General features: G+C 67.4%; 54 protein-coding genes, 2 tRNA genes and 1 riboswitch (2 of these 57 running past the window's edge). Of the genes, 23 read left to right on the plus strand and 33 right to left on the minus strand.

Annotated elements, in window-relative coordinates:
- On the plus strand, window positions 1-1066 hold the 3' portion of the coding sequence (locus tag A9973_RS21185; RefSeq protein WP_183015652.1) for a dihydrolipoamide acetyltransferase family protein. It extends 164 nt beyond the left edge of the window; only the last 1066 of its 1230 coding nucleotides appear in the window; the start codon falls outside the window, past its left edge; the stop codon is at window positions 1064-1066.
- A gap of 127 nt (window positions 1067-1193) precedes the next feature.
- Window positions 1194-2390 carry an ABC transporter substrate-binding protein gene (locus tag A9973_RS21190; protein ID WP_183015653.1) on the plus strand — a complete coding sequence of 399 codons (1197 nt, stop codon included), beginning with the start codon at window positions 1194-1196 and terminating at the stop codon, window positions 2388-2390.
- A gap of 17 nt (window positions 2391-2407) precedes the next feature.
- Here A9973_RS21190 and A9973_RS21195 read toward each other — a convergent pair whose 3' ends face one another.
- A complete protein-coding gene (locus A9973_RS21195; protein ID WP_183015654.1) occupies window positions 2408-3298 on the minus strand; it encodes a LysR substrate-binding domain-containing protein in 891 nt (296 codons plus the stop codon).
- Window positions 3299-3488: 190 nt separating this feature from the next.
- Between A9973_RS21195 and A9973_RS21200 the strand changes: the two genes are divergently transcribed.
- The 10 genes from A9973_RS21200 (at window position 3489) to A9973_RS21245 (ending at window position 15506) form a co-directional block, all read left to right on the plus strand.
- Complete coding sequence (locus tag A9973_RS21200; RefSeq protein WP_183015655.1) at window positions 3489-4958, plus strand: NAD-dependent succinate-semialdehyde dehydrogenase; 1470 nt, start codon at window positions 3489-3491, stop codon at window positions 4956-4958.
- A gap of 18 nt (window positions 4959-4976) precedes the next feature.
- A complete protein-coding gene (locus A9973_RS21205) occupies window positions 4977-6611 on the plus strand; it encodes a GMC family oxidoreductase (protein WP_183015656.1) in 1635 nt (544 codons plus the stop codon).
- Between the two features lie 43 nt (window positions 6612-6654).
- Complete coding sequence (locus A9973_RS21210; RefSeq protein WP_183015657.1) at window positions 6655-7857, plus strand: ABC transporter substrate-binding protein; 1203 nt, start codon at window positions 6655-6657, stop codon at window positions 7855-7857.
- 84 nt (window positions 7858-7941) lie between these two features.
- Window positions 7942-8856 carry a branched-chain amino acid ABC transporter permease gene (locus A9973_RS21215; protein WP_183015658.1) on the plus strand — a complete coding sequence of 305 codons (915 nt, stop codon included), beginning with the start codon at window positions 7942-7944 and terminating at the stop codon, window positions 8854-8856.
- The gene (locus A9973_RS21220) at window positions 8853-10634 is read left to right on the plus strand and encodes a branched-chain amino acid ABC transporter ATP-binding protein/permease (RefSeq protein WP_183015659.1); all 1782 of its coding nucleotides are present in this window, start codon (window positions 8853-8855) and stop codon (window positions 10632-10634) included. Before A9973_RS21215 ends, A9973_RS21220 begins: the two co-directional genes overlap by 4 nt.
- 9 nt (window positions 10635-10643) lie before the next feature.
- Window positions 10644-11366 carry an ABC transporter ATP-binding protein gene (locus tag A9973_RS21225; protein WP_183015660.1) on the plus strand — a complete coding sequence of 241 codons (723 nt, stop codon included), beginning with the start codon at window positions 10644-10646 and terminating at the stop codon, window positions 11364-11366.
- 10 nt (window positions 11367-11376) lie between these two features.
- Window positions 11377-12567 (plus strand): CaiB/BaiF CoA-transferase family protein, encoded by a 1191-nt coding sequence (locus A9973_RS21230; protein WP_183015661.1) that lies wholly within the window; start codon window positions 11377-11379, stop codon window positions 12565-12567.
- Between the two features lie 11 nt (window positions 12568-12578).
- Entirely contained in the window at window positions 12579-13520 is a 942-nt protein-coding gene (locus tag A9973_RS21235) for a hydroxymethylglutaryl-CoA lyase (RefSeq protein WP_183015662.1), read from the plus strand.
- Window positions 13521-13606: 86 nt separating this feature from the next.
- Window positions 13607-14392 (plus strand): 2-oxo-tetronate isomerase, encoded by a 786-nt coding sequence (gene otnI, locus A9973_RS21240; RefSeq protein WP_183015663.1) that lies wholly within the window; start codon window positions 13607-13609, stop codon window positions 14390-14392.
- A 133-nt stretch (window positions 14393-14525) separates the two neighbouring features.
- Window positions 14526-15506, plus strand: a complete 981-nt coding sequence (locus A9973_RS21245; RefSeq protein ID WP_183015664.1) for a tripartite tricarboxylate transporter substrate binding protein — start codon at window positions 14526-14528, stop codon at window positions 15504-15506.
- Between the two features lie 40 nt (window positions 15507-15546).
- Here A9973_RS21245 and A9973_RS21250 read toward each other — a convergent pair whose 3' ends face one another.
- Both A9973_RS21250 and A9973_RS21255 read right to left on the minus strand, forming a co-directional pair.
- Window positions 15547-16455, minus strand: a complete 909-nt coding sequence (locus A9973_RS21250) for an EamA family transporter (RefSeq protein WP_183015665.1) — start codon at window positions 16453-16455, stop codon at window positions 15547-15549.
- 44 nt (window positions 16456-16499) lie between these two features.
- Window positions 16500-17144, minus strand: coding sequence for a LysE family translocator (locus A9973_RS21255; protein ID WP_183015666.1), 645 nt, complete (start codon window positions 17142-17144; stop codon window positions 16500-16502).
- A gap of 192 nt (window positions 17145-17336) precedes the next feature.
- On the opposite strand from A9973_RS21255, the gene A9973_RS21260 reads away from it, so the two are divergent.
- The gene (locus A9973_RS21260) at window positions 17337-17807 is read left to right on the plus strand and encodes an Lrp/AsnC family transcriptional regulator (RefSeq protein WP_183015667.1); all 471 of its coding nucleotides are present in this window, start codon (window positions 17337-17339) and stop codon (window positions 17805-17807) included.
- Here A9973_RS21260 and A9973_RS21265 read toward each other — a convergent pair.
- Both A9973_RS21265 and A9973_RS21270 read right to left on the minus strand, forming a co-directional pair.
- Window positions 17794-18783 carry a tripartite tricarboxylate transporter substrate binding protein gene (locus A9973_RS21265; protein WP_183015668.1) on the minus strand — a complete coding sequence of 330 codons (990 nt, stop codon included), beginning with the start codon at window positions 18781-18783 and terminating at the stop codon, window positions 17794-17796. The two genes, A9973_RS21260 and A9973_RS21265, sit on opposite strands and share 14 nt — an antisense overlap.
- Window positions 18784-18923: 140 nt before the next feature.
- A complete protein-coding gene (locus A9973_RS21270; RefSeq protein WP_183015669.1) occupies window positions 18924-19847 on the minus strand; it encodes a LysR family transcriptional regulator in 924 nt (307 codons plus the stop codon).
- 150 nt (window positions 19848-19997) lie between these two features.
- On the opposite strand from A9973_RS21270, the gene A9973_RS21275 reads away from it, so the two are divergent.
- On the plus strand, window positions 19998-21170 hold the full coding sequence (locus A9973_RS21275; RefSeq protein ID WP_183015670.1) for a M20 aminoacylase family protein: 1173 nt from the start codon (window positions 19998-20000) through the stop codon (window positions 21168-21170).
- A 14-nt stretch (window positions 21171-21184) separates the two neighbouring features.
- Here A9973_RS21275 and A9973_RS21280 read toward each other — a convergent pair whose 3' ends face one another.
- Genes A9973_RS21280 through A9973_RS21310 form a run of 7 tightly spaced genes read right to left on the minus strand, consistent with a single transcriptional unit; the run spans window position 21185 to window position 29565 of the window.
- Window positions 21185-23647, minus strand: coding sequence for a mechanosensitive ion channel family protein (locus A9973_RS21280; protein WP_183015671.1), 2463 nt, complete (start codon window positions 23645-23647; stop codon window positions 21185-21187).
- Window positions 23648-23691: 44 nt separating this feature from the next.
- Complete coding sequence (locus tag A9973_RS21285; protein WP_183015672.1) at window positions 23692-24471, minus strand: 3-oxoacyl-ACP reductase; 780 nt, start codon at window positions 24469-24471, stop codon at window positions 23692-23694.
- Window position 24472: 1 nt separating this feature from the next.
- A complete protein-coding gene (locus A9973_RS21290; RefSeq protein ID WP_183015673.1) occupies window positions 24473-25483 on the minus strand; it encodes an ABC transporter substrate-binding protein in 1011 nt (336 codons plus the stop codon).
- Between the two features lie 20 nt (window positions 25484-25503).
- Window positions 25504-26268 carry an ABC transporter permease gene (locus A9973_RS21295; RefSeq protein ID WP_183015674.1) on the minus strand — a complete coding sequence of 255 codons (765 nt, stop codon included), beginning with the start codon at window positions 26266-26268 and terminating at the stop codon, window positions 25504-25506.
- Window positions 26265-27029, minus strand: a complete 765-nt coding sequence (locus tag A9973_RS21300) for an ABC transporter ATP-binding protein (protein WP_183015675.1) — start codon at window positions 27027-27029, stop codon at window positions 26265-26267. Before A9973_RS21300 ends, A9973_RS21295 begins: the two co-directional genes overlap by 4 nt.
- The gene (locus A9973_RS21305; RefSeq protein ID WP_183015676.1) at window positions 27026-28486 is read right to left on the minus strand and encodes an acyl-CoA reductase; all 1461 of its coding nucleotides are present in this window, start codon (window positions 28484-28486) and stop codon (window positions 27026-27028) included. Before A9973_RS21305 ends, A9973_RS21300 begins: the two co-directional genes overlap by 4 nt.
- Window positions 28483-29565 (minus strand): long-chain fatty acid--CoA ligase, encoded by a 1083-nt coding sequence (locus tag A9973_RS21310; RefSeq protein WP_183015677.1) that lies wholly within the window; start codon window positions 29563-29565, stop codon window positions 28483-28485. The genes A9973_RS21305 and A9973_RS21310 overlap by 4 nt, the downstream gene beginning before the upstream one ends.
- A gap of 69 nt (window positions 29566-29634) precedes the next feature.
- Window positions 29635-29726: riboswitch (TPP riboswitch) on the minus strand.
- A gap of 163 nt (window positions 29727-29889) precedes the next feature.
- Here A9973_RS21310 and A9973_RS21315 point away from each other — a divergent pair.
- Entirely contained in the window at window positions 29890-30195 is a 306-nt protein-coding gene (locus tag A9973_RS21315; protein WP_183015678.1) for a type II toxin-antitoxin system RelB/DinJ family antitoxin, read from the plus strand.
- Window positions 30196-30197: 2 nt separating this feature from the next.
- On the plus strand, window positions 30198-30482 hold the full coding sequence (locus tag A9973_RS21320; RefSeq protein WP_370539522.1) for a type II toxin-antitoxin system RelE/ParE family toxin: 285 nt from the start codon (window positions 30198-30200) through the stop codon (window positions 30480-30482).
- Between the two features lie 29 nt (window positions 30483-30511).
- On the opposite strand, the gene A9973_RS21325 is transcribed toward A9973_RS21320, so the two are convergent.
- A tRNA-Phe gene (locus A9973_RS21325) sits at window positions 30512-30587 on the minus strand.
- 104 nt (window positions 30588-30691) lie between these two features.
- Window positions 30692-30767 (minus strand) — tRNA-Phe (locus A9973_RS21330).
- Window positions 30768-31039: 272 nt separating this feature from the next.
- Here A9973_RS21330 and hemA point away from each other — a divergent pair.
- The 5 genes from hemA to A9973_RS21355 all read left to right on the plus strand — a co-directional run bounded on the left by hemA (window position 31040) and on the right by A9973_RS21355 (window position 35353).
- Window positions 31040-32314, plus strand: coding sequence for a glutamyl-tRNA reductase (gene hemA / locus A9973_RS21335; protein ID WP_183015680.1), 1275 nt, complete (start codon window positions 31040-31042; stop codon window positions 32312-32314).
- Between the two features lie 84 nt (window positions 32315-32398).
- The gene (gene prfA, locus A9973_RS21340; RefSeq protein ID WP_183015681.1) at window positions 32399-33481 is read left to right on the plus strand and encodes a peptide chain release factor 1; all 1083 of its coding nucleotides are present in this window, start codon (window positions 32399-32401) and stop codon (window positions 33479-33481) included.
- Between the two features lie 8 nt (window positions 33482-33489).
- Window positions 33490-34323 (plus strand): peptide chain release factor N(5)-glutamine methyltransferase, encoded by an 834-nt coding sequence (gene prmC / locus A9973_RS21345; RefSeq protein ID WP_183015682.1) that lies wholly within the window; start codon window positions 33490-33492, stop codon window positions 34321-34323.
- A gap of 132 nt (window positions 34324-34455) precedes the next feature.
- A complete protein-coding gene (gene grxD / locus A9973_RS21350) occupies window positions 34456-34782 on the plus strand; it encodes a Grx4 family monothiol glutaredoxin (protein ID WP_006227137.1) in 327 nt (108 codons plus the stop codon).
- Between the two features lie 7 nt (window positions 34783-34789).
- Window positions 34790-35353: a UbiX family flavin prenyltransferase gene (locus A9973_RS21355; protein WP_183015683.1), complete on the plus strand. Its 564-nt coding sequence runs from the start codon at window positions 34790-34792 to the stop codon at window positions 35351-35353.
- Between the two features lie 40 nt (window positions 35354-35393).
- On the opposite strand, the gene A9973_RS21360 is transcribed toward A9973_RS21355, so the two are convergent.
- From A9973_RS21360 to A9973_RS21375, 4 genes are read right to left on the minus strand one after another with little or no spacing between them, the layout of a single operon-like run.
- On the minus strand, window positions 35394-36209 hold the full coding sequence (locus A9973_RS21360) for an SDR family NAD(P)-dependent oxidoreductase (protein ID WP_183015684.1): 816 nt from the start codon (window positions 36207-36209) through the stop codon (window positions 35394-35396).
- Window positions 36206-36997, minus strand: a complete 792-nt coding sequence (locus tag A9973_RS21365; protein WP_183015685.1) for a citryl-CoA lyase — start codon at window positions 36995-36997, stop codon at window positions 36206-36208. The genes A9973_RS21360 and A9973_RS21365 overlap by 4 nt, the downstream gene beginning before the upstream one ends.
- A complete protein-coding gene (locus A9973_RS21370; protein WP_183015686.1) occupies window positions 36994-38499 on the minus strand; it encodes an AMP-binding protein in 1506 nt (501 codons plus the stop codon). Before A9973_RS21370 ends, A9973_RS21365 begins: the two co-directional genes overlap by 4 nt.
- 27 nt (window positions 38500-38526) lie before the next feature.
- Window positions 38527-39516, minus strand: a complete 990-nt coding sequence (locus tag A9973_RS21375; protein WP_183015687.1) for a tripartite tricarboxylate transporter substrate binding protein — start codon at window positions 39514-39516, stop codon at window positions 38527-38529.
- Window positions 39517-39619: 103 nt separating this feature from the next.
- On the opposite strand from A9973_RS21375, the gene A9973_RS21380 reads away from it, so the two are divergent.
- The gene (locus A9973_RS21380; RefSeq protein ID WP_183015688.1) at window positions 39620-40426 is read left to right on the plus strand and encodes an IclR family transcriptional regulator; all 807 of its coding nucleotides are present in this window, start codon (window positions 39620-39622) and stop codon (window positions 40424-40426) included.
- On the opposite strand, the gene A9973_RS21385 is transcribed toward A9973_RS21380, so the two are convergent.
- From A9973_RS21385 to A9973_RS21400, 4 genes are all read right to left on the minus strand, one after another.
- A complete protein-coding gene (locus tag A9973_RS21385; RefSeq protein WP_183015689.1) occupies window positions 40374-40919 on the minus strand; it encodes a DUF934 domain-containing protein in 546 nt (181 codons plus the stop codon). The two genes, A9973_RS21380 and A9973_RS21385, sit on opposite strands and share 53 nt — an antisense overlap.
- Window positions 40912-42654 (minus strand): nitrite/sulfite reductase, encoded by a 1743-nt coding sequence (locus A9973_RS21390; RefSeq protein WP_183015690.1) that lies wholly within the window; start codon window positions 42652-42654, stop codon window positions 40912-40914. Before A9973_RS21390 ends, A9973_RS21385 begins: the two co-directional genes overlap by 8 nt.
- A 242-nt stretch (window positions 42655-42896) precedes the next feature.
- Complete coding sequence (locus A9973_RS21395; RefSeq protein WP_183015691.1) at window positions 42897-43088, minus strand: DUF2970 domain-containing protein; 192 nt, start codon at window positions 43086-43088, stop codon at window positions 42897-42899.
- Between the two features lie 75 nt (window positions 43089-43163).
- A complete protein-coding gene (locus A9973_RS21400; protein ID WP_183015692.1) occupies window positions 43164-44099 on the minus strand; it encodes a LysR family transcriptional regulator in 936 nt (311 codons plus the stop codon).
- Window positions 44100-44356: 257 nt separating this feature from the next.
- Between A9973_RS21400 and A9973_RS21405 the strand changes: the two genes are divergently transcribed.
- On the plus strand, window positions 44357-45694 hold the full coding sequence (locus A9973_RS21405) for a DUF3100 domain-containing protein (protein ID WP_183015693.1): 1338 nt from the start codon (window positions 44357-44359) through the stop codon (window positions 45692-45694).
- Window positions 45695-45799: 105 nt separating this feature from the next.
- On the opposite strand, the gene A9973_RS21410 is transcribed toward A9973_RS21405, so the two are convergent.
- The 11 genes from A9973_RS21410 to A9973_RS21460 form a co-directional block, all read right to left on the minus strand.
- Window positions 45800-46390 carry a hypothetical protein gene (locus A9973_RS21410; protein WP_183015694.1) on the minus strand — a complete coding sequence of 197 codons (591 nt, stop codon included), beginning with the start codon at window positions 46388-46390 and terminating at the stop codon, window positions 45800-45802.
- Window positions 46391-46598: 208 nt separating this feature from the next.
- Window positions 46599-47198, minus strand: a complete 600-nt coding sequence (locus A9973_RS21415) for a glutathione S-transferase (RefSeq protein ID WP_183015695.1) — start codon at window positions 47196-47198, stop codon at window positions 46599-46601.
- A 26-nt stretch (window positions 47199-47224) separates the two neighbouring features.
- Window positions 47225-48931, minus strand: coding sequence for an FAD-dependent oxidoreductase (locus tag A9973_RS21420; RefSeq protein WP_183015696.1), 1707 nt, complete (start codon window positions 48929-48931; stop codon window positions 47225-47227).
- A 5-nt stretch (window positions 48932-48936) separates the two neighbouring features.
- Entirely contained in the window at window positions 48937-49665 is a 729-nt protein-coding gene (locus A9973_RS21425) for an SDR family NAD(P)-dependent oxidoreductase (protein WP_183015697.1), read from the minus strand.
- A 9-nt stretch (window positions 49666-49674) separates the two neighbouring features.
- Window positions 49675-50433 carry an SDR family NAD(P)-dependent oxidoreductase gene (locus tag A9973_RS21430; RefSeq protein WP_183015698.1) on the minus strand — a complete coding sequence of 253 codons (759 nt, stop codon included), beginning with the start codon at window positions 50431-50433 and terminating at the stop codon, window positions 49675-49677.
- A gap of 20 nt (window positions 50434-50453) precedes the next feature.
- Window positions 50454-51173, minus strand: a complete 720-nt coding sequence (locus tag A9973_RS21435) for an ABC transporter ATP-binding protein (RefSeq protein WP_183015699.1) — start codon at window positions 51171-51173, stop codon at window positions 50454-50456.
- A complete protein-coding gene (locus tag A9973_RS21440) occupies window positions 51166-51930 on the minus strand; it encodes an ABC transporter ATP-binding protein (protein ID WP_183015700.1) in 765 nt (254 codons plus the stop codon). The genes A9973_RS21435 and A9973_RS21440 overlap by 8 nt, the downstream gene beginning before the upstream one ends.
- Window positions 51927-52931, minus strand: coding sequence for a branched-chain amino acid ABC transporter permease (locus A9973_RS21445; RefSeq protein ID WP_183015701.1), 1005 nt, complete (start codon window positions 52929-52931; stop codon window positions 51927-51929). Before A9973_RS21445 ends, A9973_RS21440 begins: the two co-directional genes overlap by 4 nt.
- Window positions 52928-53830, minus strand: a complete 903-nt coding sequence (locus A9973_RS21450) for a branched-chain amino acid ABC transporter permease (protein WP_183015702.1) — start codon at window positions 53828-53830, stop codon at window positions 52928-52930. Before A9973_RS21450 ends, A9973_RS21445 begins: the two co-directional genes overlap by 4 nt.
- A 67-nt stretch (window positions 53831-53897) precedes the next feature.
- Window positions 53898-55112, minus strand: a complete 1215-nt coding sequence (locus A9973_RS21455) for an ABC transporter substrate-binding protein (RefSeq protein WP_183015703.1) — start codon at window positions 55110-55112, stop codon at window positions 53898-53900.
- 80 nt (window positions 55113-55192) lie between these two features.
- Window positions 55193-55305 carry the final stretch of an SDR family NAD(P)-dependent oxidoreductase gene (locus A9973_RS21460; protein ID WP_183015704.1) on the minus strand. Its footprint extends 682 nt past the window's final position, so the window shows 113 of its 795 coding nt (coding positions 683-795); the start codon falls outside the window, past its right edge; it ends in the stop codon at window positions 55193-55195.

Genomic DNA, 55305 nt, shown 5'->3' on the forward strand with positions numbered 1-55305 from the left:
GCTCGGGCGTATCCATGTCGAAGCGGGCGACTCCGCGGTGCCGGTAGGCGACGTGATTGCGACGTTGTCGGCGGCGCCGGCTGCTAGGGATGCGCCGGCCGCTCCCGTGCCGGCGGCTCCTGAACTGGCGGCACCGCTGCCCGCACCCCGGCCCGCGGCTGCCGCCTCCCCCGTCGAACCGCCCGCGCACCGGCTTTTCGCCAGCCCCTCGGCGCGCCGTCTGGCGCGCATCATGGGCGTGGACCTGAACGCGCTGGCCGGCAGCGGCCCGAACGGCCGGATCGTGCGCGTGGACATCGAACAAGCCGCCGGGCGCCGCCCCGTCGACGACGCGAGGCCGCCGGCGGCCGCCGTCAAACCGGCCCCCGCGCCCGTGGGCGCGCTGACGCCGCACACGCCGATGCGCGCCGCCATCGCGCGCCGGCTGGCGCAGTCCAAGCAGCAGATCCCGCACTTCTATCTGACGGTCGATTGCCGGATGGACGCGATGATGGCGGCGCGCGAATCCTTGAACGACCGCGCACAGGCCGGCCCCGACCCCGTCCGCTATTCGCTGAACGACCTGCTGATGCTGGCGGTCGCACGCGCCGTGGCGACGGTGCCGGAGATCAACGCGCAATGGACCGACGACGGCGTGCTGCGCCAGGATCAGGTCGACCTGAGCGTGGCGGTGGCGCTGGAAACGGGGCTGATCACGCCGATCGTGCGCGACGCCGGCCGGATGGGGCTGCGCGAGCTGTCGGCGCAGATCCGGCAATTGGCGGAGCAGGCGCGCAGCGGCCGGTTGCGGCCCGAGCAATACGAAGGCGGCAGCCTGACGGTGTCGAACCTGGGCATGCATGGCGTGAAGTCGTTCGCGGCGATCATCAATCCGCCGCAATCGGCCATCCTGGCGGCCGGCGCGGTGACGCGCCAACCGGTGGTGGACGGCGACGCGCTGGCCATCGGCCATGTGATGAGCCTGACGCTGTCCGCCGACCACCGCGTGGTGGACGGCGCGCTGGGCGCACGGTTTTTGAAGGAAGTCCGGCATTTCATGGAGCATCCCATCGAATTGATTCTCTAGCGTGTTGAGTGGGGAAGTTGTCTTGGCAGTGTCCACATCAGCAGCGCGCAGGGTGGACCGCGAACGGCGCACAGACCGATGGCGGCGGTAAGTCGAAGCACCATTACATAAAGTCTGGAGACAAACAATGAACAAGCAGAAATCGCTGACGCGCCTTGCGTTGGCTGCCGCATTGGCCATGGGCGCGCAGGGCGCCTGGGCGCAAAGCGAAATCAAGATCGGATACAACAGCGACATGTCCGCCAGCGGCTCGGCCGACTTCGGCGTGTCGGCGCTGTCTGGCGCCAGGCAGGCCGCAGAGGAGATCAATGCCGCGGGCGGCGTGCTGGGCAAAAAGATCGTCATCGTGCCGCGCGACGACGTGGGCTCGCCGCCCAAGTCCATCCAGAACGCCAACGAACTGGTCGACAACGAGAAGGTCGTGGCGATGCTGGGCGGGGTGAACTCGGGCAACATGCTGGCCTGGCTGCACATCGTGCAGCAAAAGAAGATCCCGACCATTTCGCCGTCGGCCACAGCTACCGAGATCACCAACCGCTACAGCAAGGAACCCGCCAACTACATCTTCCGCGTGTCGATGCGGGACCTGGATCAGATCACGCTGCTGGCGGCCTACGCGGCGCGCGCCACCCAGAACAAGAAGGTCGCCATCATCGCCGACACCACGGGCTATGGGCAGCAGGGCGCGAAAGACGCGGCCGCCGTGCTGCAGCTGCACGGCATCACGCCGGTGGCCAACGAGAAGTTCGGTCCGAAAGACACGGACATGAGCTCGCAGCTGAACAAGATCAAGGCGTCGGGTGCAGACACGCTGATCGTCTACGCACTGGCCGATTCCAACGGCCATCTGATGCGCAGCCAGGAGAAGATCGGCTACTACCCGACCACGCTCGGTTCCTGGTCGAATCTGAGCCCCCCGTTCCTGCGCATCGCGGGCCCCGAACTGGCGAAGAAAATGATCTTCTCGGCGTCCATCACCCAGGACTCCACGCCGCAGTCCAAGGCGCTGTACGACACCATCATGAAGAAGGAGGGCAAGCTGCCCACCTACGTGTTCGCGGCGCACGCCTATGACTCGGTGAAGATCCTGGCCGCGGCCATGACGCAGGCCAAATCCACCGACGGCGAAAAGGTCCAGCAGGCGCTGGAGAACCTGGGCCCGGTGGACGGCGTGATCAAGCGCTATGCGCCGGCCTTCACCAAGGCCAACCATGAAGCGCTGTCGTACAAGGACTTCCGCCTGGTGCGCTGGATCGATGGCAAGGTGGTGTCGGTGGACGACGCCGTCACGCAGGCCATCAAGCCCGAAGACCTGAAGCAGTGACAGGCGCGCGGCCGGGCCTAGGCCTGGCCGCGGCTCAGGTGGTTGACGAAGAGCTTGGCGGCGGAGGGCAGCGAATCGAAAGACCGCACGCAGATCTGGATTTTGCGGCGCGCCCAGGGCTCTGCCAGCGGGATGATGCGCAGGTCGAACATGACCGAGTAGCGGCGCGCGATGTCCAGCGGCAGCACGCCGATGCCCAGCCCTGAATTCACCATGAAGCACAGCGCGTCGAAGCCCGTGACTTGAACCTTGAGCCGGATGGCGCGCTTTTCGTCGTCGGCGGCGTTGGACAGGATGCGGTTGATGGCGCTGCCGCGGTGCAGGCCGATGAAGTCGTGTTCCAGCGCGTCGGCGAAGCGAAAGCCCGGCTTGTCGCGCAAGGGGTGGTCGGCCGGCACCACCAGCGCCAGCGTGTCTTCGCGGTAGGGGTGGATCTCGACGTCGCCGTCGGGCGCGTCGCCGGAAAAGATGCCCACGTCGGCGGCGTTCTCGGCCACGGACTTGATGATGGTGGACGTGATCTTTTCTTCCAGGTCCACCTGCACATTGGGGTAGTCGTTCAGGAACAGCTTGATGTCTTGGGGCAGGAACTGCGTGATGGCGGAAATGTTGGCGTAGACGCGGATGAAGCCGCGCAGGCCGCGCGAGTAGTCGCGCATCTGCACGGCGATCTCGTCCAGCTCGTGCAGGGCGCGGCGCGCCATGGTGGACAGCGCGATGCCGGCCGGGGTGGGGCGGATGCCTTTGTTGGTGCGGATCAGCAGCCGGATCTTCAGGTTTTCTTCCAGCTCGCTGATGCGCTTGCTGATGGCGGCCGCGGCGATGTGTTCGTGCTCGGCCGCCGCCGCGATGGTGCCTTGTTCGACCACGCTGATGAAAAGCTTGAGGGAAGTGGGGTCTAAACGCATGGCGGCAGGCGAAGGCGGCAAGGGAACGGCCATTGTAGCCAGCCGGGGCCTTGCCATCGCGTTTGACGATGGCGGCATCGTTAATGACTGCTATTGGGGACGGCAAGCCCGTTGCTATTCTCCCCAAAAATAGCGACCGGCCCGCCTGTTTGAGCGGACGGCGCAAGAAGGATGGATGGAGCGCAAAGCAATGAATCTGCAGAATAGCCAGCTGCTGCGGCAGCAGGCGTACATCGGCGGCGCCTGGTGCGACGCCGACAACCGGGCCACCATCACGGTGCGCAACCCCTTCGACGCCAGCCTGCTGGGCACGGTCCCGAACCTGGGCCAGGCCGAAACTGCGCGTGCCATCGCGGCCGCCGATGCCGCGCTGCCGGCGTGGCGGGCCAAGACGGGCAAGGAACGCGGGGCCATCCTGCGGCGCTGGCATGCCTTGATCGAAGCCAACAGCGACGACCTGGCGCTGCTGCTGACGCTGGAGCAAGGCAAGCCGCTGGCCGAGGCCCGCGGTGAACTGAACTACGCGCTGTCGTTCGTGGAATGGTTCGCCGAGGAAGCCAAGCGCGTTTACGGCGACGTGCTGCCGCATACGCGCAGCGACCAGCGCATGCTGGCCATCCGCCAGCCCGTCGGCGTGTGCGCCGCCATCATCGCGTGGAACTTCCCGTCGGCGCTTGTCACGCGCAAAGTCAGCCCGGCGCTGGCCGCGGGCTGCACCGTCGTGCTCAAACCGTCCGAGCTGACGCCGTTCACCGCGCTGGCGCTGGCCTGGCTGGGCGAGCAGGCAGGCATCCCCGCGGGCGTGCTGAACGTGGTCATCGGCGACCCGGCCCCGATCGGCACGGAACTGACGCAGAACCCCACGGTGCGCAAGCTGACCTTCACCGGCTCGACCCAGACCGGGCGGCTGCTGATGCAGCAAAGCGCGTCCAACATCAAGAAGCTGTCACTGGAACTGGGCGGCAACGCGCCGTTCATCGTGTTCGAGGACGCCGATCTAGACGAGGCCGTGCAGGGGCTGGTGCTGTCCAAGTTCCGCAACGCCGGCCAGACCTGCGTCTGCGCCAACCGTGTCTATGTGCACGCCAGCGTGGCGGACGCGTTCAACGACAAGCTGCTGGCCGAGATCCGCCGCATGAAAGTGGGCGGCGGCCTGGAAGACGGCGTGACGCAAGGTCCGCTGATCGATCAGCGGGCGGTCGACAAGGTGACGCGCCTGGTGGCGGACGCCACCGCGCACGGCGCCACGCTGCTGGCGGGCGGTAAGCTGCGCCAGGCCGGCACCCTGCTGTTTGAACCGACGCTGCTGACCGGCATCACCGACGCCATGGCGCTGGCCCACGAAGAGATCTTCGGGCCGGTGGTGGGCATCAGCACCTTCGAATCCGAAGCCGCCGTGCTGGCGCGCGCCAACGACAGCGCCTCGGGCCTGGCGGCCTATTTCTACACGGCCGACCTGGAGCGCTTCTGGCGCATGATGGAAGGGCTGGAATACGGCATCGTGGGCGTCAACACCGGGGCGGTCTCCAACGAGGTCGGCCCGTTCGGCGGCATCAAGGAATCGGGCGTGGGCCGCGAAGGCTCGAAGTACGGCATCGAAGAGTTCCTCGAAATCAAGTACGTGTGCCTGGCCGGCAAGTCGTTCAACGCGCCGCGCTAACCCACCGGGAACCCTGACATGAGCCAAGCACAGCAAGCGTCCCTGCGGGATGCCGACGCGTTCGATTATGTGATCGTCGGTTCCGGCGCGGCCGGTTCCATCCTGGCCAACCGCCTGTCGGCCGATGGCGCGACCGTTTGTGTGCTGGAAGCCGGCCCGCCGGACAACAGCCCGTACCTGCACATTCCGGCCGGCTTCATCAAGGCCGTGTTCAACAAGAAATACGCCTGGCAATTTTCCAGCGAAGGCACGGCGCAAACCAATGGCCGGCGCGTGCCGATTCCGCAGGGCCGCACGCTGGGCGGCTCTACGTCCATCAACGGGCTGGTCTACAACCGCGGCCAAGCGGCCGACTTCGACCACTGGGCCAGTCTGGGCAACCCCGGCTGGGCGTATGCCGACGTGCTGCCGTATTTCAAGTCGATGGAGCGCCGGGAGGGCGGCGACGACCGCTACCGCGGCCGCCAGGGCGAACTGCCCGTCACCGACATCGACTGGATCCATCCGCTGTGCGAGGCCTTCATCGCCGGCGCGGTCGAGCAGGGCATTCCCCGCAACCCCGATTACAACGGCGCCGAGCAGGCGGGCGTGGGCTACTTCCAGCGCACCATCAGCAACGGCTGGCGCATGAGCACCGCCAAGTGCTTCCTGAAGCCCGCGATGGCGCGCAAGAACCTGGACGTGCGCACCTATGCGCAGGCCACCCGCGTGCTGTTCGACGGCGCGCGCGCCGTGGGCGTGGCCTATTGCCACCCCGCGCATCCCGCCCGGGTGCGGACCGTCCGGGCCAATCGCGAAGTCATCGTCGCGTGCGGGGCGATCAACACGCCCAAGCTCTTGCAGCTGTCCGGCCTGGGGCCGGCCGAGCTGCTGCGCGAACACGGCATCCCCGTCGTCTGCGACCTGCCGGGCGTGGGTGAAAACCTGAGCGACCACTACTCCGTGCGCATCGTGGCGCGCGTGAAGAACAGCCAGACCATGAACGAGCTGGTCAGGGGCCTGAACCTGGCCGGCCAGATCAGCCGCTGGTTGTTCAAGCAGCCCAGCATCATGGCGCTGAGCCCGTCGCTGCTGCACTATTTCTGGAAATCCCGGCCGGAATTGAAGGCGCCCGACCTGCAAGGCGTGTTTACACCCGCCAGCTACAAGGAAGGCTATGTCGGCCTGCTGGACGACTTTCCCGGCATGACGGCGGGCGTCTGGCAGCACCGTCCGGACAGCCGCGGCCAGGTCCGCATCCGGTCGTCGGACCCGCTGCAAGACCCCCTCATCCTGGCCAACTACCTGGCCGACGAGCGCGATCAGGCGACCCTGGTGCGCGGCATCCGGCTGGCCCGCCGCCTGTTGCAGTCGCAGGCGCTGGCGCCGTACTTCGACAGCGAGGCGCTGCCCGGCCCGCTATGCGAATCCGATTCCGAACTGCTGGACTTCGCGCGCCGCTTCGGCGTGTCGTCCTATCACGTCAACGGCACGGCCCGCATGGGCCCGGCGGACGACAAGTACGCCGTGGTGGACGCGCAGCTGCGCGTGCACGGCGTGCAGAACCTGCGCGTGATTGATTCGTCGGTCATGCCATCCATGCCGTCGGCGAATATTTGCGCCGCGACGATGATGATCGGCAACAAGGCGGCCGACCTGATCAGGAATTCCTGAAAACCCAAGAGGCGGCCACCCGAGTGGCCCGTTAGGAGACAACGTGTACACCAAGCATTTCCCCCAGACCATGAAGGCCCTGCTGCTGTCGGCGGCCCTGATGGGCGCCAGTGGCGCCGCGCTGGCCGACGACATCAAGATCGGCTTCAACAGCGACATGTCGGCCACCGGGTCGGCGGACTTCGGCATTTCGGCCCTGGCCGGCGCGCGCCAGGCCGCGGACGACCTGAACGCCGCCGGCGGCGTGCTGGGCAAGAAGGTCGTCATCGTCGAACGCGACGACGTCGGCGCCCCGCCCAAGGCGATCCAGAACACCAACGAGCTGGTCGACAACATCAAGGTCAACGCCATGCTGGGCGGCGTGAATTCCGGCAACATGCTGGCCTGGCTGCACATCGTGCAGCAGAAGAAGATCCCGACGATCTCGCCGGTGGCCACGGCCACCGACATCACGGGCCGCTACGCCAAGACGCCGCCGAACTACGTGTTCCGCGTGTCCATGCGCGACCGCGACCAGATCGCGCTGCTGGCCGCCTATGCGGCGCGCGCCAGCAAGACGGGCAAGGTGGCGATCATCGCCGACACCACCGGCTACGGCCAGCAGGGCGCGAAAGACGCGCTGGAAATCCTGGCGCTGCACAAGATCACGCCGGTGGCCAACGAGAAGTTCGGTCCGAAAGACACGGACATGAGCTCGCAGCTGAACAAGATCAAGGGCTCGGGTGCGGACACGCTGATCGTCTACGCGCTGGCCGATTCCAACGCGCACGTCATGCGCAGCCTGGAGAAGATCAACTATTTCCCGACGACGCTGGCGTCCTGGGCCAACCTGAGCTCGCCGTTCCTGCGCATCGCAGGCCCCGAGCTGGCCGGCAAGATGATCTTCACGGCGTCGATCACCGAAGATTCGTCCAAAGAATCCAAGGCGTTGTACGACACGCTGATGAAGCGCGACGGCCGCGTGCCGACCTATGTGATGGCTGCGCAGGCCTATGACTCGGTCAAGCTGATCGCCGCCGCCATGGAGCAGGCCAAGTCCACCGACGGCCCCGCCGTGCAGGCCGCCTTGCAGCAGCTGTCGCAGGCGCAGGGCGTCATCAAGACGTACCAGCAGCCGTTCTCGGCGGACAACCACGAGGCGCTGTCGGTGAAGGACTTCCGCCTGGTGCGGTGGATCGACGGCAAGGTGGTGACGGTGGACGACGAGGTCACGCGCGCCATCAAGCCCGAAGACCTGAAGCTGTAAACGAGCAGTACCGCGGTACATCAAGGATCTCTCCCCCTGCGGCGGCAGCGCGGCGGGGGGAGTCGTCAAAAGGGGGCCTTCAGCATGCAAATACTACAAGCCATATTGAGTGGATTGGCCATGGGCAGCGTCTATGCCCTGGTCGCGTTCGGTTTCAGCATCACGTACACCACGACCAAGACGTTCAACTTCGGCCAAGGCGCGTTCCTGGCCCTGGCCAGCCTGATCGGCATCAGCGCGATCCTGCTGGTCACGCAAGGAAAATTGATCGGCTTTCCCAGCCCGGAGGACGTGACCTGGGGATCGTTCCTGTTCGCGCTGCTGGCGGCCATGCTGGTCCTGGGCCTGCTGGGATTCGTGCTGTACATCACCGCCATCAAGCATTTCGTGGGCGAAGCGGGGCTGTCGTGGGTGATGAGCACCATCGGCTTCGGCATCATCATCCAGAACCTGGCGCTGCTGATCTGGGGGCCGGCACCGATTGCGGTGGCCTCGCCGCTGGGCGAGGGCATCATCACGATTTTCGGCACCGGCGTGCGTCCCCAGGAGATCCTGGTGTTCGGCACCACGCTTGTGCTGATGATCGTGTTCGACTGGGCGCTGCACAAGACGAAGATGGGCAAGGCGGTGCGCGCGGTGGCATTCAGCAAGTCGACCGCCAGCCTGATGGGCATCAACGCCAATGCGGTGGCGGTGGGCGTGTTCGTCATCAGTTCGGCGCTGGCCGCGATCGCGGGCGTGATGATCGCGCCGATCGCGACCGCGTCCGTGTTCGTGGGCACGCTGCTGTCGCTCAAGGCGTTTTCGGCCGCCATCCTGGGCGGGCTTGAGAATCCGCGCGGCTGCATCTTCGGCGGCTTCCTGATCGGGCTGCTGGAATCGCTGATCGGCCTGTGGTATTCGAACCTGCGCGAGATCGCGGTGTTCGCGCTGATCATCGTCGTGCTGTATTTCCGCCCGGCCGGCATCCTGGGCCGCGTGCATGCGGAGAAGGTGTGAACATGTCCAAACTTCTCATTCCGCTGGTCGTCGCGGCCCTGGCCGTGGGTTTCGCCTATTCGGGGCTGAACGATTTCTATCTGCTGATCCTGTTTAACATCGGGGTCTATTACATCGCCGCCACCGGCTTCAACATCCTGGTCGGCCAGACCGGGCAGAAGTCGCTGGGCCATGCCGGCCTGTTCGGCGTGGGCGCCTACACCGTGGCGCTGCTGACCGTGAACTACCAGGTCAATCCGTGGCTGGCGCTGCTGTGCGCGGCGGGCGTGTCGGCCGTTTTCGGCGTGGCCATCGCCATCCCGGCCCTGAAAGTGAAAGGGCCCAGCCTGGCCATGGTCACCATCGCCTTCGGCCTGCTGATCGAAAAGATCGTGTCCGAATGGACCGACGTGTTCAAGGGCCAGGAAGGTTTCTACGGCATTACGGGGCTGACCTTCAACGGCGCCACGCTGGACAGCCGCCAGTGGGTGGTCGTGGTGGTGCTGCTGGGCCTGGCGCTGCACGCGATGACGTCCTTGCTGTTGAACGGGCGCTTCGGCCGCGGCTTCGCCGCCGTGCGCACGTCCGAAATCGCCGCGGAAAGCGTGGGCATCAGCGTCTACCGTTTCAAGATCCTGGCGTTCGCGATCAGCGCCATCACCTGCGGCATCGCGGGCGGGCTGGTGGCGCAGCAGAACCAGTACATCAACTCGGACTTCGTCAATTTCAACTTGTCGGTGTTCTTCCTGGTGCTGGTGCTGTTCGGCGGCCGCACGCCGGTGGGCTCGTTCCTGGGAGCAGTCGTGCTGACGGTGCTGGACGCCATGCTGGCGCGCTGGCCGGAAGTGCAGCATTTCGCCTACGGCCTGATCCTGCTGTTCGCACTGTACGCCATGCCGGAAGGCCTGGCCGGGCTGCTGCGCCGGGTGTTGCCGCAACGCGGCCAGCGGGACGTGTTGGCGCGCGGCGCGGCGGCCGCCGAATGGACGCCCGAGCGTGCCGTGCAGGCCGCGCAACCCGCCCCGGGCCGGGCCGCGCAGGAATTTCTGGAGGTGAAGGATTTGTACAAGGCCTTCGGCGGCGTGGTCCCGACCAACAAGGTGTCGTTCTCGCTGGCGCAGGGTTCGATCGTGTCGCTGATCGGCCCCAATGGCGCCGGCAAGACCACGACCCTGAACCTGCTGTCGGGGCTGGTCTCGCCGGACGCGGGCAGCATCCGCTTCAAGAACAAGCAGATGGTGGGCCTGTCCCCCAACGAGATCGCGGCGTCCGGCATCGGCCGCACGTTCCAGAACCTGAAGCTGTTCGACGGCCTGACGGCGCTTGAGAACGTCATGGTCGGGTTCTACCGCGTGCAGAAATCCGGGTTCTTCTCCAACCTGCTGGGCCTGCCGGCCAGCCTGGCCGAAGAGCGCCGCATGCGCCGGGAGGCATTCGCCATCCTGAAGTTCTTCGACCTGGACCGTTACGCGGACGACGCCGCCAACAGCCTGCCCTACGGGTTGCAGCGCCGGCTGGAGATCGCCCGCGCGGTGGCCGCCATGCCTGACCTGCTGCTGCTGGACGAGCCCGCGGCGGGCCTGAACCCGGCCGAAACCGACCAGCTGACCGACCTGATCGTGAAGCTCAAGGGCATGGGCCTGACCATCCTGCTGATCGAACATCATATGGATCTGGTCATGGCGATTTCGGACCACATCGTCGTGCTGGACTACGGCGTGAAGATCGCCTCGGGCCTGCCGAACCACATCCAGGAGAACCCGAAAGTGATCGAAGCCTACCTGGGCGCGCCCGCATAGGAGACCACCATGAGCCGATTACTGGATATCAAAGACCTGGCGGTCAGCTACGGCGCCGTCAACGCGCTGAAGCGGGTGTCGCTGCATGTGGACACGAACGAGATCGTGACCATCATCGGCGGCAACGGCGCGGGCAAGAGCACGATGATGCGCGCGCTGTCGGGCATCGAGAAGTCCACGGGATCCATCACGTTCGCCGGGCAGGACCTGGGGGGTGTCAGCGCGCACAAGCGCGTGGGGCTGGGCATCGCCCACGTGCCGGAAGGCCGCCAGGTGTTCCCGGACCAGACCGTGTTCGACAACCTGATGCTGGGCGCCTTCCTGCGCAAAGAGCCGCCGGCCGAGCTGGCCGCCGAGATCGAACGCTGCTTTGCGATGTTCCCGCGCCTGAAAGAGCGCCGGGACCAGTATGCGGGCACGCTGTCGGGCGGCGAACAGCAGATGCTGGCCATCTGCCGCGCGCTGATGAGCAAGCCGCGCATCCTGATGCTGGACGAGCCATCGTTGGGGCTGGCGCCGCTGATCGTGGCCGAGATCTTCAAGATCATCAAGTCGCTGAAAGAACGCGGCATGACGATCCTGCTGGTCGAGCAGATGGCCAACCAGGCGCTGGCGATTTCGGACCGCGCCTATGTGCTGGAGGTGGGCTCCATCGTGATGGAGGGCACCGGCCAGGAATTGTTGGCCTCCGAGCGCGTGCGCGAGGCCTATCTGGGAAAACACAAGAGCTGACGAGGCAATCATGTCATCCAAACCTTTGAGCGGGATCCGTGTGCTGGAGCTGGGCCAGCTGATCGCCGGGCCGTTCGCCGCCAAGATGCTGGGCGAATTCGGCGCCGAGGTGATCAAGATCGAGCCGCCCGGCAAGGGCGACCCCCTGCGCAACTGGCGCCTGATCCATGACGGCACGTCCGTCTGGTGGCAGGTGCAGTCGCGCAACAAGAAGTCGGTCAGCCTGGACCTGCGCCAACCCGAGGCGCAGGACCTGATCCGCGCGCTGGTCAAGGACATCGACGTTGTGGTCGAGAACTTCAAGCCGGGCACGATGGAAGGCTGGGGGCTGGGTTGGGAAGACCTGCGCGCGATCAACCCGCGCCTGGTGATGCTGCGCGTGTCGGGCTACGGCCAGACGGGCCCCTATCGCGACCTGCCCGGTTTCGGCGCCATCGGCGAAGCCATGGGCGGCCTGCGCCACCTGAGCGGCGAGCCGGACCGCACGCCCGTGCGCGTAGGCATCTCCATCGGCGATTCGCTGTCGGCCCTGCATGGCGTGATCGGCATCCTGCTGGCGCTGCGCGCCCGCGACCAGAACGGCCAGGGGCAGATGATCGACGTGGCGCTGTACGAGTCCGTCTTCAACATGATGGAAAGCCTGCTGCCGGAATATGCCGTGTTCGGCGAAGTGCGCCAGCCGGCGGGCAGCAGCCTGCCGGGCATCGCGCCCAGCAACGCCTACCGCTGCCAGGACAACAAATACGTGCTGATCGCCGGCAACGGCGACAGCATCTTCAAGCGCCTGATGGGCGTGATCGGACGCCCGGACCTGGCCGACGCGCCGGAACTGGCGAATAACGCCGGCCGCGTGAAGCACGTGGTGATGCTGGACGACGCCATTTCGCAATGGACCGGCCAGCATCCGCTGGACGAGGTGCTGGTCCGCCTGAACGAAGGCCAGATACCTGCCGGCAAGATCTACGACGTGGCCGACATCGCCACCGACCCCCATTACCAGGCGCGCGGCATGATCCTGGACGGCGCCTTGCCCGACGGCACGCCGATCAAGCTGCCGGGCATCGTGCCCAAACTGTCGGAAACGCCGGGCGAGGTGCGCAGTGCCGCGCCCGCCCTGGGCCAGGACACGGACGAGGTGCTGGCCGGCCTGGGCGTGGACGACGTGAAGCGCGCCGACTGGCGCGCACGCGGCATCATCTGAAGAGGACAGCCATGAACGAAGCGAGCGAAAGCCGCAAGAAGCTCTACATCCAGGACGTGGCGCCCCGGGACGGCTTCCAGAACGAAAAGCAGTTTATCGAGACGCAGGACAAGATCGACTTCATCAACGCGCTGTCCCGAAGCGGATTCGCCAAGATCGAGGCCACGTCCTTCACGTCGCCCAAGGCGATTCCCGCGCTGCGCGACGCCGAATCCGTGATGCACCAGATCGACCGCAATCCGGACGTGGTCTACACGGTGCTGGTGCCCAATGTGCGCGGCGCGCAGCGGGCGCTGGAATGCAACGTGGACGAGGTCAACCTGGTGATGTCGGTCAGCGAGACCCATAACCGCGCCAACCTGCGCATGACGCGCGAGCAATCGTTCGAGCAGTTGAGCGACGTGGTCAACGTCGTGCGCGGCAGCCGGGTGGCGATCAACGTGTCGTTGTCCACCGTGTTCGGTTGCCCGATGGAAGGCGACATCAACGCCTTCGACGTGCTGGAGCTGGTGGGGCGCTTCGCCGCCCTGGGGGTGGATGGCGTGACCCTGTGCGACACGACCGGCATGGCGTATCCCACGCAGGTGGGCAAGATCAGCCGCGAGGTCCGCCGGCTGTTCCCGGACCTGACCACGACCCTGCATTTCCACAACACGCGCGGCATGGCGCTGGCCAACACGCTGGCGGCGCTGGAGGCGGGCATCGACCGCTTCGACGCGTCGCTGGGCGGTCTGGGCGGCTGCCCCTACGCGCCGGGCGCCAGCGGCAACGTCTGCACGGAAGAACTGGTGCACATGCTGGAGTTGATGGGTTACGACACGGGCGTGGACCTGACCCGTATCCTGGGCATCGCGGCGACGCTGCCCGCGCTGGTCGGGCACGACATCCCCAGCCAGATCCTGAAGGCGGGGCCGCGCCTGACGCTGCATCCGGCACCGGAATCGGGCACCTGAACGGCGCGACTGGGCCCGGCGGCTGATGCCCGGGCGGCGGGCGTTGTGCTAAGTTGCCGGGAATGCCGCCCGGCCCGGAGCCCGCCATGCTGAAATTCGCCGCCAACCTGTCGATGATGTACCCGGAACACGCGTTCCTGGACCGTTACGCCGCTGCGGCGGCGGATGGTTTTTTGGGTGTGGAATGCATGTTCCCGTACGAAGCCCCCGCGGCCTTCGTGCGCGCGCGCATGGATGCGGCCGGCGTGACGCAAGTACTGTTCAACGCGCCGCCCGGCGTGGTCAGCCAGGGCGAGCGCGGGCTGGCGGCGCTGCCCGGCCGGCAAGCGGAATTCCAGGCAGGCATCGAACAGGCGCTGTCCTACGCGACCGCGTTGTCCTGCTCGAACGTCCATGTGATGGCGGGCCTGGCGCCGGCCGACATGCCGCGCGAGGCCCTGCTGGACTGCTACCGCGAGAACCTGGACTGGGCCGCCCGCCAGGCGCGGTCGGCAGGCGTCACGGTGCTGATCGAACCCATCAACACGCGCGACATCCCCGGCTATATCCTCAACCGCCAAGACGACGCGCATGCGGTCGTGCAGGCCGTCAACGCGCCCAATCTGAAGGTACAGATGGACTTGTACCATTGCCAGATCGTCGAGGGCGACGTCACCGCCAAGCTGCGCGAATACCTGCCGACCGGGCGGGTAGGCCACTTGCAGATCGCCGGCGTGCCGCTGCGCCACGAGCCGGACCGGGGCGAACTGGATTACGGCTGGGTGTTCAGCGTGCTGCGCGAGCTGGATTACCGGGGCTGGATCGGTTGCGAATACCGGCCCGCAGGCGACACCTCGGCCGGCCTGCGGTGGCTGTCCGCCGCTCGTGGCTGATTGCCGCTTCCGCCCCAAGCGCCCAATTCCCCGATGAGAGGCTCCCGCGCGCGAAAACGCGCATGCCGGCGAAAAACTAGTTAATATGTTAACAAATAAGAGCACTCAAACGACCGTCGAGGAGACCACGACAATGAGCACGAACTTCGTGCGCCGCGCCTTGCTGGCGGCGGCGCTGGCGGGTGCCGCCGCGCTTTCCGCCACCGTTTCCGCAGCGGATTTCCCCGACCACCCGATCCGGTGGCTGGTCCCGTTCAGCGCGGGCGGCGGCAGCGATATCGCCACGCGCATCGTCGCCAAGCATGTCGGCGAATCGCTTGGCCAGGCGGTGGTGGTCGAGAACCGCCCGGGCGCCGCCACCATCGTCGCCGCGCAGGAGACCGCGCGCGCCGCGCCGGACGGCTATACGTTGATGACTGCCGGCATGAGCACCCTGGCACTGAACCCCTGGCTGTACAAGAACCTGCCCTATGATCCGGCCAAGAACCTGACGCCGGTATCGACGCTGGTGGCGCTGCCCATCGTGCTGGTGGTGTCGCCCGATTCCGGTCTGGCCGACCTGCCCGCCGTGATGGCCTACCTGCGCAGCCCCACACCGGGCAGCTATGCGTCGCTGGGCGTGGGCAGCCCGCATCACCTGGCCATGGAATTGTTCCTGGAATCGTTCGGGGGCCAGGCGACCGCCATTCCCTATAAGGGCACGCCGCCCGCCTTGCAGGACGTCGCCTCCGGCGTGGTGCCGATGATGATGGCGGACCTGGCCGCCGCCCGGCCCCTGATCCAGGCGGGCAAGCTGCGCGCCATTGCGGTGCCGTCGGCGCAGCGGTCGGCGCAATTGCCGGATGTGCCCACGTTCGCTGAAGCGGGCGGTCACACGTTCGAAGCTGCGGCCTGGCAAGGCGTGGTGGCGCCCGCCGGCACGCCCGCGCCCATCGTTGAAAAACTTAGCCGCGCCATCGTGGCGGCGTTGCGGTCGCCCGATGTGGTCAAGCAGCTGACGCTGCAAGGCATGGAGCCCACCGGCAGCACGCCCCAGGCATTCGCCGCCTATGCCGGCGACGAGTACAAGCGCTGGGGGGCGGTGATCCGCCACAAGGGCATTTCGGCGGAGTAAACGGCAGGAGGCGTGGGCCGGCCCGGCGCCTTCGCCCAGCCTAGTCCGGAGCCGGCGGGGCAGTCAGCTTGCGTCCGCGCTGCGCCGTCGCCGCGCAGCCGGCGGACGCCAGGATGATCCCGCAGATGGCCAGCCACTGCGTCTGGGTCAGGTGTTCATTCAGCACGATCACGCCGGCCAGCGCGCCCATCGCGGGTTCCATGCTGAGCAGCACGCCGAACGTCTTTTGCGGCAGCCGCCGCAACGCCACCATTTCAAGCGAATACGGCAGCGCGCTGGACAGGATGCCCACGCCGATGCCGGCCAGGATCAGCTTGGGGTCAAGCAGCGCCATGCCCGCATGCGCCGCGCCCACGGGCAGCGCCACCATCGTGGCCGCCAGCAAACCCAGCGAGGTCGCCTGCCCGCCGTGCACGTTGCCGGCCATCTTGCCGAAGATGATGTAGAGCGCCCAGCAGACCGCGGCGGCCAACGCGTAGGCGATGCCCGTCGGGTCCAGGTCGTGGATGGATTGGCCGGTGGGGATCAGCAGCACCAGTCCGGCCAGCGCACAGGCGATCCAGACGAAATCGATCGCGCGCCGCGACAGCACGACCGCCAGGGTCAGCGGGCCGGTGAATTCGATGGCGATGGCGATACCCAGCGGCAGCGTGCGCAGCGCCATGTAGAACAGCAGGTTCATGCAGGCCAGCGTGACGCCGTACAGCGCGATCTTGGCCGCGTTCTGGCGGGTCAGTGGAAAGCGCCATGGGCGCCAGAACGCGATCAGGATGATGGCGCCGATGACGATGCGGTAGGCGGTCGTGCCCTGCGCGCCCACTTCGGGGAACAGCGACTTGGCGAACGACGTGCCGATGCACAGCGAGGCCATGGCGCCGATCAGCGACAGGGTGGGAAGCAGGGTGGAGGCCGAGGCGTTGTGCCCGGAATTCAAGGTGGCGGCGGTCATGGCGGCGGGGTGAAGCTCAATGCGTGGAAATCAAGGGCTGGAAATCAGGGGTTCGGATTCGCGGCGGTGGAGTAAAGCACAAACAGGGCCAGCCCGACCATGATGGCGCCCAGCAGGCCTTGCTGCGTGCGCAGGAACCACGGATTGCGCCCGACCCAGCCGCGGATGCGCGACGCGCCATAGGCGAAGAAGCTGCCGTAGGGCAGGCTCAGCACCTTCATCGTGATGCCCAGCACCAGCATCTGGACCCAGACGGGCCCGTTGTCCGGCGTGGTGAACTGCGGCAGGAAGGCGATCATGAACAGCAGCACCTTCGGGTTCAGCAGATTCGTCATGAAGCCCTGCCAGAAGGCGTCGCGGGCATCGCCCGGCCGCGCGCTCAAGGACACGTCGGCGGACTGCGCGCAGCGGATGATCGCCTTGACGCCCAGATAGCCCAGGTACAGGCCGCCCGCCGCCTTGATGCCCACGAACAGCGCCGGAAAGGCGCGCAGCACGGAGGCCAGGCCCAGCACCACGGCCGGCACCTGGATGAAGCCGGCCGCCACATTGCCTAACACGCTATGGAAGGCGGGGCGGAAGCCCTGTGTCATGCCGCGCGACAGCGTCAGCGCCATGTCCGGGCCGGGCGTGAGTTTGAGCGCCGCGTCGGCGGCGAGGAAAAGCAGGAAAAGCTGGAGTGAGGGCATTGCGGGATACGGCTGGAAATCCCGCGTGGCGGGTGGCAGGCTCCCAGTGTAAGCAAGCCGCCTGACGAATTCCTGCGTCCGGAGGGGCCGAAATGAAGTTTCCCGTCGAAATGGGGCCGGATTCCGTCGCGGCCGGGATTAGAATCTGGCGATGGCCCGCTCCGGCCCGATACCCATGTGTTCCGAGACCCCATGGAACTAGACGATTTCGACCTTCAGATCCTGCAAAGCCTGCAGGAAGACAACCAGCGCACCAGCCAGGACGTCGCCCAGCGCGTGAACCTGTCGCCTGTGTCCTGCCTGCGCCGCATGAAGCGGCTGCGCGAATCCAATGTGGTCACGGCCGACGTGTCGGTGGTGGATCCCGCCGCCGTGGGGCGGGGGATCATGATGGTGGTGCTGGTGTCGCTGGAGAGCGAGCGCGCCGACAAGCTCGATCAGTTCAAGCGCGCGATGCTGGGCGCGCCCGAGATCATGCAATGCCTGTCTGTCACGGGCGAGGTCGATTTCGTGCTGACCCTGACCATGGCCGACATGGCCGAATACGAGGTCTTCGCCCAGCACCACTTCTGGGGCAACCCCAACGTCAAGCGCTTCTCGACGCTGGTGGTGATGAACCGCGTGAAGAACGGCCTGACGGTGCCGGTGCCTACATCGGCTTGATCCCCAGCACCTGGATCATTTCCCGGTACTTGGCCACTTGGGCCGTCGCGTAGGCGTCGGCATCCTGCTGACTCATCGGCCGCAACAGCAGCCGCCCCTCGGCTTCCATCCGTTCGCGCAGCTCGGGTTGTTCCAGCGCATAGCCCACCGCGCGGCGCAGCGCGTCCACGGCCGGTGCCGGCGTATCCTGGCGCACGTAATAGCCGCCGGCGATCGTGTAGACGAAGTCGGGGATGGTCTTGCTTTGCGAGATCAGCGGCAGCTTGGCCAGCGGCGCGGGCAGGGTGTTGGAAAAGCTGGTCAGGATCTTCAACTGCTGTTGCGCGGCCATGCCCTCCATCGCCTGCTGGTAGGGCAGGACGGCGAAATCCACCTGGCGGCCGATCAGGTCCTGCAAGGCGGGCGCCGCGCCGCGATACGGCACGTGCAGGAATTCGGCGCCCACGCGTCGCCCCAGGTACTCCGTCATGATGTGGTACAGCGAGCCGATGCCGACGCTGCCGAAGGTCAGGGGCTTGGCGCCGGGCCGCTTTGCGTAGGCGATGAAGTCATCGACGTTCGAGACGGGCAGGTCGGCGCGCGCCAGCAGCACGATGGTGGCTTCGCTGATGGGCTGGGTCAGCCGGAAATCCTCGGGCTTGTAGCGGGCCGCCGCGTTCAGGAACGGGCTGAGGATGACTTCGTTGGGCGAACCGTGCAGGAAGGTGTAGCCGTCCGGCGCGCTGGTCAGCACGCGGCGCGCGCCCAGCATGCCGGAACCGCCGCCCACGTTTTCAACGACGACCTGCTGCTTGAGCGCATGGGCGATGTGCACGCCGAATTGCCGCGCCGAGGCGTCGCTGGCGCCGCCGGCCGGATAGGGCACGATCAGGCTCAAGGGCTTTTCGGCGGGGTAGTCCGCAGCCTGCGCCAGCGGGGCGGCGGCGCATGCCGCCAGGCAAACGGCGGCCGCCCGGGCCGGTAGGTTCCAACGCATGCTGCTTCTCCCTTGTCATTGCTGTTTTAGGGCGATCCGGTATTCCGGACGGCTCCGTGCAGTCTAGGCAGCGGCGTTTGCCCGCATCAATGTCGGGCGGCGGGTCGGATCATTGTGAATTCCGCAACGATGCGGGCGGTTCAGGTCCGCTGGGCCTCCAGTGCGGGGAATGTCTTCAGGATGTGGCGCAGCATGCTGGCGGTCGCCGGCGGCAGGTGGCGGCCGGCCAGGCTGATGACGTGGGTGCGGCTGTTGTTCAGGATCGGATTGGCCAGCGGCATGGACACCATCTGGCGGAACTGCGTGCCCTTGAGCGGCATGGACAGCGGGTTCACGACATAGCCCAGCCCCTGGCTGGCGAACTCCCACAGGATCTTGAACGAGTTGGTCAGCAGCGCGGGCTTGAGCTTGACGTTTTCGTCCAGTTCCGCCGCCTGGATGTGCTGGCGCACGCCGAACGATTCGTCCATCGCGGCCCAGCCGTAAGGTGCCAGGTCCGACAGCCTCAAGGCCCGGCGCGTGCGTGCCAGCGGGTGGTCCTTGTGGACGTGGACGCGCATCGGGGCGGCGCGCGAATAGTGCGAGCGCAGCCGCACGTCGTTGGGCGGCTGGAAGGCCAGTGCGATCTGGACGCGCTCTTCCACGATGCAGCGCACGGTTTCATTGGTGCCGGCCACGTGGATGCTGTAGGTGATGTCGGGATGCTTGCGCACGAACGACAGCAGCACGGGTTCCAGCAGCATGTCGACAAATCCCTCGCCCAGGGCCAGTTCGACGTGGCCGCGGGTGGCGCTCTTCAGGTTGTTGACCTCGGCGTGGAAGGATTCGTTCAGGTCCTGTTGCCGGCGTGCGAACAGCGCTACCAGCCGTCCGGCATCGGTCGGCACGACGCCGCGGCCGCGGCGCTCCAGCAAGGTCAGCCCCGTGTCCGCTTCCAGCCGGGCGATAGCGCGGCTGACGGCCGACGGATCGGTATTCAGCTGGTCGGCCGCAGCGCGCAACGTGCCGGTCTCGATGACTTGCAGCAGACACAGCGTCCGCTTGAACTCCAGGACATCATCCATCAGGGTCTTCCTTGCCGCGGTCCTGGCTCGGGGGAATCGTTGCAAAAACCGCATTGATAAGCAGTGATCATTGCTATCGGCTTTGTACTCGCGCCTGGCTATAGTCGATAGCGGTATTTCCCCCAAGCCCGCCATCCGGAGACCCGCCCCATGGCCATTGTCGAATCGCCCGTCAGCCCCGACCTGCTGCGTCAAATGCGCGAATGGCGCCGCGATCTGCACGCGCATCCTGAAACCGCGTTCTGTGAATTCCGCACCGCCGACCTCGTGGCGCGCGAACTGGAACGGGCCGGCGCCGTCGTGCATCGCGGGCTGGGCCAGACGGGCGTGGTGGGCACGATAGTGCGGGGCCCGGGGCCGGCGATCGGCCTGCGCGCCGACATGGATGCGCTGGACATGCAAGAGCTGGGCGATGCCTCGCACCGGTCCACCATCGCCGGCAAGATGCACGGCTGCGGCCACGACGGCCATACCGCGATGCTGCTGGGGGCGGCCCATCATCTGGCCGGCGACCCCGGCTGGCGGGGCACGCTGCACTTCATCTTCCAGCCCGCTGAAGAGCACGCGGGTGGCGGCTTGGCGATGGTGCAGGACGGGCTCTTCGACCGCTTCCCGTGCGATGCCGTCTTCGCACTGCACAACTCGCCCAACCTGCCGTTCGGGACGGTGTCCACGCGCGTGGGCACGGTGATGGCCAATTGCGACACCTACGAAATCACGGTCACCGGCAAGGGCTGCCACGCGGCCCAACCCGAACATGGGGTGGATCCCATCGTGGCGGCGACGCAGCTTGTCGCCGCCATGCAGACCATCGTCAGCCGCAACGTCAAACCCACCGATGCGCTGGCCCTGAGCCTCACGCAGATCCATGCCGGCGACACCTGGAACGTGGTGCCCAACAGCGTGATGCTGCGCGGCAGCTGCCGCACGCTGACCGCCGCCACGCGCGACCTGGCCGAGCGCCGGCTGCGCGAGGTGTGCGCGGGCGTCGCCGTGACCTCGGGCACGTCAATCGACGTGCAGGTGTTCCGCGGCTATCCGGCTTGCGTCAACACCGAGGCCGAAGTGCAACTGGCCGCCCGCGCGGCCACGCGGGCGGTGGGGGTGGAAAACGTGGACGCCGCCTGCACGCCGCGCATGGGGTCCGAAGATTTCGCCTACATGCTGCAGCAGCGGCCGGGCGCTTATGTGTTCATCGGCGCGGCGCGCCCGGGCCACGAAAACCCGCCTGTGCATAACCCGTACTACGACTTCAACGACGACATCCTGCCGTTGGGCGCGCATTACTGGGTGGAACTCGTGAAAGAGGCGATGCCGGCGTAGCCAACCGGCGGCGGTCAGCCCGGCGCCGTGCTCCCAGACGGCGGCTGCGTCGCCAGCACGGCGCCGGCGTCGCCGGAAATGCTGCGCAGATGCAGGTCGCGCTGCGGGAACGGGATCTGGATGCCGGCCTGCTTCAGCGCGTCGTACAGGGACGTCAGCAGATCGCTGCGGATATCGATCCAGCGGTCGAAATCGGTGGTCCAGGCGCGCAGGCTGAAGTCCAGCGTGCTGGCGCCGAAGCCCATGAACAGCACGACCGGCGCAGGGTCGGCCTCGATGCCCGAGGTCTGCCGTGCCACGTTTTCCAGCAGCGCGATGACCTGCTTGGGCTCCGACCCGTAGGCCACGCCGAGACTGATTTCAATGCGCCGGCTGCGGTCCAGCATCGTCCAGTTGGTCAGCTTTTCGGACAGCAGCGTGCCGTTGGGCACGATCACGTCGGCGCCCTCGAAGGTCTTGATGCGGGTGGCCCGCATGCCGATGTCGCGCACCTGGCCGGAGGTGCCGCTGATGTCGACCACATCGCCCGGTTGGATGGGCCGTTCGAACATCAGGATCAGCCCCGACACGAAGTTGTTCACGACGCCCTGCAGCCCGAAGCCGATGCCCACGCCCAGGGCGCCGAACACGATGGTCAACTGGCTGGTCTGGAAGCCCGCGGCCGACAGTGCGATGCCCAGCCCCAGCAACAGCACCAGGTAGTACGTCAGCGACGCGATGCTGTTGCCTACGCCGCGCGGCAGCGCCATGCGGGTCAGCACCTCGTCGTGCAAGACCAGGCGTATCGTGCGCGCCGCCCAGAACGCGATCACGACCGAGATCAGGAACACCAGGACGTTGCCCAGGCTGATCGAGATCTCGCCCACGGCCAGCGTGTAGGACAGCACCTCGGCCACGAACGCATAGGTGGCGCGCAGGATGCGGAAACGGTCCATCGCGTAGACCGCCCAGCCCACGGCCGCGCCGGCCGTCAACAGGCGTATCAGCAGCTGCACCAGCGGCGGCGCATGCTCGCGCGCCAGCCGGAAACGCGAGATCCCCTGGCGCGCCAGCAACAGCTGCAGCAGCGTGGTGATGACGGTCACGCCCGCGTAGAGCACCAGCCCGAAGTAGCCGCTGCCGATGACCGCGCTGGTCAGCATTTCGGCCAGGGACACGTTGCCGAACAGGTTGGCGGCCAGCGACACGCACAGCAGCGCGGCCGCGCCCCAGGCGATGGCCCGCAGGGCGTGCACCAGCCGCGTCGACGCGGTGGGCGCCATCTTGTGGCTGCGGTGCATCAACCACAGGATGGCGGCCAGCGCAGAGGCCGTCAACGCCACGGTGGACAGCCGGTAGAACAGGGTGTTGGCCAGGAACAGGAAGCCCAGCCGTTCGGCCAGGAACAAGGCGGTGATCACGTGCGGCCACTGATCCATCAGCCGGCGCGCGGCAGGCGGCAGCAGGCGCAGCACGGGCACGGCCGCCAGCACCAGCGCAACCTGCTGCACCATCAACGGCGCATCCGGCTCCAGGGCCAGCACCCCCAGCATCGACAGCAGCAGCCAGGTGGACAAGGGGCGGCCCAGCACGCCGGCGGCGGTCTCGCTCATGACGCCCGCGCGGATCGCGTCGCGGCTCTTTCGGGCCAGCCACAGCAAGAGCGGCAGCAGCAGCACCTGCAGCACGCGCAGGGCGCGCTGGTTGCCGCTGTCGGCCGCGCCGTAATCCCGGGCGAAGCGCACTTCGATGTCCAGTCCCGTCCGCAGCAAAGCCATCGTGTCTTCGCCGGCTTCCTGCGCGCGGCCCAAGTCCCATAGCGGCGCCGAATCCACGCGCATCAGGCGGGCGTCGATGTAGTCGATGGCGTCGGCGACCGAGCGCTGGCCGGTCCGGATCCGTTCCTCGACGGAATTGGCGCGCTGTTCCAGCTCGACCTGGCGGGAGAGCGGGCCGGACAAGGCCTGCCCGGCCGCGGTCAGCCGCGCCAGGACCGTATCCACGCGCTCGCTCAACGCGGACGGCAGGCTGGCCGCCTCGGGAGCATCCTTGATGGCTTGCCAGGCGGTGCGGCGCCGGAACAGGTCGGCCGCGTCGCTGGCGTACCAGGACGTGGCCTGGCGCAGGTCGGCGCGCCAGCGCGCCAGCCGGCGGGCGTCGAAGAGCCAATGCCGTTCCAGGCTTTCCACCCGCATGATGGGCAGGGTGCGCAGCTGGGCCGGCTGGAATTCATAGAGTTTTTCGTCGACGGACTTGGCGATGGCGTCCAGCGTGGGCGTGAGCGCGGCGCCCGGGTCGGCCGCCGCCACGCGTTGCAACACGCTTTCGGCGTAGCGCACATCGGTATCCGCCCGAAGGGGGATGTCGGCCATCTGGATGACGGGCGGAGGCGCCTGCGCAGGAGCGGGCGATGCCGCCGTGGCCTGCGCGTCAGCCTGGGCCGGCAGGCCCAACAGCAATCCGAACAGACCGTAGAGGATTCGTGCTCGGACGCGCATGTCGCGACTCCGTTGGGTTGCTGCGAATCAGGGTGCTACCCACTCTAGCGCATCACCAGTCCGCCGTCCACGAACAGCACCTGCCCGGTCATGAATCCGCTCCAGTCGGACGCCAGGAACAGCACGGGGCCAGCGACGTCCTCGGGCCGGGCGATGCGGCGCAGCGGGGTGGCGGCGGCCAGTTGTTCGCGGAACGATTCCTGGGCGCCCTCGCTGGCCTGGGTCGGGTAGACCAGGCCGGGGGCGACGCAGTTCACCCGGATCCCGAATGGGCCCAGCTCCGACGCCAGGTTGCGGCTGAACGCCACCAGCGCGGCCTTTGCGGTGGTGTAGTCGTGGTACGGCACAACCGGATGCTCGGTAAGGTTGGTGGCGATATTGACGATGCAGCCTTGCGCGCGCTGTTTGAAATGCGGCAGTGCGGCCTGGCAGACGTTGAACGCCGCACCGACCGCGCCGTCGAACTGCGACTGGTAATCCTGCCAGCCGAGGTCGCCGAACGCGGTGCGCTGGCGGGGATCGAAAGCGTAATGCCGCAAGGCGTTGTTGACCACGACGTCCAGCCGGCCGGCGTCCTGCACGATGCCGTCGACCATGGCGCGCACCGCGTCCGGCGAACCGACGTCGGCCTGCACGGCCCAGGCGTCGCCGCCGGCAGCCTGGCATTGCGCCACCACGGCCTCGGCCGCTTCGGCGTTGCTCAGGTAGTTGACGACCACCGTCGCCCCTTCCCGCGCGAATCCGCGCGCGATCTCGGCGCCGATGCCGCGGCTGGCTCCGGTCACCAGCACCACCTTGCCTGCGAATTTCAGGGCGGCGTTCATGTCAGGCCGCCGGCAGCAGGGTGGCGTCGACGGCGGCGGCCACATCGATGGGGCGCTGCACCAGGCCCAGCTCGTGGTAGACATCGGCCGCCTTCTGCAGCGAGTCCAGATCGATCGTGCCCAGCGGCCGTCCTCCCGAGGCGATCGACGCGGCATTGCGCAGCTTGATCACGTCCAGGTTGATGGCGCGGTCGGTACCGTCGATGGCGCGCTTGCCGGCCAGCGTGGCGGCCTCTTCGGGCTGGGCGATCATCCACGCGGCGCTGTCGCGGTAGGCCTTCAGGAACGCCCGCAGCAGCGGCTGTTTTTGCTGAAGCACGGGTTCGCGCACCACGAACAGGTCGCTGGACACGTTGAGGGTGTCGGCGACGTTCATCACGTTGACGTCGCCCAGGCCGCGCCGGCGCCCCACCAGCAGGCCGGTGTCGGTGGCCGCGGTGGCGTCCACCTGACCCTGCAGCAGCGGCGCGAAGTTCAGCACGCCGGTCACCACGATTTCAACGTCGGATTCGGTCAGGCCGGCCTGGTGCAGCAGCACCAGCAGGTTCTGGCGCGTGCCGCTGGCCAGGCTGTAGACGCCGATGCGCTTGCCTTTCAGGTCCGCCGGCCGCGTGATGCCGGCCGGTTTTAACGACACGACGTTGAAGACGTTCTGCGGATAGATGTCGTAGATGGCGCGCAGCTTTTCGCCCTTATCCAAGGCCATGAAGAACGAGCCGGGGTCGGTGAACGCCACGTCGGCCTGGCCGCTGAGGATGTTGCGGATGGCGTCGCCGCCGCCCGCGCCCGGCAGGTAGACCAGTTCCAGGCCCTGCGCCTTGAAGAAGCCCTTGTCGGGTTCGGCCAGCAGGTTGGTGATTTCGCTGATCGGCTTGCTCCAGCCGGCCAGCGTGACCTTGCCGGAAGCGGCGTCTTGCGCACTATGTGCGCGTGCGGTGAGCGGCGTCAGCGATGTCGCGGCGAGGCTTGCCGCCGCGGCCAGCAGCGCGCGGCGGGTAGGGGACGGGAGCATGGGAAGCGTCCTGGAAAATGTCATGGGTGATCCGAATAGGGGCGCAGCAGGCGCCGCTCGAGCATCAGGGTGGCCTGATAGCCCAGCAGGCCGATGACGGCGATGGCGGCCAGCGCCGCGAACATGAGGGGCGTGTCCATCATGCCTTGCGCGGCGATGATGACGGCGCCCAGCCCGCGGCTGGCGCCGATGAATTCGCCCACCACGGCGCCGACCAGCGCCAGCACCAGCGCCACGCGCAAGCCCGCCAGGATGCCGGGCAGGCCTGCAGGCAGTTTCAGGCGCAGCAAGGTCTGCGCGCGCGAGGCGCCCAGCATGCGGAACAGTTGCAGCCGGTTCGGATCTACCTGCCGCAGGCTGGTCAGCGTGTTTTCCATCAAGGGGAAAAAGCAGATCAGGGCGGTCATGCCCACCGTGGGCGCCATGCCGAACCCGAACCACAGCACGAACAGCGGGGCCAGCGCCAGCTTGGGGACAACCTGGCTGACGATGACATAGGGCTTGAGCACGCGGTCCAGCAAGGCCGATTCGGCCAGCGCCACGCCCATCGCCAAGCCGGCCGCGCCGCCCAGCGCCAGGCCCAGCAGCATCTCCGCCAGGGTCGCGCCAATATGCGGCCACAGGTAGCCGGTGGCCAGGCTGGTCCACAGCGTCTTGGCCACGGCGGACGGGGCGGGCAGCACCAGCGCGGAAATGCCCGCTTGCCGCACGGCCGCCTCCCAGGCGCCCACCAGGACGACAAGCAGGGCGACCGCCAGGAACCGGGAGGGGAAGGCCTGTTTCATGGGCGGGCCCCGTTCATGATGTCGAACACCTGCGCGCAATGCGCATTGAAAGCCGCGCCATGCCGCATCGACTGCGTGCGCGGCGCGGGCAGGTCCACGCGCAGGTCGGCCGCCATGCGCCCCTGATGCATGACCGCGACGCGGTCGCCCAGGTACACCGCTTCGCCGATGTCATGCGTGACGAACAGCACGGTCGTCTTGCGCAGGCGGCACATCCGCATCAGGTCGTCTTGCAGTTCGCCGCGCGTGATCGCATCGAGCGCGGCGAAGGGCTCGTCCAACAGCAGCAGGGCGGGGCGCAGGATCAGCGCCCGCGCCAGCGCGGCCCGGCTTTGCTGGCCGCCGGACAACTGCCGCGGGTAATGCCGCGCATGGTCGGCCAGGCCCAGCATCTCCAGCAGTTCGTATGCGTGTTCGATGTCGTCCGCCGTGGGCCGGCGTTGCAGCGACACCGGCAGCAGCACGTTGTCGACGACGCGCCGCCATTCCAGCAGCGTGGGCGCCTGGAAGACGTAGCCCAGCTTCGGGCCGGGCACGGCGGGCGTGCCGTCCCACAGCCGGACGCGGCCCGATTGCGGCGTCAGCAAGCCCGCGGCCAGCTTCAGCAGCGTTGTCTTGCCGCAGCCGCTGCGGCCGACCAGGCAATGAAATCCGCCGGCATCCAGCCGCCAGTCGATGCCGTCGACGACGGGTGGCCGGCCCGGGTAGGTGTAGACCGCCTGTTCAATGTCCAGGAAGGGCGCGGACGGGTCGGCGCTCATGGTTCGTAGCGCGCGAACGGCTCGGCGGCGGCTTCGGCGGATTGCTCGATCTCGGCCATGCGGACCAGGTCCAGCAGATTGAAGCGGCCATCGTGATGCCATCCGGCTTCGGGCATGCTCATCGCGCCGATGGCGCTCACGCGCGTGACGCCCGCCGCCCCGAGTTGATCGGCCAGCCGGTACAACTCTTCCGGCGTGGCGGCCACGCCGGCGGTTTGCAGGAATTCGCGGTGGGGCGCGACCCGGGGCGCCACGTCGTCCAGCGCGTCGATGGCGGCCACGGTGATGCTGCGTTGCAAAGCGGTCGGCGCCAGGGCGCCGGCATCATCGGCATAGGCGACGCTCCATGCCGCGTCTACGTCGCCGATCAGCGCGTCCGCGCCATCCGGCGCCAGCGTCCATTCGATCGACTGGCGCCACTTCGCGACCGAGGCCGACTCTTCCAGGTCCAGCGCGCGCCGCGGAAAGCGCCGCTGCAGGTTCGACAGTTCGCCCGCCAGATAGCCGGCGAAGTCGCGCGGCGAAACCGGGCCACCGCGCTGCACGTAGAAAACGTGCGGCGAATAGCAGCCCTGCTGGTCATAGCGCATCACGTCCCAGGCGGCGCGGCGCGCCAGGGCAGGCGCCTTCTGGGCATCCAGCGCCATCGCGCTGACCACGCCGAAACCCAGCTTGTGGCCGTGTGCTAGAAAGCGCGTCGTGACCGGCAGGCGCCGCTGGATGGCGTGCAGCGCATCGTTGCCGCCATACGCCACTACCGTGTCGGCCTGGGCGTAAAGCGCCGACGCGTCCTCGCCGCCCGCGCCGCGCCACCACACCACCGCCAGGCAATCGGCCAGCGGTGGATGCACCTCTGCGAGCAATCGTGCGAACCAGCCCGCGAACAACGGCTCGGCGGTGGGCAGTTTTCCGATATTGCCGGCCTTCACCAGCAGGCCGCACACCAGGCTCCACAGCGCCAGCGCAGGCACGTTGCCGGCCCAGCTGTGCGCCAGCAGCTGCGGACCATAGGCGCGCACCGCGCCGCCTTTGGCCGCAGGCTGGAATGCGTCCAGCACCTTGGGGTTGGCGAAATCTTCGGCCACGAAGCGATGCAGCTGCGGCGCGCGGAACGTCTTGAAAAAGCCGGTCAGCCCCAGCCGTACCATCTCGGCGTCGTAGCCGCTGACGACCGGCAGCAGCGCATCGGCCTGCCGCCGGTACGGGTCGTCGGGATCCAGCAGGCGGGCGATGGCGCGGTCGATGACGGTGATGATCTCCGATACCGTCATCGTCTTCAGATGCTGCGCGCTGGCGCGTTTGACGCGCTCGGCAAGCGCCTGCATCTGCGGCGCGGACAGCACCGGCACCGCGACGTCGACGCGCTGGCCGTCCTGCTCGAACGGCAAGACTTGCCATTGGACATCGGCCGGGGCCAGCCCCGGCAGGTATCCCGCCTCGACGCGAAGGGTCTTCATGGCGTGGCCGACCGGATGAACTCTTCGACCGCCAGCGAGCAGCCCTTGGCCTGGGCGCCCTCGGCGCGGCCCAGCAGCAGGAAGCCGCCGTCTGCCGGCAGTCCGACGTCTTCCGTCAGGATGGTGTTGACCGAATTGAAGTTGCCCAGGTCGCAGTGCGCCAGGATGCCGCGTTCGCCGGCCGGCACCGTGCGGCCGGTGGCCGGATCGACCAGGCGCGAACGGATCCAGTGCGGACCCGACTTGACCGACGGCACGACGGCGTTGCCGTCGTCGTAGAACTGCGTGCTGAGTTCCGTCATGCCATACATGTTGATGCACAGCGCGCGCGGCACGCCCAGCAGTTCCGAGAGTTCCGAATAGAACGTGTCCAGCGGCAATTCGCGCGACTGGCCCTTGTAGCCGCCGGTGTCCAGGATGCGGCTGCCCGGCGGTAGCTGGAACGAGCGGCCTTCCTTGCGCAGCGCGTCGATGACGTGCACGAAGCTGAAGCTGGCGCCCAGCAGCGCATAGGGCTCGCCCCGGCGCTCGGCCTCTTCCAGCCGGCGCCACAGGCCGTCCAGGTCGATGCCCTGCGGCGACATGAAATAGCGGCTGTCTTCGGTGCCGAAGGCGGACTTCGCCAGCGCCAGGTAGTGCGCCAGCGACGAATTGGGCATCGCGATTTCGTCGGGGAACAAGATGCCCATCGGCAGGCGCGCCGTGCCCTGCATGACGCGCTTGTCGAAATTGCGGGTCATGGACAGGTCGTAGACGTCCAGATGCGGATGGAAGTGGCGCCCGCGCATGTCCGCGCGCGTCGTGCCGCTGGTCATGAACACGCGCTCGTCGGGGCGGGCGGGTTCGCAGCGCAGCTCCATCGCCTTGAAGGCGTCGATGGGCACCGCCGGAATGTCGCTCCACGTCTTCACGTTGCGCACCGTCGCGCCGCGGCGCTGGCAGAAGCTGCGGTAGGGCGCGCTGGCGCCGTACTGATAGGCGAAAAGCCGCAGCGCAAGCTGATCGAACTGTTCGTCGGTGCAGCCGTCCTGGGCGATGAATTCGAGTAGTTCCGCGACCGGCGCGGCGGCATTGTTCATGGGCGTTCGTTGATTCCAGTACAGGGAAGCTCCGAAGCCCGCCTGCGCAAGCGGCGCAAGGGCGCGGCAGGACAAGGCGAATGCTCTTCTTACGCCGGCATGAACCGGGTCAAGTTCGCGGGTCTGAATCTCAGCACTGGCGTGCACCCCGGAGCAAGGTCGATTTTACCCTGCATTGGGATTCCCCCTTTTCCGGGCAACCATGTCATGGGTTCGGGTTCAGGATGCCACCATGGCTTTGCACCAGATAGTTGACGGCGATTCTATGTAATTCAATTGAATTACAATAGAGGGTCCCAAGTCCCGTCCAACAGGAAGCCCGCCATGCCCGCCACCGCTCTTGTTCAAGCCCGCATCGACCCCGTTCTGAAAGAGCGCGCCACGCAAGTGCTCAACAACATGGGCCTTACCGTGTCGGACGCCGTGCGCATTCTTTTGACCCGCGTGGCCAACGAAGGAACGCTGCCGTTCAATTTTGCCGTGGACCCCGCCGCGCATGACGCCTGGTTTCGCGCCAAAGTGCAAGAAGCCTTGATCGACACGCGGCCAGCCGTGCCCAATGAAGAAGCCTCCGCCCATTTCGCCAAACGCCGCGCCGCCGCTCTGCGCAAAGCTGAGGGCAAGACGTGAAGGTGGAGTGGTCAGCGTTTGCGATGGAAGATCGCGGCAGGATTTTTGATTACATCGAATCAGAAAGCCCCAAGGCGGCGGTAGAGGTTGATATCCGTATCGAAGGGCAGGTCGATCAACTCGTGCAGTTCCCGGAGTTAGGACGGCTTGGTCGCATAGAGGATACCCGCGAATTGGTTATCAGCCAGACGTCGTATGTCGTGCCTTATCGGGTCTACGGGAATGTGGTTCGCATTCTGCGTGTGCTGCATTGCGCACAGCAGTGGCCGGATGAACTCAGTGACTGAATATCGGCGCTAGGAATGCGGGGAAATGTTGGTGGCCTGGGGCGGAATCGAACCACCGACACAAGGATTTTCAATCCTCTGCTCTACCGACTGAGCTACCAGGCCAATACCTGAACAGGTACGTTTGCAAAAAGCCCAGCGCGGGGCTGGGCTTTTTTTGGGATTCGGTATCGGCGGCCTAGGGGCTACCGCGATCCCAATAATTCTTTTGGTGGCCTGGGGCGGAATCGAACCACCGACACAAGGATTTTCAATCCTCTGCTCTACCGACTGAGCTACCAGGCCAACGAAGTCCGCAACTATACACAAATTTTTGGCCGTGCGCCAGCCAGGGCGGAAAAATCGCCATCCCTTACGACGCGGGCGATCGCGCCAAGTGTTGGGTGAATGGCACGCAAGGGTGCGGCGCAGGGTCGCGGCAGGGGGGCGAATTGGCCTGGGGATAACCCGCAGGGGTATAATCTTTAACGGTCTGCTGTTACGGCGAGGCGCATTTCGCAGGTTTGCCTTCTTTCGCGTAACGCATTGTTCTTGGTGGCAGTTCTTCACGCTAACTCATGTCGGTAGCTGTCCTTGCCTTCGGTCTGAATCACACGTCCGCGCCGGTTTCGGTCCGCGAACGCGTGTCCATGCCCGTCGATCTGGTCAAGCCCGCGCTGGAAGGCCTGCGTTCGGCGTTTGGCGGCTCGGTCCGCGAAGCCGCCATCCTGTCCACCTGTAACCGCACCGAAATCTACTGCGCCGCTGACGGCCACGTCGCCGATCAACTGCCCGCCTGGCTGGCTGAACACAACCGCCTGGACGCCGGCACGCTGCGCCCGCACCTGTACCGCCATCATCAAGACGATGCCGTCCGCCACGCTTTCCGCGTGGCCAGCGGCCTGGATTCCATGGTGCTGGGCGAAACCCAGATCGTGGGGCAGATGAAGGACGCCGTGCGCGCCGCCGGCGAAGCCGGATCGCTGGGCACCTTGCTGCATCAGATGTTCCAGCGCACCTTCTCGGTCGCCAAGGAAGTGCGGTCGCAAACCGCCATCGGCGCGCAATCCGTTTCCATGGCCGCCGCCGCCGTCCGCCTGGCCGAACGCGTGTTCGGCAATCTGGACCAGGCCCGCACGCTGTTCATCGGCGCGGGCGAAATGATCGAATTGTGCGCCACGCATTTCGCCGCGCAGCGCCCGCGCAGCATGGTCGTGGCCAACCGCACGGCCGAGCGCGCCGAAATCCTGGCCAACCGCTTTTCGGCCAGCACCATGAAACTGTCGGACCTGACCGAGCGGCTGTCGGAATTCGACGTCATCGTGTCCTGTACGGCAAGCTCCCTGCCCATCCTCGGGTTGGGGATGGTGGAACGGGCCACGCGCCTGCGCCGCCACCGCCCGATGGTCATGATCGACCTGGCCGTGCCGCGCGACATCGAACCCGAAGTGGGCCGCCTGGACGACGTCTACCTGTACTCGGTGGACGACCTGGGCCGCCTGGTGCAGACCGGCACCGACGCGCGCCGCGCCGCCGTCGTGCAGGCCGAAGCCATCATCGAAACCCGCGTCCAGGGCTTCATGCACTGGATGCAGTCCCGCGAAGTGGTGCCCGTCATCCGCGACCTGCACCAGGCCGCCGAAGACGTCCGCGCCGCTGAACTGGAACGCGCGCGCCGCCTGCTGGCGCGTGGCGAATCGCCCGAAGCCGTGCTTGAGCAACTGGCGCACGGCCTGACGCAGAAATACCTGCACGGCCCGCTGGCGGCGTTGAACCGCAGCGAAGGCGACGAGCGCAAGCAGCTGCTTGCGTGGATGCCGCGCCTGTTCCCCGGCCGCGACTCCCGCCGTTAGCGAATCTGTCCCACGTCCCGCCTCCTGGCGGGCGTTCGTCTTGTGGGCGCCCGCTATTCCTGTCTTCTCTTTGGTCATTCCCCCATGAAATCTTCCATGCGCAGCCGGCTGGAGCATCTGTGTCACCGCCTGACCGAGGTGGACGCATTGCTCGCCCAGCCGGAAACCGCGTCCGATATGGACCGTTTTCGCAAGCTTTCGCGCGAACGCGCCGAGCTGGAGCCCGTGGTCGAGGCCTTCACCGCCTTTGCCCGTACCGAGGAAGACCTGGCGACGGCCCAGGAAATGCTGTCCGACCCCGACTTGAAGGCTATGGCCGAAGACGAGATCAAATCGGGCCGCGGCAAGCTGGAAGGCCTGGAAAGCGCGCTGCAGCTGTTGCTGCTGCCGCGCGATCCCAATGACGGCCGCAGCGTGTTCCTGGAAATCCGCGCGGGCACGGGCGGCGACGAAAGTGCGCTGTTCTCCGGCGACCTGTTGCGCATGTACACGCGCTACGCGGAAGCACGCGGCTGGCGCGTCGAGCTGATGTCGGAAAGCGCGTCGGAACTGGGCGGCTACAAGGAAGTGATCGCGCGCATCGACGGCGACGGCGCCTATGGCCGCCTGAAGTTCGAATCCGGCGCGCACCGCGTGCAGCGCGTGCCCGCCACCGAAGCGCAGGGCCGCATCCACACGTCGGCCTGCACCGTGGCCGTCATGGCGGAAGCCGACGCGATGTCGGAAATCGTCATCAATCCGAGCGACCTGCGCATCGACACGTTCCGCGCCAGCGGCGCCGGCGGCCAGCACATCAACAAGACCGATTCGGCAGTTCGCATCACCCACTTGCCGACCGGGCTGGTGGTGGAATGCCAGGACGACCGGTCGCAGCACCGCAACAAGGACAAGGCCATGCAGGTGCTGGCCGCGCGCCTGAAAGACAAGGAAACCCGCGAACGGCAAAGCAAGGAAGCCGCCGAGCGCAAGAGCCTGATCGGCACGGGCGACCGCTCCGAGCGCATCCGCACCTATAACTTCCCGCAGGGCCGCGTGACGGACCACCGCATCAACCTGACGCTGTACAAGCTGCAGCAGATCATGGAAGGCGATCTGGAAGAACTGACCGGCGCGCTGATCGCCGAACACCAGGCCGAGCAGCTGGCGGCGCTGGGCGACGACATCTGAGGCGCGCCATGACAACGCCTCAGCTGAACAGCCTGCTGGCCGACGCCCGGCTGCCGCGCCTGGAAGTGCGGATGCTGCTGGAGCACGTGCTGGGCAAGCCGCGCGCATGGCTGCTGGCGCATGACACCGATCCGCTGGATCCGCAGGTGGCGGCGGCCTACGAGGCGCTGCTGGCGCGGCGCCTGGCGGGCGAGCCCATGGCCTATCTGCTGGGCCACCGTGAGTTCATGGGCCACCGGTTCCGCGTGACGCCCGATGTGCTGATCCCGCGCCCCGATACCGAGGTGCTGGTGGAAACCGCGCTGGAATGCGTGGCCGGCGTGGCGGGCCCCGCCGTGCTGGACCTGGGCACGGGCAGCGGCGCCATCGCGATCTCGATCGCGCTGGCCCGCCGCGATGCGCGGGTAATGGCCTCGGATGTCAGCGCCGCGGCGCTGGCGGTCGCCGCCGGCAACGCCTGGGAGCTGACCGCGTCGGTGCGCTTCGTGGAAGGCAGCTGGTACGGCGCCGTGCCCGCGGGCGAAGGCTTCGACCTGATCGTGTCGAATCCGCCCTATGTGGCCAGCGACGATCCGCACCTGGACCAGGGCGACCTGCGTTTCGAGCCGCGCGGCGCGCTGACCGACGGCGCGGGCGGCCTGGAAGACCTGGGCCGCATCGTGGCAGGGGCCGGCCGGCATCTGAAACCCGGCGGTTCGTTGTGGATGGAGCACGGCTGGGACCAGGCGCAGGCGGTGCGCGCCCTGTTGGCCGAGGCCGGCTTCGAGGACGTGCGCAGCCGCCAGGACCTGGCCGGGATCGAGCGGATCTCGGGCGGGCGCTGGCGGGCCACCGGGCGTTGATCCGCCCGGCTTGTTACAGATTCTGCCCCTGAATTCCCGGCATAGGCCGGCGCCGCATCCGGGTAATCCGGGCGGTTTCCCCGGCTGTACCTATAATTGGCGTATTCCGTTATGCCTGTCCAAGAGACCACCATGAGCGACGTTCAAGAATTCATCCGCGAAACCGTGACCCAGCACCCCGTCGTGCTGTTCATGAAGGGCACCGCCCAATTCCCGCAATGCGGCTTCTCCGGCAAGGCCATCCAGATCCTGAAGGGCTGTGGCGTGAAGAAGCTGGTGACCGTCAACGTGCTGGAAGACGACGAAGTCCGCCAGGGCATCAAGGAATTCTCCAGCTGGCCCACCATCCCGCAGTTGTACGTGGCGGGCGAGTTCATCGGCGGCTCGGACATCATGAACGAGATGAACGAATCCGGTGAACTGAAGACGCTGCTGGAGCAATCCGGCGCCACGGCCTAAGCCGCCCATGCGGCGACTGGTCATCGGCATCACGGGCGCCACCGGCGCGCTCTACGCGGTGCGCATGCTGCAAGCGCTGCGCGGCGTGGACGATGTCGAGACACACCTTGTCGTGTCGGCGTCCGGCGTGTTGAACATCAAGCATGAATTGGATGTCAGCCGCCACGACATCTACGCGCTGGCCGACCACGTGCACGCCGTGCGCGACGTGGGCGCCACGCTGGCCAGCGGCGCGTTCCAGACGGCGGGCATGGTGATCGTGCCCTGCTCGATGCGCACGCTGGCGGCCGTGGCCCACGGACTGTCCGACAACCTCATCACCCGCGCCGCCGACGTCACCTTGAAGGAACGCCGGCGCCTGGTGCTGATGGTGCGCGAAACGCCCTTCAATCTGGCGCACCTGCGCAACATGACGGCCGTCACTGAAATGGGCGGCATCGTGTTCCCGCCGCTGCCCGCCTTCTACCACCGGCCTTCCTCCATCGAAGAGATGGTGGACCACACGGTGGCGCGCGTGCTCGAACTATTCGACATCGTCGTGCCCGGCCCGCACTGGGAAGGCATGAAGTAGGGATCCCGCGGGATCCGTGCCGCGCCTGGCGGCTTGGCCGTCAGGCGTATTTCCCGGTCAAGCCGCCATCCACGAGCAGTTCGGTGCCCGTGATGTAGGACGCCTCGTCCGAAGCCAGAAACGCCACTGCCTTTGCGACTTCCCAAGGCGTGCCCATGCGGCCCATCGGCACCTGCTTGTCGCGCGCGGCAAGCGCCGCTTGAAGGTCGTCGGGATCGAACATGCGCGCGACATTCCGCGCCACGCGCGGCGTGTCGATCAGGCCGGGGATCACGGTGTTCACCCGGATGCCGTCGGCGGCGTATTGCTGCGCCGCCATGCGTGCGAAATGGATCACCGCGGCCTTGCTGACGCTGTAGGCCAGATGCGGATAGCCGGTGTACCGGATGCCGGCGATCGACGACACCATGACGATCGCGCCGCCGCCTTGTGCGCGCATCAGCGGCGCCAGCAGGCGGATCGCGATCAGCAGGCTGGTCACGTTCACCTGCTGGATGCGGTCCCAGTCTTCCAGCGAGATATCTTCCGGCCCGCCCACCTTGCCGATGCCGGCGTTGGCCTGCAGGATGTCGATGCGCCCGTAGCGGCGCAGCGCGGCATCCACCGCCGCCTGCATCGCGTCGGGATCGGCCACGTCCGCCTCTACCGGCAGGGCGCTGCCGCCGGCCAGCTCCACTTCATGCGCGGCGTCTTCCGCCGCGGCCAGATGGGCGTCCAGCGCCACGACGGCCGCGCCTTGCCGCGCCAGCGTCACGCAGCTGGCGCGGCCGATGCTCCAGCCGGCGGCCGACGCGCCGGCACCGGCCACCAACGCGACCTTGCCCGCCAGCCGCGTGTCGGTGCCGGCCGCCGTCATGCGGATTCCCCGCCGTCCTGTTGATGCGTCTTTCCCTTGCCCACGTAGGGGATGGCGTGGTCGATGGTTTCCCATATGTAGCGGCCCGACGGGCTTTGCTGTTCTTCCGCCACGTGCGACACCAGGCCGGCCGCGCGCGAGATCACGGCGAACCCGCGCATCAGGTCGGTCGGCACGCCGATCTCGCTGAGCAGCGCCGCCACCGCGCCCGTGGCATTGATGGTGATGTGCTTGCCATAGGTCTCGTCCACGGCCGCGGCCAGCAGGCGTAGCGCCTTCACCGACGCGCCGTCCAGGTCCGGCTCGGCCTCGGCCAGCGCCAGCAGCTTGATCGAACGCGGGTCGTCGGGCTTGTGCAGGTGGTGGCCGAAGCCCGGCAGTGCGCGGCGCTGTTCGCGGAACTCGCGCGCGATGGCCAGCGCTTCCGTCCGGCCGTCCGCCGCCTGCTTGATGCGGTCCAGCAAGCGCGAGCAGTTCTCCATGGTGCCGACGAACTGGCTGCCCACCGCCATCAGGCCCGAGGCCACCGCGCCTTGCAGGTTTTCCGGCGCGCTCATGTAGATCAGGCGCGTCGCGATGGCGCTGGGCGTCATGCCGTGTTCCATCAAGGTCACCAGCACGGCGTCGACGATGCGCATGTCCACCGGGCGCGCGTCGCGGCCCAGGATCTGCATGATCATGACTTCGGTGAAGGTCTTCTTGCCGATCAGGTCTTCGACCAGATCGACGTCGCGGTACGACATCCCGGTCAGGTGATGGGCGCACAGGCGGGTTTCGGGCGGGTTCATGGCGTCTCCTTTTGCGCGGCGTCGCGCACGGCGTTCTTCAGGACCTTGCCGACGCTGGAGCGCGGCAGGCTGTCATGGATATGGAATTGCTTGGGGGTTGCCACCGGGCCCAGCAAGGCGCGCACGTGGGCCTTGAGCGTATCGGCGTCGGCTTGCGCGCCGGGGTGGAACTGCACCGCGGCGTGGACGGCTTCGCCCCACTTGTCGTCGGGCAGACCGAAGACCGAGCATTCGTACACGGCGGGGTGCGAGGACAACGCGTTCTCGACATCCACGGGATAGACGTTGAAGCCGCCGGTGATGATGACGTCGCGCAGGCGGTCCTTCAGGAACAGGTAGCCGCGCGCGTCGATCAGGCCCGTGTCGCCCGTGTGCAGCCAGCCGTCGACCAGCGTTTCGGCGGTCTTCTCCGGCAGGCGCCAATAGCCCGTCATCGTCAGGTCGCCGTGCACCACGACTTCGCCGATTTCACCGCGCGGCAACAGCGCGCCGTCCGGGCCCATGATGGCGACGTCGGACAGCCAGGTCGCGCGGCCCACCGAGGCGCGGTTCTGCGGCGCCTCAAGGTCCGCCGGCCGCAGCACGGTGGCGATCTGCGGCGCCTCGGTCTGGCCGTAGGTGGTGCCCAGCACGGGGCCGAAGAAATCGCGCGCGCGGTCGATCTTTTCGGGCGGCATCGGCGCGCCGCCGTAGATCAGGTTGCGCAAGGCGGGGAAGTCCGCGCGCGACACGCCTTCCTGCGCCATGATCATGTAGATCAGCGTGGGCGGCATGAAGCTCAGCGTGCCGCCGCGCTCGCGGAATGCCGCGGTGATGGTGGCCGGGGTGACGCTGTCCAGCAGCAGATGCGCGCCGCCGCAGGCCAGCACGGGCAACAGGTAGGTGCCCGTGCCGTGCGTGATGGGGGCGGACACCACGTAGCGGTCGTCGCGGGTCAGCGCCCAGCTGGCGATCTGGTTGATGATGCCGGCGTTCCACGCGCGGTAGGGCTGCATCACGCCCTTGGGCAGGCCGGTCGTGCCGCCGGTGAACTTGATGGCTTGCGTGGCGTCGCGGGACAGCGCGTGGCGCACCGGTTCCTGGCCGGCGTATTGCCGCAGCAAGGCGTCCAGGCGCAGGCCGTCGTGCCCGTCTTCCAGATGGATGCGCGCGCTGTCAGATGGCGGCGCCAAGGGGTCTCCGGCGTGGTCGACGATGACGATGGAGGGTTCGGTGGCGTCCAGGATGCGCCCGATCTCCCGCGCGGTGCTGCGGTAGTTGAGCGGCACCCAGACCTTGCCGCTGGCCAGCACGGCCAGCAGCGCCAATATGTGCCGCGCCGAGTTGCCGGCGCAGATGGCGACGCGGGTCTGCGGTTCGGGGTCCAGGCCTTGCAGCGCGGCCGCCAACGCCCGCGTGTCGGCCGCCAGCCGCGCATAGGTGACGGCGCCTTCCGGGCCGTCCAGCGCGACGCGCTCGGGATACTGTTCTGCCGCGCGGAAAAAGAAATCGATCGGGTACACCCTGTGCTCCTTGTGGTGTCAACGGGCCTAGTTGGCCTTGATGTCGGCGCGTTTGACGACGGCGCCCCATTTGCTGATTTCGCTGTCGATCTTCTTGGCGAAGGTGTCAGGCGTATTGGGCTGGGCGGGCGCGTAGAAACCGGACTGCTGGTAGGACGCCTGCAACGCCGGGCTGGCCAGCGCCTGGTTCAGCGCTTCGTTCAGGCGGGCGATGACGGGGGCGGGCGTGCCGGCAGGCGCCACCAGGCCGAACCACGACTCCACGTCGAAGCCGGGCAGGCCGGATTCGGCCAGCGTGGGCACGTCCGGGGTGGCCGGCAGCCGCTGGGGCGACGTGACGCCGATGGCGCGCAGCTTGCCGGCCTGCACGTGCGGCAGCGACGACGGCAGGTTGTCGAACATGGAATCCACCTGGCCGCCCAGCAGGTCGGCCACGGCGGGGCCGCTGCCCCGGTACGGCACGTGCAGGATGTCGGTGCCCGTTTCCATCTTGAACAGTTCGCACGACAGGTGGATGGACGAGCCGCTGCCGGAGGATGCGCACGTCAGCTTGCCGGGGTTCTTCTTGGCGTAGGCGATGTATTCCTGCACGGTCTTGACCGGCACCTTCGGATTGACGACCAGGATGTTGGGGATGGTCGCCACCAGGCCGACGGGCTTGAAGTCCTTGATGAAGTCGTAGTTCAGCTGGCTGTACAGCGAGCGGTTGATCGTGTTGGCGATGGAGCCCATATACAGCGTGTAGCCGTCGGGCGCGGCGCGCGAGACGATTTCGGCGCCGATGTTGCTGTTGGCGCCGGTCTTGTTCTCGACCACGAACGTCTGGCCCAGCGCTTCCGACAGCGACTTGGCCATCAGCCGCGCGACGATGTCCGTGGCGCCGCCCGCGGCATAGCCGACGACAAGCGTCACGGGCCGTTCGGGATAGGGCTTGGCCGCCAGGGCCGGGGGGGTGACGGCCAGCGCGCCGCCCAGGGCCGCCGCCAAGGCGGCCAACCGACTGATGAGTGTCTTCATTGTTGTCTCCGTCCTGTTTTGTCTAATATTTGGACAGATCTTTGTCTGCCCGATTTCATATTGGGCTTTGATAGGGCCGTCATCAACGCAATCTGTCCAAAATATGAACAAGCCGAAATTGGAAACGTCGGGGCCCGTCGTCCTGCGGCGCGGGCTGCGGGTGCTGGGCGTGTTGCGCCAGGCCGGGGCGGCCGGCATGCACGTGGTGGACATCGCGCGCGCGGCGGGCATGCAGCGGTCCACCGCCTATCGTTATCTGGATGTGCTGGTGGAAGAGGGCTACGCGCTGCGCGAGTCCGAGGCGCCGCGCTGGCGCATCGCGGAACTGGGCGTGATGATGGCGGGCGATCCGCACGCGCAGGCGGTGCGCGGGCTGCGTCCGGTGCTGCGCCAGATCAGCGACGTGACCGGCGATTCCGCGTTCCTCATCTGCCGGGCGGCGAACGATTCGCTATGCCTGCACCGCGAAGTGGGCAATTACCCGGTGCAGGTGCTGGCGGTGACGGTCGGGCACCGCCAGCCGCTGGGCGTGGGGGCGGCGGGGCTGGCGCTGCTGGCGGCGCTGCCGCCGGCCGAGTCCGACGAGGTGGTCGCGCAGAACGAGCAGGCGCTGCGCGCCTACGGCGGGATGACGGGCGTGCAGATGCGGCGCCTGGTGGAGAACACGCGGGACCGGGGCTGGTCGGTGGTGGGCAATGCCGCGGTGCCGGGCGTGCTGGGCGTAGGCGTGGCGCTGTGCGACGCGGGCGGCTACCCGCGCCTGGCGGTCAGCGTGTCCAGCCTGATCGACCGGATGCAGGCGCCGCGCCAGCGCAGCATCGCGGAACTGATCCGCGGCCAGCTGGCGCAGGACGAGGTCAGGCGGCTGCCGGGGGCGGCGCCCGGTACGTCTTCTGGTAGTGGACGGTGAAGGTCTTGAACGCATCCAGGGCCTTCTTCGGATCGTGTCCGGGCTTGACCAGGAAGCTGTTGAAGCCGACGCGCGCCTGGTAGTGGATGGTGTCGATCATCACGTCGCCGACCGCGCGCAGTTCGCCCGTCCATTGGTATTGCGTGCGCAGCAGCTGCGCCAGAGAATAGCCGCGGCCGTCGGTGTAGTTGGGGAAGTCCACCGCGATGAAGGCGATGCCGGCAGGGTCCAGCGTGCCGTCGGCCTCGGCCAGTTCACGCAGGTCGGCGTCCGGTTCCAGCTGCACGGCAACGGGATGCCGATGGCGACGCAAGGCCGCGCGGGACGTCTTCCAGACGGACAGCGGCACGATCCAGCCGGGCTCGTCGCTGGGCACCTGGCCTTCGGCGGCGACTTCGGGTTCAGGCACGAAGGCGCGCGCCGTGTCGGCTTGCAGGCGGCCGTCGCGGATCAGGTGCGGGCCGGGAGCGTCGTGGGCGTACAGGTCAGACATGGGCGGGCTCGGCGCTTTGTGCGGGTTTGGCGAAGGCGGGATCGGCGTACACGTCCTGCTTGAAGGGGTCGATGCCGACGCGGTCCACCACGTCGATGAAGCGTTCGATTTCGCTGTCGCGCAAGCCCAGGTAGGTGCGGATCAGGCGGTCGACCACGCCGGGCACCTGGTCGCGGGCGAATGACGGGCCGATGATGCGGCCCACGGCGGCACCGCCGCCGCGCGTGGATTCCAGGTCGGGCAGGGGCTTGGCGCCGCCGTTCTGGCGGCCGCCCAGCGTGACTTGGTACCACTCTTCGCCGGCCTTATCGACGCCCAGGATGCCGATGTGCCCCACATGGTGGTGGCCACAGGAATTGATGCAGCCCGAGATGTTCAGGTCCAGTTCGCCGATTTCGAACAGGTAGTCCAGGTCGTCGAACTGGCGCTGGATGGCTTCGGCGACAGGGATGGAAACCGCATTGGCCAGCGCGCAGAAGTCCCCGCCCGGACAGGCGATGATGTTGGTCAAGAGACCGATGTTGGGCGTGGCCAGGTTCAGCGCTTCCAGCTTCTGCCAGAGTTCGTGCAGTTGCGCGCGGCGCACGTCGGCCAGGATCAGGTTCTGCTCGTGCGAGACGCGCAGTTCGCCGAAGCCATAGGCGTCGGCCAGGTCGGCCACGGCATCCATCTGGTCGGCGGTGATGTCGCCCGGCGGCACGCCGGTGGGCTTGAGCGATACGCTGACGGCGGCGTAGCCGGCAACCTTGTGCGCGTGCACGTTGGTGCGCAGCCAGCGCGCAAAGCGCTTGTCGCCGGCGGCCAGCGCGTCGGTGTTGTCGGCGTCGGTGGCGGCCGACGCGTCGTATTGCGGCCAGACGAAGCGGGCCTTGATGCTGTCGACGAATTCCTGGGTGATGGTGTCGGGGCCGCCCTTGATGAGCTGCCACTGTTCATCGACCTGCTGCGCGTAGACCTCTGGCGTCAGGTCCTTGACCAGGATCTTGATGCGCGCCTTGTACTTGTTGTCGCGGCGGCCGTGCAGGTTGTAGACCCGCAGCGCGGCCTGCATGTAGGTCAGCAGGTCTTGCCATTCGACGAAGGGGTTGATCAGTTTGCCGACGATGGGCGTGCGGCCCATGCCGCCGCCTATCCAGACGCGGAAGCCCAGCTTGCCGTCGCGTTCGACGGCCTGCAGGCCGATGTCGTGCACGCCGACCGCGGCGCGGTCCTGCACGGCGCCGCTGACGGCGATCTTGAACTTGCGCGGCAGGAAGGCGAATTCCGGGTGCAGCGTGGACCACTGGCGGATGATCTCGCACCAGACAAGCGGGTCCACCAGTTCGTCCGGCGCGACGCCGGCGAAGTGGTCGGTCGTGGTGTTGCGGATGCAGTTGCCGCTGGTCTGGATGGCGTGCATCTGGACGGTGGCGAGTTCCGCCAGGATGTCCGGCACGTCTTCCAACTTGGGCCAGTTGAACTGGATGTTCTGGCGGGTGCTGAAGTGGCCGTAGCCGCGGTCCCATTTGCGCGCGATGTGCGCCAGGGTGCGCAATTGGCGCGAGGCCAGCATGCCGTACGGGATGGCCACGCGCAGCATGGGCGCATGGCGCTGGATGTACAGGCCGTTCTGCAGGCGCAGAACGCGGAATTCATCTTCGGTGAGCTGGCCGTCGAGGAAGCGGCGCGTCTGGTCGGCAAACTGCGCCACACGTTGCTCGACAAGCTGCTGGTCGACGGGGTCATACACGTACATGTCTACTGCCCTTGAAGTCTTCTCGGTCTGAGTCCCTTTGCGTCCGGCGCGGAGCGGCGGGAAAAGGGGATTCATAACCGTAACAGGCAGCATTAATGCTCGTCTAAGTCATTCTCGTAATATGGAAATAAGGCCCAAGGCCCCCACGCCGCGCACGCCTTGCGTGTTTGCCGCCCCCCCCGTGGGGGCGCCTTCCCCTTTGGGACGCCTCGGCGGGGGAAGGGCCGCTATATAGAGGGTGCTTACAGCGCCGCGTTCACTGCCCAGCGCGCGACGAAGACCAGGATGATCACCAGGCAGGCGGCCAGCAGCAGGCCGGTGGCGATCAGCGGGCCGGGTTTGTTGTGGGCGATGTCGGCCTGGTAGCCGCGGCCGCGGCGCACGCCGAAAAAACCCCAGAGCACGGAGCGGACCGTGCGCAGGAAACTAAGCATATGCGCCTCCTGGCGGATGAAGGGGAGTGGGCACTGTAGGCCTTGCCGCCCGCGCCAGACAGGGGCAGATCCGCGTCAACCGACCATATCAGATGCGGCTCCCTCGGGCGCGCCGATGCCGCGCACGATATGGTCCAGCAGTTCGCGGGCGGCCGGCGAGATGTGGCGGCCCGCGCGGCTCAGCACATGCAGGCTGCCCTGGTTCAGGATGGGGTTGGCCAGCGGCAGGCTGGCCAGCCGCTGCGCCCGCATGTCGGCGGTGACGGCGATGGGCGGCGTCAATGCGTAGCCGATGCCGGCCGCGGCGAACTGCCACAGCGCCTTGAAGGAAGAGGTGGTCAGCACATTGCGCAGCCGCACCTGTTCGCTGATCTCGGCGGCCTGGATGTGCTGGCGCACGCCGAAGCCCTCCTGCATGGACGCGCCGGGATGGTCGGCCAGGTCGGTCAGCAGCAGGGGACGGTTCAGCCGGGTCAGCGGATGGTCCTGGCGGACGATGGCGCGGATGGGCTCGGGGCGGGAATAGTGAGTCCGCAGGCGGGCGTCGTTGGGCGGCTGGAACACCAATCCTATATAGGCGCGGTCGTCCACGATGCGCTGCACGATCTCGGAGGTGCGAGCCACGTCGATGTCCAGCGTGACCTCGGGGTGGCTGCGCCAGTAGCCGGGCAGCACGCGGTCGAACATCAGTTCGACGAAGCCTTCGCCCAGCACCAGGTCGATATGTCCCCGTTCGGCATTGCGCAGGCTGTCGATTTCGGAAAAGAAGCTCTCCTGGATGTTCTGCTGGCGCTTCACATAGCGGGCCAGGATGTGGCCGGCGTCGGTGGGCACCACGCCGCGTCCGCGGCGCTCGAACAGCGCCATGCCGCAATCGCGTTCCAGCGCGGCGATGGCGCGGCTGACGGCGGACGGGTCCATGTCCAGCACTTCGGCGGCGCCGCGCACCGAGCCGCGGCTCATGACCTGCATGAAGTAGTGGGTACGGCGGGCGTCGAGTTTTTCATCCATGGCGGGGCTCTTCAAAGCGGAGTGCGGCGGGAGATCCACAGTGCCTGCCTGGGGTTTACCCGTAAAATGCCGGATACCTTGCAAAATTTTCCCAGGAAAAGGCTATCCGTTGCATTTTACGCAACGCTAATGCGCAAGTGGTGTCATGGTTGCCCGCGCGGCCCACGGGCGAAAATCGCGCCTGCTGCCCGCGCCGCCGCCTCCGGGCGCCGCCCGCGCCGCGAGGAAAACTTATTCACGTTCATCAGGGGAATTCGATGTCTCACGCCAGCGTCAGCCTGGCCGCGCCCTCCATGCCGCTATCCGCCCGCATTCGCATGCTGGCCGCCATTTTGCTGGTGGTCGTCATTTCCGAAGCGATCGGCAGCGTCACCTTCGCGGTGGGTCCGGGCAAGATCGTTCTGCAACCGATGCTTTGGGCGATCTTCATCGGCGCCATCGTGGCCGCCTTCGGCCAGCGCCTGCCAGCAGGCTCGGGCATCGACAAGGCCATGCAGACCCGCATCAGCGGCTATCTGCAGTTCGCGCTGCTGCCGTTCCTGGCAAAGCTGGGCCTGATGGTCGGCGGCTCGCTGCCGCAGGTGCGCGAAGCCGGCTGGGCCCTGGTGTTCCAGGAATTTGGCCACTTCTTCGGCACGATGGCCATCGGCCTGCCGCTGGCGCTGCTGCTGGGCATCAAGCGCGAAGCGATCGGCGCCACCTTCTCGGTGGGCCGCGAGCCCAGCCTGGCCATCATCGGCGAGCGCTACGGCATGAATTCGCCGGAAGGCCGTGGCGTGATGGCCGAGTACATCACGGGTACGGTGATCGGCGCGCTGTTCGTGGCGCTGATGGCCGGCTTCATCACCAGCCTGAACATCTTCGATCCGCGTTCGCTCGCCATGGGCGCCGGCGTCGGGTCGGGCAGCATGATGGCTGCCGGCGTGGGCGCCATCGCCTCCCAGCAGACGCCCGAAATGGCGCATCAGGTGGCCGCGCTGGCCGCTGCCGCCAACCTGCTGACGACGGTGGTCGGCGTGTACTTCACGCTGTTCATCTCGCTGCCCACGACCATCTTCCTGTACGGCAAGCTGGAACCCGTGCTGGGCCGCTTCTCGCGCGGCAAGGCCTCCGAAGCCGTTGTCGACGACAGCGTGTCCGAAGACGTGCCGGCGCATGGCGCCAAGATGGGCTTCGGCGACCGCCTGACCGCCTATCTGATTTGCGGCCTGTTCGCGCTGGTGGGCAACCGCCTGGGCTACAACGTGCCCTTCATGGACGCGCTGCCGGGCATGGGCATCATCCTGCTGCTGGTGGTCCTGACCGACCTGATCCTGCGCGTGCTGCCCAAGCTGCCCGCCGTGGCCGTGCTGTCGCTGATCGCCATGACGGCGGGCTGCCCCGGCGTGCTGCCGTACTCGGACCAGATCATCGCCGCCGTCGGCAAGGTGAACTTCCTGCCGTTCACGACCGTGATCCTGGCCATGGCCGGCCTGTCGATCCTGAAAGACCTGCCCGCCTTCCGCAAACTGGGCTGGAAGATCGTGGTGGTGTCGCTGGCCGCTAACGCCGGCACCTTCATGGGCGCCACGATGATCGCGGAATTCTTCCACTGATCCGGTTCGCCTGACCTCTGGTCAATGGAAAAGCCGCCTGATTCAGGCGGCTTTTTCTTTTGTGGCGGGCATTGCAAAGAGGACGCCCGTGCGGCAGGAGAGGCGTCAGCGCGTGTCGGGCGCGAAACCGGGCCGGTAGCGCGCGTTGTCGGTGACGTTCTCGGTGGCGCCGATGTTGGCCACGGCGGGCACGGCGGCGCCGGCGGCCTTCATGGCCACAGCGGCCTGCCATTCCTGGACTTGCGGGTTGCCCATCGCGACGCGGTAGGGTTGCAGCGGCGTCAGGCCTTCGATGGTGCCCAGGTCATTGGCGCTGCCGGCGCGCTGCGCCAGCGGATCGGGGGCTGCGTAAAAATCGTCGACGGCGCGGCGCATGCGCGTGTCGGCATACTGGTCGCGCAAGGCGTCCAGATTGACCTGGGGGGGTGCGGGCGGCAGGCGCGGGGCGTCGGCGCCCACATGGGCGTTGCGGGCGAAGACCCCAAAGGCGGGGGGGGGATCGGCGTCGCGAAGGCGGGCGACGCGTTGGGCTTCCCAGGCCGTGGCGGCCTGCGTGGCGCGTTGCGCCTGACGGGCGGCGGCGTTTTGCGCCACGCGTTCGGCTTCCCAGGCGGGGCGGGTGTCGTCCAGCATCGGGATGCGCGCCGGATAGGGCGCGGCGACGCGGGGAATGGCGGAGATCGCAGCGACGTTCATGCGGGGCTCCCTGTCGTGGTGGGCCAGAAGTTTGGTCTGTCCAGCGGGTGACAAGTTCACTGTAACAGTACCACCACGCCAAAAAAAGGGCCCCTGGCCGAAGCCCGGGGCCGCGCGGCGCCGCCCGTGAGGTGGCGCCGTACTAGGCGGGCGGCGGGCCGGGACTCCGGCGGGGTTTCCCGACCACGCCGCCTGCCCCAAAAACCGGTCAGGGCTTGGTGGCCTGCATGGACGGGCGCTGGCTGAACGCTTCGTACCAGGCGGCGGTGGCGGGGTGGCCTTCGCGCCAGTTCAGGTCGGGGAAGCGGAAGTCCAGATAGCCCAGTGCGCAGCCGATCGTGATGACGCCGATGTCCAGGCGGCCTTCGAACGAGGCGGCGTGCTTTTCAACCAATGCCAGGCCGTCGCGGACCTTGCCCAACTGCCCGTCGACCCAGCCGTCCCAGCGCAGGGCTTCGGGACGCAGCGCGGTTTCATAGCGGGCCAGCAAGGCGGCGCCCATCATGCCGTCGGCCATCGATTGTTGCGTCAGCACCTGCCAGCGCGTGCCGTCGGCGGGGAACAGCGTGCCGCCGCCCAGCGCGTTCAGGTATTCGCAGATCACGCGGCTGTCGAAGATCGACTGGCCGTCGTCGGTGATGAAGGTCGGCACCTGGCCCAGCGGGTTGTTCGGGATGATGGTCTGGTCGCGGGCGACGGGGCCGGCGGCGCTGGGCAGCTTTTCGATGCGGTCGGCCAGGCCGAGTTCATGCGCGACGACCATGCATTTGCGCACGAACGGCGAAGCGGGCGAGTGGAAGATCTTCATTGCGGGTCCTTGTCGGAAGAGAGGCGTCAGTGTTGTGCATGCGCCAGGTGTTGTCCAGCCACCCAGCCGAATGTCAGGGCCGGGCCCAGCGTGATTCCGGGGGCGGGATAGGCGCCGCCCATCACGGACTGCATGTCGTTGCCGGCCACGTACAGGCCGGCGATGGGTGCGCCCGTGGTGTCCACGGCCTGGGCGTTCGTGTTCGCCGCGATGCCGCAGGCGGTACCGATATCGCCGGCGTAGACCTTGACGGCGTAGCAGGGGCCGGCCGCAAGCGGGGCCAGGCAGGGGTTGGGCTGATGGCCCGGGTCGCCCAGATAGCGGTTGTAGGCGGTGCCGCCCTTGCCGAAGTCGGGGTCCTGGCCTTGCGCGGCGTAGGTGTTGTAGCGCGCGACGGTGGCCTCCAACGCGTCGGCAGGCACGTCGATCTTCGCGGCCAATGCGGCCAGCGTCGGCGCCTGGATCAGATAGCCGGCGTCGATCAGGTGCTGGTGGGGGCGGCCGCCCGGCAGCGCCAGGCCCAGTCCCCAGGTGTCGATGAAACGCTGGTCGCAGATCAGGAATGCCGGGATACTGGGCGCGGTCTTGTCGCTGCGGTACATGGCGGCGACAAACTCGTGATACGACGTGGATTCGTTCACGAAACGCTTGCCCGCGCCGTTCACGGCGATCAGGCCGGGCTTGGCGCGGTCCCACACCAGATGTGGATACGTCAGGGGCTTGCCGCCGCTGGATTCCAGGATGGATACCGGTGCCCAGAAGGCGGGGCTGGCGTAGTCCGTGCCCAGGGCGGCGCCCGCCTGTTCCGACAGCCGGATGCCGTCTCCGGTGTTGTCTCGCGGCGCCATGGACCAGTCGCCGGTGGGCTGTGGATACGCGCGGGCGCGGCGCTCGCGGTCCCAGGGGAAGCCGCCGGTCGCCATCACCACGCCGCGCCGCGCGCGCACGTTCAAGGTCTGGCCTCCCTGCGTGACGGATGCGCCCAGCACGCGGCCGGCGGCGTCGCGGTGCAGGGCCTGCACCGGCGCGTCCAGCCAGTATTCGATGCCGCGCTTGAGCACGCCATGGAACAGTTGCGCGGCCAGTGCGTTGCCCAGCAGCAGCCGGGTGCCTCGATGGTAGCCGCGCGCGCGGTCCGCCGCGAAGCGCAGCACCAGCTTCATGCTGTGGCGCCAGGCCGCGAAAGACCGCTTGGCCCGCAGCAGATGGCGCACATCGGTGATGTTGACCATCATGCCGCCCAGCACGGTGAATTCCTTCAGCGGGTCGCGCAGCAGGCGGAAGCGGGGCCCCAGCTTGCGGCCGTCGAACTCCACCGGGTCCAGCGACCGGCCGCCCATCGCCGCGCCGGGCCGGTCGGGGTAGTAGTCGGGCGACGCGGTGCGGGCGGCGACCTCCAGGAAGCCGCGCGACACCAGGTAGTCCATCATGCGCGGACCGGCCTCAAGGTAGGCGCGCTTCATGTCGTCGGATGCCGCGGCGCCGACGGTCTGCGCAAGGTACGTCCAGACCTTGTCGAAGCTGTCGGGGTGGCCGGCGGCGTCCGTCTGCGAATTCAAGGGTATCCACAGCGCGCCGCCGGAAATCGCCGTCGACCCGCCAATGCGGCCGGTCTTCTCCACCAGCAGCACGTCCAGCCCTTCCTCATGCGCGGTCAGCGCCGCCGCCATGCCGCCCGCGCCGGAACCGACCACCAGCGCGTCGACTTCCTTGTCCCACTTGATGCTGTCCATGCTGCTTATGCTCCCGACCCGCCCAGCGATTTGCCGCCATCCACGAAGAGGACCTGGCCCGTGATGAAATCCATGTGCGGCGCGGCCAGGAAGGACACGGCATTGGCGATGTCTTGCGGCAGGCCCGCGCGGCCGGTAGGCTGCAAGGCCAGTTGCGCGGCCAGGCGTTCCGGCGTCAGGTTGCGCAGAAGCGGCGTGTCGATCAGGCCCGGGGCGATGGCGTTGACGAGGATTCCGCGCGCGGCCAGCTCCATGGCGGCCGCGCGGGTGTAGCCCACCAGCGCCGCTTTCGAGGCCACGTAATGCGGATGGTTCTTCGCGCCCAGATACGCGCGCGACGCGATGTTGACGATCTTGGCGCCCGCCGCCATGTTGCGTGCGGCTTCCTGGGTCAGTGTGGCCACCGCCAGCAGGTTGACGTCGAACGCGCGGCGGAAGTCGTCCGAGCCGACGTCGAAGAACTTGCGCTCGTCGAACAGGCCGGCGTTGTTGACCAGCGCGGCCAGCGGTGGCAGCGACTGGACCAGCGCGCGCGTGGCGGCTTCGTCCGTCAGGTCCACGACGCGGTGGGCCACCGTCAGCCCCTGCGCTTGCAGCGCCCCGGATTCCTGTTCCGCCAACGCGCCGTTGCGGTCCGCCATCACGACGCTGAAGCCGTCGCGGGCCAGGCGCTCGACGATCGCCAGGCCCATGCCGCTTGCGCCGCCGGTGACCAATGCCGTACCCAGATTCATGATGTCTCCTTATACGGCCAGGTAGCCGCCGTCCACGGGCAGCACCACGCCGTTCACATAGCTGGCCATGTCCGACGCCAGGAACAGGACGGGGCCGACGATTTCATCCGCGCGGCCGGCGCGCGCCAACGGGGCGCGGTCCATGTACCAGTCGGTGCCGTGGGCTTGCGCGCGCTGGCCCGCCGTCATGTCGGTTTCCATCAAGCCGGGCGCCACCGCGTTCACGCGCACGCCATGCGGGCCGAGGTCGCGCGCCAGCACTTCGGTGAACGAGCGCACGCCGCCCTTGGACACGACGTAGCCCGCGGTCGAGATGCCGCAGCCGTATGCCACGATGGAGCACAGGTTGACGATGGCGCCGCGCGTGGCCTTCAGCTGTTCGACGAAAGCGTGCGTGACGTTGAACGTGCCTTGCAGGTTGACCTGCATGACGCGGTCCCAGATGGCGGGCGTCTGCGGGTCGTCGAAAGGCGCGCGCGCCGAGATGCCGGCGTTGTTGACCAGGATGTCCAGGTTGCCGTGACGTGTCGCGCTGCGGGCCGCGAAGGCGCGGACGGCGCCGGCATCGGTCACGTCCAGCGCGGCGTCCGCCGCCCGGCCGCCCGCGTCGCGGATCGCCTGCGCCGTGCCGGCGGCCAGCGCCGCGTCGATGTCGGCCACGATCACCATGGCGCCCTGGCGGGCGAACCCGTGGGCGATGGTGGCGCCCAGGCCGCGCCCGGCTCCGGTCACAAGGACCCGCTTGTCTTGCATCATCGTTGTTGTCATGGTCGTTCCTTCGCGGCGCGTCAGGCGCCCAGATAGGCGCGCTGCACGCCTTCGTCGCTGGCAAGCCGGGAGGATTCGCCTTCCAGCGCGATCTCGCCGTTCTCCAGGATGTAGGCGTAGCTGGACACCGACAGGGCCAGCTTCACGTTCTGCTCCACCAGCAGGATGGTGATGCCCTGTTCGCGGTTCAGCCGCAGCACGATGTCGAAGATCTGCTCGACGACCAGCGGCGACAGCCCCATCGACGGCTCGTCCAGCAGGATCATGCGCGGGCGCGCCATCATGGCGCGGCCCGTGGCCAGCATCTGCTGTTCGCCGCCGGACAGCGTCGCGGCCTTTTGTTCGAAGCGTTCGCGCAGGCGCGGGAAGGTGTCGCAGACCATGTCCAGGTCCTGCTTCACCGCCGTGCGGTCGCGGCGCAGGTAGGCGCCCATTTCGAGGTTTTCGCGCACGCTCATGTCGCGGAAGATCTCGCGGCCTTCCGGCACCTGCACGATGCCGCGGCCCACCACCGCGTCCGCCGGCAGCCGATGGATGGCCTCGCCCGCGAAACGCACGCTGCCCGCCGTGGGCGCGACCAGGCGCGACACCACATTGAGCGTGGTGGATTTGCCCGCGCCGTTGGCGCCCAGCAGCGCCACGATGGCGCCTTGCGGCACTTTCAGCGACACGTCCTGCAGGGCGCGGATGTTGCCGTAGGCGGCCGAGACCGCGTCGATTTCCAGAAGGATGTCAGCCACCTGAGGCTCCCTTGCCCAGATAGGCTTCGATCACGCGGGGGTTGCTGCGCACCTCCGCGGGCGTGCCTTCCGCGATCTTCTCGCCGAAGGACATGACGGTGATGCGGTCCGAAATGGACATCACCAGCTGCATGACGTGTTCCACCAGCAAGACCGTGATGCCGTCGCGTTCGCACAGTTCGGTCAGCAGGCGGTCCAACGTTTCGATCTCGCGGTTGCGCAGGCCCGCCGCCGGTTCGTCCAGCAGCAGCAGCTTGGGCGAGATCGCCAGCGCGCGCGCCAGCTCCAGCATCTTCTGGCGGCCGAAGTCCAGGCTGCACGCCGGCGTGTCCAGGAAGTCGGCCAGGCCCACGCGTTCCAGCAGGTGTTCGGCGCGCTCGCGCGCTTCGGCCGCCGCCGGGCGCAGCAGCTTGCCGGCGCTGTCGGCGCCATGCGCGTAGGTGCCCAGCAACACGTTTTCACGCACGCTCAGCGCGCCGAACAGTTCCAGGTTCTGGAACGTGCGGGCCACGCCCAGCGCCGCCATCTCGTGCGGCTTCTTGTTCGTGATGTCCGCGCCGTTGAAGCGGATGCTGCCGCTGCTGGGGCGGTAGTAGCGCGAGATGCAATTGAACGTGGTGGATTTGCCGGCGCCGTTGGGCCCGATCAGCGCGTGGATGCGGCCGCGCTCGACCTGCATGGACAAGCCGTTGATGGCGGTCAGGCCGCCGAACTTCACGGTCAGGCCCTGCACGTCCAGGTAGGGGTGGTCGCTCATGCCGCGCTCCTTTGCGTCGCTTTGGCCGTGCCTGCGCCAGCACGCGAGGCGGCAGGCAGCGGGGCGGCCGGTGGCGGTGCGCGGCGGCGAGCGTCGCGGCCAGCGAACAGGCCCTTGGGCGCGAACATCATGAAACCCATCAGGATGACGCCATAGATGATTTCCTGGAACGACAGCGCCTGGCGCAGCAACTCCGATATCAGGCCGAACGCCAGCGCGCCGGCGATGGCGCCGCGCACCGAGCCGATGCCGCCCACGACCACCATCGTGAGGATCAGGATCGTCGTCTGGAAGCCCAGGCTTTCCGGGTGGATGAAGGACGCGAAGGTGGTGTACATGCCGCCCGCGATCCCCGCGTAGGCGGCCGACAGCGTGAAGGCGGTGCGCTTGATGGCGTTGACGTTCACGCCCATCGCCTGCGCCGCCACGTCGCTTTCCCGCACCGCGCGGAAGGCCGACCCCAGCTGCGAGCGCGACAGGGCGATGGTGGCCCACAGCAACAGCGCGGCGATCAGCACGACGAAGGGATAGGCCTTCAGGTCCGACACCAGTTCGTAGCCGAACAGCGTGGCCGGGGATATCCGGAAGCCGTTCGACCCGTTGGTGACCGATTGCCAGTTCAGGAACACCCACTGCATGGCCTCGCCGAACGCGAAAGTCGACAACGCCAGGTAGATGTCGCGCATGCGCAGGGCCAGCGCGCCGATCAGATAGCCCAGCGCCGCGGCCAGCAGGCCGCCCGCGATGATCGAAATGAAGAACGGCGGATGCCAGAGGTTGTTGATGAGACCCGCGGTGTAGATGCCAACGCCGTAGAACGCGGCGTGCGACAGCGCGAACTGCCCGGTCTCGCCGATGACGATATGCAGGCCCAGCGCCAGCACGACGAACACCATCAGCAGATTGACGACGTAGATGACATAGCCGCTGGCCACGAAGGGCAGGGCGGCAAGCGCCACGGCCATCAGCGCCAGCAAGGTGCGATCGATCTTGTTGCTCATACTTTCTTCACCTGCAGTTTGCCGCCCAGCAGGCCTTGCGGACGCAGTAGCAGCACGACCATGATGGCCACGAATGGGGCGACCACGATGGCGTTGGTCGAAATGAACAGCCCCACCAGGTTCTCGGCCACGCCGATCACGAAACCGCCCACTACGGCGCCGGGCAGGCTGGTGATGCCGCCGACGATGGCGGCGGCGTAGGCCAGGATGGCGATGTGGCCGATGTCCGGCGTGATGAGGATCTTGGGCGTGATCAGCAGCGCGGCCACGGCCGAGATCAGGCCGGACAGCGCCCACACCATCATGCGGATGCGGGTCAGGTTCACGCCCGCCAGGCGCGCGGCCTTGGGGTTCATGCCGACGGCGCGCATGGCGCGGCCGACGCGGGTGTACCTGAACATCGCGAACAGCAGCAGCATGACGCCCACCGCCACCGCGAAGATCACCATGTCCAGCTGCGTCAGCACGGCGTCGCCGATGATGACGGCATCGGTCGGCGCCAGCGGCGGCAGCGAGCGCGGCGTGTCGCCCAGGCCCGTCTGCCGCACCAGGCCCTTCAGGGCATAGGCAAGGCCCAATGTGGCGATGACCATCTGCACGCCCACGCCTTTCGAGGCGATGACGCGTTCCATCACCACGCGCTGGAACAGGCCTGACACGAGGGCCACGGCGGCCAGCGTCACGGGGATGACGGCCAGGTACGGCCAGCCCATCACCAGTGTGAGGAACAGCGCGATGTAGCCGCCCACCATGAAGATCTCGCCCTGGGCGAAATTGGGCACGTCGGTGGTCTTGAAGATGATGACGACGGCAACCGCCAGCAGCGCGTACACGCTGCCCGTCACCAGTCCCGACAGCACCCCCTGCTGCAGGAACAACCAGAAATCGGCAAAGCTCATGATGTTCTCCGGCGGCCCGCGCGGTGCTGCGCCACGGCGCGGGCTCGGTCTGTGACAGGACGCAGGCCTACTTCTGGTATTGCCAGACGCTCTTGAACGCGCCGGGGACAAGCGTCATGCTGGTGCCGTCGAACTTGATATAGATGGCGGATTCCTGCGCGGCGCGGTCGTTCGGCCCGAACTCGATGGGGCCGGCCATGACGCCCGAGTCGAACTTCATCGTTTCCAGCGCCTGCAAGACCTTCTCGCGCGTGGGCTGCGGGCCGGCGGCCTTCAGCGCGTTCACCACCGCCATCGCGGGCGGCAGGCCATAGGGCATGTAGGTTTGCGGATGGCCCGGCTTGGCGGCCAGGTCGGGATAGGACTGCTTGTACATGTCGTACACCCAGGTCAGCTTGGGGCCGCCGGGCAGGTCGGACAGCACGTCCTGGATGTAGACGTTCTTGAAGGCGTCCTTGTTGCCCACGTTTTCGACCAGTTGCTTCAGGTCGGCGGTGCCGTTCACGGCCAGCACGATGGGCTTGGTCCAGCCCAGTTCCTGCGCCTTCTTGATGATGAGCGCCGCCGGGCGGGCGTAGGTGGTCAGCAGCAGCACGTCGGGGTTGGCCGCGCGGATCTTCAGCATGGGCGCGGTGACGTCGGTGATGTTCGGGTTCACCGATTGCACCTGCAGGCCCAGGTTGCCCAGTTGCTTGGCCTGGGCTTGCGCGGCCTCCAGGTTCCAGCCGCCGTAGGCGTCGTCGTGGTTGATGTAGCCGATCTTCTTGGCCTTCAGCTGCTCGGACGCGAACTGCACCATGGAACCGCCCACGGCGTGCTGCGAAATCGAGAAGGCGCCGTAGATGTATTTGGACGGCGGATACAGCGCGCCGTCGCCCGAGGCGTTCAGCATGACGAGCGGCACTTTCTCGCGTTCGACGTATTCGCGCGAGGCCACGACGGCGGCCGAGCACGAGCCGCCGTTCAGCAGGAACACCTTGTCCTGCTCGTTCAGCTTCTTCACGGCGGCGACGAGGTCGTTGGCGTTGCAGCGGTCGTCCTCGATGACGAGTTCGATCTGGCGGCCATGCACGCCGCCTTCCTTGTTGACCTTGGCGTACCACATCTTGGCGGCGTTCAGCACGTCGAACCCATAGGCCATGCCGCTGCCTGACAGCGGCGCGAACAGGCCGATCCTGATGGTCTTGTCCGTGATGCCCGGCTCTTGCTGCGCTTGCGCGCCTGTCGAGAAGGCCCACGCGCACAGCGCCGCGGCGGCCGCGTAGCGACTACGTTGATTCATGATTTGTCTCCCGTTCTTTTTGAATGCGCGCCTGTGTGTGCGGCGCTTTGCTGCATAGGCCGGCGAGCCGCCGGATTGCCTTACTGCATGCGGTAGCCGCCGTTCACGTCGATGACGCTGCCGGTGATGTAGCCGGCTTCCTCGGATGCCAGGAAGCGCACCGCGGCGGCCACGTCGTCCACAGTGCCGATGC

Origin of the sequence: Achromobacter sp. UMC46, from assembly GCF_014170335.1 — a bacterium.
Lineage (GTDB): Bacteria > Pseudomonadota > Gammaproteobacteria > Burkholderiales > Burkholderiaceae_B > Achromobacter.

Bases quoted from the DNA above. Each gene is read 5' to 3' on its own strand.
- A9973_RS21190 (WP_183015653.1), top strand. From the start codon at position 1,194: ATGAACAAGCAGAAATCGCTGACGCGCCTTGCGTTGGCTGCCGCATTG.
- A9973_RS21195 (WP_183015654.1), bottom strand. From the start codon at position 3,298: ATGCGTTTAGACCCCACTTCCCTCAAGCTTTTCATCAGCGTGGTCGAA.
- A9973_RS21200 (WP_183015655.1), top strand. From the start codon at position 3,489: ATGAATCTGCAGAATAGCCAGCTGCTGCGGCAGCAGGCGTACATCGGC.
- A9973_RS21205 (WP_183015656.1), top strand. From the start codon at position 4,977: ATGAGCCAAGCACAGCAAGCGTCCCTGCGGGATGCCGACGCGTTCGAT.
- A9973_RS21215 (WP_183015658.1), top strand. From the start codon at position 7,942: ATGCAAATACTACAAGCCATATTGAGTGGATTGGCCATGGGCAGCGTC.
- A9973_RS21225 (WP_183015660.1), top strand. From the start codon at position 10,644: ATGAGCCGATTACTGGATATCAAAGACCTGGCGGTCAGCTACGGCGCC.
- A9973_RS21230 (WP_183015661.1), top strand. From the start codon at position 11,377: ATGTCATCCAAACCTTTGAGCGGGATCCGTGTGCTGGAGCTGGGCCAG.
- A9973_RS21235 (WP_183015662.1), top strand. From the start codon at position 12,579: ATGAACGAAGCGAGCGAAAGCCGCAAGAAGCTCTACATCCAGGACGTG.
- otnI (WP_183015663.1), top strand. From the start codon at position 13,607: ATGCTGAAATTCGCCGCCAACCTGTCGATGATGTACCCGGAACACGCG.
- A9973_RS21245 (WP_183015664.1), top strand. From the start codon at position 14,526: ATGAGCACGAACTTCGTGCGCCGCGCCTTGCTGGCGGCGGCGCTGGCG.
- A9973_RS21250 (WP_183015665.1), bottom strand. From the start codon at position 16,455: ATGACCGCCGCCACCTTGAATTCCGGGCACAACGCCTCGGCCTCCACC.
- A9973_RS21255 (WP_183015666.1), bottom strand. From the start codon at position 17,144: ATGCCCTCACTCCAGCTTTTCCTGCTTTTCCTCGCCGCCGACGCGGCG.
- A9973_RS21260 (WP_183015667.1), top strand. From the start codon at position 17,337: ATGGAACTAGACGATTTCGACCTTCAGATCCTGCAAAGCCTGCAGGAA.
- A9973_RS21265 (WP_183015668.1), bottom strand. From the start codon at position 18,783: ATGCGTTGGAACCTACCGGCCCGGGCGGCCGCCGTTTGCCTGGCGGCA.
- A9973_RS21270 (WP_183015669.1), bottom strand. From the start codon at position 19,847: ATGGATGATGTCCTGGAGTTCAAGCGGACGCTGTGTCTGCTGCAAGTC.
- A9973_RS21275 (WP_183015670.1), top strand. From the start codon at position 19,998: ATGGCCATTGTCGAATCGCCCGTCAGCCCCGACCTGCTGCGTCAAATG.
- A9973_RS21280 (WP_183015671.1), bottom strand. From the start codon at position 23,647: ATGCGCGTCCGAGCACGAATCCTCTACGGTCTGTTCGGATTGCTGTTG.
- A9973_RS21285 (WP_183015672.1), bottom strand. From the start codon at position 24,471: ATGAACGCCGCCCTGAAATTCGCAGGCAAGGTGGTGCTGGTGACCGGA.
- A9973_RS21290 (WP_183015673.1), bottom strand. From the start codon at position 25,483: ATGCTCCCGTCCCCTACCCGCCGCGCGCTGCTGGCCGCGGCGGCAAGC.
- A9973_RS21295 (WP_183015674.1), bottom strand. From the start codon at position 26,268: ATGAAACAGGCCTTCCCCTCCCGGTTCCTGGCGGTCGCCCTGCTTGTC.
- A9973_RS21300 (WP_183015675.1), bottom strand. From the start codon at position 27,029: ATGAGCGCCGACCCGTCCGCGCCCTTCCTGGACATTGAACAGGCGGTC.
- A9973_RS21305 (WP_183015676.1), bottom strand. From the start codon at position 28,486: ATGAAGACCCTTCGCGTCGAGGCGGGATACCTGCCGGGGCTGGCCCCG.
- A9973_RS21310 (WP_183015677.1), bottom strand. From the start codon at position 29,565: ATGAACAATGCCGCCGCGCCGGTCGCGGAACTACTCGAATTCATCGCC.
- A9973_RS21315 (WP_183015678.1), top strand. From the start codon at position 29,890: ATGCCCGCCACCGCTCTTGTTCAAGCCCGCATCGACCCCGTTCTGAAA.
- hemA (WP_183015680.1), top strand. From the start codon at position 31,040: ATGTCGGTAGCTGTCCTTGCCTTCGGTCTGAATCACACGTCCGCGCCG.
- prfA (WP_183015681.1), top strand. From the start codon at position 32,399: ATGAAATCTTCCATGCGCAGCCGGCTGGAGCATCTGTGTCACCGCCTG.
- prmC (WP_183015682.1), top strand. From the start codon at position 33,490: ATGACAACGCCTCAGCTGAACAGCCTGCTGGCCGACGCCCGGCTGCCG.
- grxD (WP_006227137.1), top strand. From the start codon at position 34,456: ATGAGCGACGTTCAAGAATTCATCCGCGAAACCGTGACCCAGCACCCC.
- A9973_RS21355 (WP_183015683.1), top strand. From the start codon at position 34,790: ATGCGGCGACTGGTCATCGGCATCACGGGCGCCACCGGCGCGCTCTAC.
- A9973_RS21360 (WP_183015684.1), bottom strand. From the start codon at position 36,209: ATGACGGCGGCCGGCACCGACACGCGGCTGGCGGGCAAGGTCGCGTTG.
- A9973_RS21365 (WP_183015685.1), bottom strand. From the start codon at position 36,997: ATGAACCCGCCCGAAACCCGCCTGTGCGCCCATCACCTGACCGGGATG.
- A9973_RS21375 (WP_183015687.1), bottom strand. From the start codon at position 39,516: ATGAAGACACTCATCAGTCGGTTGGCCGCCTTGGCGGCGGCCCTGGGC.
- A9973_RS21380 (WP_183015688.1), top strand. From the start codon at position 39,620: ATGAACAAGCCGAAATTGGAAACGTCGGGGCCCGTCGTCCTGCGGCGC.
- A9973_RS21385 (WP_183015689.1), bottom strand. From the start codon at position 40,919: ATGTCTGACCTGTACGCCCACGACGCTCCCGGCCCGCACCTGATCCGC.
- A9973_RS21390 (WP_183015690.1), bottom strand. From the start codon at position 42,654: ATGTACGTGTATGACCCCGTCGACCAGCAGCTTGTCGAGCAACGTGTG.
- A9973_RS21395 (WP_183015691.1), bottom strand. From the start codon at position 43,088: ATGCTTAGTTTCCTGCGCACGGTCCGCTCCGTGCTCTGGGGTTTTTTC.
- A9973_RS21400 (WP_183015692.1), bottom strand. From the start codon at position 44,099: ATGGATGAAAAACTCGACGCCCGCCGTACCCACTACTTCATGCAGGTC.
- A9973_RS21405 (WP_183015693.1), top strand. From the start codon at position 44,357: ATGTCTCACGCCAGCGTCAGCCTGGCCGCGCCCTCCATGCCGCTATCC.
- A9973_RS21410 (WP_183015694.1), bottom strand. From the start codon at position 46,390: ATGAACGTCGCTGCGATCTCCGCCATTCCCCGCGTCGCCGCGCCCTAT.
- A9973_RS21415 (WP_183015695.1), bottom strand. From the start codon at position 47,198: ATGAAGATCTTCCACTCGCCCGCTTCGCCGTTCGTGCGCAAATGCATG.
- A9973_RS21420 (WP_183015696.1), bottom strand. From the start codon at position 48,931: ATGGACAGCATCAAGTGGGACAAGGAAGTCGACGCGCTGGTGGTCGGT.
- A9973_RS21425 (WP_183015697.1), bottom strand. From the start codon at position 49,665: ATGAATCTGGGTACGGCATTGGTCACCGGCGGCGCAAGCGGCATGGGC.
- A9973_RS21430 (WP_183015698.1), bottom strand. From the start codon at position 50,433: ATGACAACAACGATGATGCAAGACAAGCGGGTCCTTGTGACCGGAGCC.
- A9973_RS21440 (WP_183015700.1), bottom strand. From the start codon at position 51,930: ATGAGCGACCACCCCTACCTGGACGTGCAGGGCCTGACCGTGAAGTTC.
- A9973_RS21445 (WP_183015701.1), bottom strand. From the start codon at position 52,931: ATGAGCAACAAGATCGATCGCACCTTGCTGGCGCTGATGGCCGTGGCG.
- A9973_RS21450 (WP_183015702.1), bottom strand. From the start codon at position 53,830: ATGAGCTTTGCCGATTTCTGGTTGTTCCTGCAGCAGGGGGTGCTGTCG.
- A9973_RS21455 (WP_183015703.1), bottom strand. From the start codon at position 55,112: ATGAATCAACGTAGTCGCTACGCGGCCGCCGCGGCGCTGTGCGCGTGG.